Annotated in this window: 61 protein-coding genes and 1 pseudogene (1 of these 62 running past the window's edge); 34 read left to right on the top strand and 28 right to left on the bottom strand. The window is 69.4% G+C overall.

The window, feature by feature from the left end:
• Positions 1 to 458, top strand: partial view of a hypothetical protein gene (locus BN1555_RS35385; RefSeq protein ID WP_093804060.1) — the 3' end only. Its footprint begins 598 nt before the window's first position; 458 of the gene's 1056 nt are visible here — the last part of the coding sequence; the start codon falls outside the window, past its left edge; its stop codon occupies positions 456 to 458.
• 72 nt (positions 459 to 530) lie between these two features.
• On the opposite strand, the gene BN1555_RS35380 is transcribed toward BN1555_RS35385, so the two are convergent.
• From BN1555_RS35380 to BN1555_RS35365, 4 genes are all read right to left on the bottom strand, one after another.
• Entirely contained in the window at positions 531 to 1217 is a 687-nt protein-coding gene (locus BN1555_RS35380) for a hypothetical protein (protein WP_255306517.1), read from the bottom strand.
• 8 nt (positions 1218 to 1225) lie between these two features.
• Positions 1226 to 3544 (bottom strand): type IV secretory system conjugative DNA transfer family protein, encoded by a 2319-nt coding sequence (locus BN1555_RS35375; RefSeq protein WP_255306516.1) that lies wholly within the window; start codon positions 3542 to 3544, stop codon positions 1226 to 1228.
• Positions 3545 to 3805: 261 nt separating this feature from the next.
• Positions 3806 to 5755: a hypothetical protein gene (locus BN1555_RS35370; protein ID WP_093804058.1), complete on the bottom strand. Its 1950-nt coding sequence runs from the start codon at positions 5753 to 5755 to the stop codon at positions 3806 to 3808.
• Positions 5752 to 6075 (bottom strand): chromosome segregation ATPase, encoded by a 324-nt coding sequence (locus BN1555_RS35365; protein WP_093804057.1) that lies wholly within the window; start codon positions 6073 to 6075, stop codon positions 5752 to 5754. The genes BN1555_RS35370 and BN1555_RS35365 overlap by 4 nt, the downstream gene beginning before the upstream one ends.
• A 343-nt stretch (positions 6076 to 6418) precedes the next feature.
• Here BN1555_RS35365 and BN1555_RS35355 point away from each other — a divergent pair, with 343 nt between their 5' ends.
• The 14 genes from BN1555_RS35355 to BN1555_RS35295 all read left to right on the top strand — a co-directional run bounded on the left by BN1555_RS35355 (position 6419) and on the right by BN1555_RS35295 (position 14106).
• Positions 6419 to 6745, top strand: a complete 327-nt coding sequence (locus tag BN1555_RS35355; protein ID WP_255306515.1) for a hypothetical protein — start codon at positions 6419 to 6421, stop codon at positions 6743 to 6745.
• Between the two features lie 5 nt (positions 6746 to 6750).
• Positions 6751 to 6885 carry a hypothetical protein gene (locus tag BN1555_RS41060; protein WP_255306514.1) on the top strand — a complete coding sequence of 45 codons (135 nt, stop codon included), beginning with the start codon at positions 6751 to 6753 and terminating at the stop codon, positions 6883 to 6885.
• 96 nt (positions 6886 to 6981) lie between these two features.
• Positions 6982 to 7269, top strand: coding sequence for a hypothetical protein (locus BN1555_RS35350; RefSeq protein WP_093804055.1), 288 nt, complete (start codon positions 6982 to 6984; stop codon positions 7267 to 7269).
• A complete protein-coding gene (locus BN1555_RS35345) occupies positions 7266 to 7550 on the top strand; it encodes a hypothetical protein (protein ID WP_093804054.1) in 285 nt (94 codons plus the stop codon). Before BN1555_RS35350 ends, BN1555_RS35345 begins: the two co-directional genes overlap by 4 nt.
• Positions 7547 to 8014 (top strand): ASCH domain-containing protein, encoded by a 468-nt coding sequence (locus BN1555_RS35340; protein ID WP_093804053.1) that lies wholly within the window; start codon positions 7547 to 7549, stop codon positions 8012 to 8014. The genes BN1555_RS35345 and BN1555_RS35340 overlap by 4 nt, the downstream gene beginning before the upstream one ends.
• A complete protein-coding gene (locus tag BN1555_RS35335; RefSeq protein WP_093804052.1) occupies positions 8014 to 9735 on the top strand; it encodes a DNA cytosine methyltransferase in 1722 nt (573 codons plus the stop codon). The genes BN1555_RS35340 and BN1555_RS35335 overlap by 1 nt, the downstream gene beginning before the upstream one ends.
• Entirely contained in the window at positions 9732 to 9938 is a 207-nt protein-coding gene (locus tag BN1555_RS35330) for a hypothetical protein (protein WP_093804051.1), read from the top strand. The genes BN1555_RS35335 and BN1555_RS35330 overlap by 4 nt, the downstream gene beginning before the upstream one ends.
• Positions 9935 to 10489, top strand: a complete 555-nt coding sequence (locus BN1555_RS35325) for a DUF1643 domain-containing protein (RefSeq protein WP_218058263.1) — start codon at positions 9935 to 9937, stop codon at positions 10487 to 10489. Before BN1555_RS35330 ends, BN1555_RS35325 begins: the two co-directional genes overlap by 4 nt.
• On the top strand, positions 10486 to 11574 hold the full coding sequence (locus BN1555_RS35320) for a DnaB-like helicase N-terminal domain-containing protein (protein WP_255306513.1): 1089 nt from the start codon (positions 10486 to 10488) through the stop codon (positions 11572 to 11574). The genes BN1555_RS35325 and BN1555_RS35320 overlap by 4 nt, the downstream gene beginning before the upstream one ends.
• A 4-nt stretch (positions 11575 to 11578) precedes the next feature.
• Positions 11579 to 12340 (top strand): hypothetical protein, encoded by a 762-nt coding sequence (locus tag BN1555_RS35315; protein ID WP_093804050.1) that lies wholly within the window; start codon positions 11579 to 11581, stop codon positions 12338 to 12340.
• Positions 12337 to 12735: a hypothetical protein gene (locus tag BN1555_RS35310; protein WP_255306512.1), complete on the top strand. Its 399-nt coding sequence runs from the start codon at positions 12337 to 12339 to the stop codon at positions 12733 to 12735. Before BN1555_RS35315 ends, BN1555_RS35310 begins: the two co-directional genes overlap by 4 nt.
• 31 nt (positions 12736 to 12766) lie before the next feature.
• Positions 12767 to 13147 carry a hypothetical protein gene (locus BN1555_RS35305; protein WP_093804049.1) on the top strand — a complete coding sequence of 127 codons (381 nt, stop codon included), beginning with the start codon at positions 12767 to 12769 and terminating at the stop codon, positions 13145 to 13147.
• Positions 13144 to 13644, top strand: coding sequence for a hypothetical protein (locus tag BN1555_RS35300; RefSeq protein WP_093804048.1), 501 nt, complete (start codon positions 13144 to 13146; stop codon positions 13642 to 13644). Before BN1555_RS35305 ends, BN1555_RS35300 begins: the two co-directional genes overlap by 4 nt.
• Before the next feature lie 258 nt (positions 13645 to 13902).
• On the top strand, positions 13903 to 14106 hold the full coding sequence (locus tag BN1555_RS35295; RefSeq protein WP_093804047.1) for a hypothetical protein: 204 nt from the start codon (positions 13903 to 13905) through the stop codon (positions 14104 to 14106).
• A 39-nt stretch (positions 14107 to 14145) separates the two neighbouring features.
• On the opposite strand, the gene BN1555_RS35290 is transcribed toward BN1555_RS35295, so the two are convergent.
• From BN1555_RS35290 to BN1555_RS35265, 5 genes are all read right to left on the bottom strand, one after another.
• Positions 14146 to 14427 carry a hypothetical protein gene (locus BN1555_RS35290; RefSeq protein ID WP_093804046.1) on the bottom strand — a complete coding sequence of 94 codons (282 nt, stop codon included), beginning with the start codon at positions 14425 to 14427 and terminating at the stop codon, positions 14146 to 14148.
• Positions 14427 to 15899: a 3'-5' exonuclease gene (locus BN1555_RS35285; protein WP_093804045.1), complete on the bottom strand. Its 1473-nt coding sequence runs from the start codon at positions 15897 to 15899 to the stop codon at positions 14427 to 14429. Before BN1555_RS35285 ends, BN1555_RS35290 begins: the two co-directional genes overlap by 1 nt.
• Positions 15900 to 16051: 152 nt before the next feature.
• Complete coding sequence (locus tag BN1555_RS35280) at positions 16052 to 16705, bottom strand: hypothetical protein (RefSeq protein ID WP_141662968.1); 654 nt, start codon at positions 16703 to 16705, stop codon at positions 16052 to 16054.
• A gap of 127 nt (positions 16706 to 16832) precedes the next feature.
• Positions 16833 to 17732 carry a hypothetical protein gene (locus BN1555_RS35275; RefSeq protein WP_255306511.1) on the bottom strand — a complete coding sequence of 300 codons (900 nt, stop codon included), beginning with the start codon at positions 17730 to 17732 and terminating at the stop codon, positions 16833 to 16835.
• A gap of 463 nt (positions 17733 to 18195) precedes the next feature.
• Positions 18196 to 18900 carry a hypothetical protein gene (locus BN1555_RS35265; RefSeq protein WP_093804042.1) on the bottom strand — a complete coding sequence of 235 codons (705 nt, stop codon included), beginning with the start codon at positions 18898 to 18900 and terminating at the stop codon, positions 18196 to 18198.
• Positions 18901 to 19209: 309 nt separating this feature from the next.
• Here BN1555_RS35265 and BN1555_RS38650 point away from each other — a divergent pair, with 309 nt between their 5' ends.
• The 5 genes from BN1555_RS38650 (at position 19210) to BN1555_RS35240 (ending at position 22484) form a co-directional block, all read left to right on the top strand.
• Positions 19210 to 19572, top strand: coding sequence for a hypothetical protein (locus tag BN1555_RS38650; protein WP_141662967.1), 363 nt, complete (start codon positions 19210 to 19212; stop codon positions 19570 to 19572).
• Between the two features lie 225 nt (positions 19573 to 19797).
• Positions 19798 to 20115: a hypothetical protein gene (locus BN1555_RS35255; RefSeq protein WP_093804040.1), complete on the top strand. Its 318-nt coding sequence runs from the start codon at positions 19798 to 19800 to the stop codon at positions 20113 to 20115.
• A 97-nt stretch (positions 20116 to 20212) separates the two neighbouring features.
• Entirely contained in the window at positions 20213 to 20698 is a 486-nt protein-coding gene (locus BN1555_RS35250) for a hypothetical protein (RefSeq protein ID WP_141662966.1), read from the top strand.
• A 34-nt stretch (positions 20699 to 20732) separates the two neighbouring features.
• The gene (locus tag BN1555_RS35245) at positions 20733 to 21398 is read left to right on the top strand and encodes a hypothetical protein (protein ID WP_093804038.1); all 666 of its coding nucleotides are present in this window, start codon (positions 20733 to 20735) and stop codon (positions 21396 to 21398) included.
• An 819-nt stretch (positions 21399 to 22217) separates the two neighbouring features.
• Positions 22218 to 22484 (top strand): hypothetical protein, encoded by a 267-nt coding sequence (locus BN1555_RS35240; RefSeq protein ID WP_093804037.1) that lies wholly within the window; start codon positions 22218 to 22220, stop codon positions 22482 to 22484.
• A gap of 92 nt (positions 22485 to 22576) precedes the next feature.
• Here the strand turns inward: BN1555_RS35240 and BN1555_RS39420 are convergent, their stop codons facing one another.
• Positions 22577 to 22753, bottom strand: a complete 177-nt coding sequence (locus BN1555_RS39420; protein ID WP_176710346.1) for a hypothetical protein — start codon at positions 22751 to 22753, stop codon at positions 22577 to 22579.
• Positions 22750 to 23541, bottom strand: a complete 792-nt coding sequence (locus tag BN1555_RS35235) for an RNA polymerase sigma factor (protein WP_093804036.1) — start codon at positions 23539 to 23541, stop codon at positions 22750 to 22752. The genes BN1555_RS39420 and BN1555_RS35235 overlap by 4 nt, the downstream gene beginning before the upstream one ends.
• Before the next feature lie 226 nt (positions 23542 to 23767).
• On the opposite strand from BN1555_RS35235, the gene BN1555_RS35230 reads away from it, so the two are divergent.
• A complete protein-coding gene (locus BN1555_RS35230) occupies positions 23768 to 24808 on the top strand; it encodes a site-specific integrase (RefSeq protein WP_255306510.1) in 1041 nt (346 codons plus the stop codon).
• 104 nt (positions 24809 to 24912) lie between these two features.
• Here BN1555_RS35230 and BN1555_RS35225 read toward each other — a convergent pair whose 3' ends face one another.
• Positions 24913 to 26130: a DNA sulfur modification protein DndB gene (locus BN1555_RS35225; protein WP_176710345.1), complete on the bottom strand. Its 1218-nt coding sequence runs from the start codon at positions 26128 to 26130 to the stop codon at positions 24913 to 24915.
• A 388-nt stretch (positions 26131 to 26518) separates the two neighbouring features.
• On the opposite strand from BN1555_RS35225, the gene BN1555_RS35220 reads away from it, so the two are divergent.
• Together BN1555_RS35220 and BN1555_RS35215 are read left to right on the top strand one after the other, a co-directional pair.
• A complete protein-coding gene (locus tag BN1555_RS35220) occupies positions 26519 to 27631 on the top strand; it encodes a site-specific integrase (RefSeq protein ID WP_176710344.1) in 1113 nt (370 codons plus the stop codon).
• 66 nt (positions 27632 to 27697) lie between these two features.
• On the top strand, positions 27698 to 28525 hold the full coding sequence (locus BN1555_RS35215) for a phosphatidylserine/phosphatidylglycerophosphate/cardiolipin synthase family protein (RefSeq protein WP_093804034.1): 828 nt from the start codon (positions 27698 to 27700) through the stop codon (positions 28523 to 28525).
• Positions 28526 to 29027: 502 nt separating this feature from the next.
• Here the strand turns inward: BN1555_RS35215 and BN1555_RS35205 are convergent.
• The 5 genes from BN1555_RS35205 to BN1555_RS39415 all read right to left on the bottom strand — a co-directional run bounded on the left by BN1555_RS35205 (position 29028) and on the right by BN1555_RS39415 (position 34099).
• Entirely contained in the window at positions 29028 to 30239 is a 1212-nt protein-coding gene (locus tag BN1555_RS35205) for a helix-turn-helix domain-containing protein (protein WP_218058262.1), read from the bottom strand.
• Entirely contained in the window at positions 30232 to 31038 is an 807-nt protein-coding gene (locus BN1555_RS35200; RefSeq protein ID WP_093804032.1) for a hypothetical protein, read from the bottom strand. Before BN1555_RS35200 ends, BN1555_RS35205 begins: the two co-directional genes overlap by 8 nt.
• A gap of 86 nt (positions 31039 to 31124) precedes the next feature.
• Positions 31125 to 31949 (bottom strand): hypothetical protein, encoded by an 825-nt coding sequence (locus BN1555_RS35195; RefSeq protein WP_255306509.1) that lies wholly within the window; start codon positions 31947 to 31949, stop codon positions 31125 to 31127.
• 91 nt (positions 31950 to 32040) lie between these two features.
• Positions 32041 to 32850, bottom strand: coding sequence for a competence protein CoiA family protein (locus BN1555_RS35190; RefSeq protein ID WP_107081144.1), 810 nt, complete (start codon positions 32848 to 32850; stop codon positions 32041 to 32043).
• Positions 32851 to 33931: 1081 nt separating this feature from the next.
• A complete protein-coding gene (locus BN1555_RS39415) occupies positions 33932 to 34099 on the bottom strand; it encodes a hypothetical protein (protein ID WP_176710343.1) in 168 nt (55 codons plus the stop codon).
• Positions 34100 to 34477: 378 nt separating this feature from the next.
• Here BN1555_RS39415 and BN1555_RS35185 point away from each other — a divergent pair, with 378 nt between their 5' ends.
• The 3 genes from BN1555_RS35185 to BN1555_RS35175 all read left to right on the top strand — a co-directional run bounded on the left by BN1555_RS35185 (position 34478) and on the right by BN1555_RS35175 (position 38513).
• Complete coding sequence (locus BN1555_RS35185) at positions 34478 to 36286, top strand: pentapeptide repeat-containing protein (protein ID WP_093804030.1); 1809 nt, start codon at positions 34478 to 34480, stop codon at positions 36284 to 36286.
• 311 nt (positions 36287 to 36597) lie between these two features.
• The gene (locus BN1555_RS35180) at positions 36598 to 37404 is read left to right on the top strand and encodes a hypothetical protein (RefSeq protein ID WP_141662965.1); all 807 of its coding nucleotides are present in this window, start codon (positions 36598 to 36600) and stop codon (positions 37402 to 37404) included.
• The gene (locus tag BN1555_RS35175; RefSeq protein ID WP_255306508.1) at positions 37401 to 38513 is read left to right on the top strand and encodes a site-specific integrase; all 1113 of its coding nucleotides are present in this window, start codon (positions 37401 to 37403) and stop codon (positions 38511 to 38513) included. The genes BN1555_RS35180 and BN1555_RS35175 overlap by 4 nt, the downstream gene beginning before the upstream one ends.
• Before the next feature lie 194 nt (positions 38514 to 38707).
• Here the strand turns inward: BN1555_RS35175 and BN1555_RS35170 are convergent, their stop codons facing one another.
• Entirely contained in the window at positions 38708 to 39793 is a 1086-nt protein-coding gene (locus BN1555_RS35170) for a response regulator (RefSeq protein ID WP_093804028.1), read from the bottom strand.
• Positions 39786 to 40016 (bottom strand): hypothetical protein, encoded by a 231-nt coding sequence (locus tag BN1555_RS35165; protein WP_255306507.1) that lies wholly within the window; start codon positions 40014 to 40016, stop codon positions 39786 to 39788. The genes BN1555_RS35170 and BN1555_RS35165 overlap by 8 nt, the downstream gene beginning before the upstream one ends.
• Before the next feature lie 491 nt (positions 40017 to 40507).
• Here BN1555_RS35165 and BN1555_RS35160 point away from each other — a divergent pair, with 491 nt between their 5' ends.
• A complete protein-coding gene (locus tag BN1555_RS35160) occupies positions 40508 to 40921 on the top strand; it encodes a hypothetical protein (RefSeq protein WP_093804027.1) in 414 nt (137 codons plus the stop codon).
• An 806-nt stretch (positions 40922 to 41727) separates the two neighbouring features.
• On the opposite strand, the gene BN1555_RS35155 is transcribed toward BN1555_RS35160, so the two are convergent.
• Complete coding sequence (locus tag BN1555_RS35155) at positions 41728 to 42246, bottom strand: hypothetical protein (protein WP_141662964.1); 519 nt, start codon at positions 42244 to 42246, stop codon at positions 41728 to 41730.
• Between the two features lie 406 nt (positions 42247 to 42652).
• Here BN1555_RS35155 and BN1555_RS39410 point away from each other — a divergent pair, with 406 nt between their 5' ends.
• The gene (locus tag BN1555_RS39410) at positions 42653 to 43612 is read left to right on the top strand and encodes a competence protein CoiA family protein (RefSeq protein WP_176710342.1); all 960 of its coding nucleotides are present in this window, start codon (positions 42653 to 42655) and stop codon (positions 43610 to 43612) included.
• A gap of 222 nt (positions 43613 to 43834) precedes the next feature.
• On the opposite strand, the gene BN1555_RS39405 is transcribed toward BN1555_RS39410, so the two are convergent.
• Positions 43835 to 44680, bottom strand: coding sequence for a hypothetical protein (locus BN1555_RS39405; RefSeq protein ID WP_176710341.1), 846 nt, complete (start codon positions 44678 to 44680; stop codon positions 43835 to 43837).
• Between the two features lie 286 nt (positions 44681 to 44966).
• Between BN1555_RS39405 and BN1555_RS39400 the strand changes: the two genes are divergently transcribed.
• From BN1555_RS39400 to BN1555_RS35120, 6 genes are all read left to right on the top strand, one after another.
• Positions 44967 to 45137: a hypothetical protein gene (locus BN1555_RS39400; protein WP_176710340.1), complete on the top strand. Its 171-nt coding sequence runs from the start codon at positions 44967 to 44969 to the stop codon at positions 45135 to 45137.
• A gap of 905 nt (positions 45138 to 46042) precedes the next feature.
• Positions 46043 to 46192: a hypothetical protein gene (locus tag BN1555_RS39395; RefSeq protein WP_176710339.1), complete on the top strand. Its 150-nt coding sequence runs from the start codon at positions 46043 to 46045 to the stop codon at positions 46190 to 46192.
• Between the two features lie 524 nt (positions 46193 to 46716).
• Positions 46717 to 47322: a hypothetical protein gene (locus tag BN1555_RS35140; RefSeq protein ID WP_141662963.1), complete on the top strand. Its 606-nt coding sequence runs from the start codon at positions 46717 to 46719 to the stop codon at positions 47320 to 47322.
• A gap of 578 nt (positions 47323 to 47900) precedes the next feature.
• On the top strand, positions 47901 to 49082 hold the full coding sequence (locus BN1555_RS35130) for a hypothetical protein (protein ID WP_107081143.1): 1182 nt from the start codon (positions 47901 to 47903) through the stop codon (positions 49080 to 49082).
• 392 nt (positions 49083 to 49474) lie between these two features.
• Entirely contained in the window at positions 49475 to 50047 is a 573-nt protein-coding gene (locus BN1555_RS35125) for a P-loop NTPase family protein (RefSeq protein WP_093804022.1), read from the top strand.
• An 87-nt stretch (positions 50048 to 50134) separates the two neighbouring features.
• Complete coding sequence (locus BN1555_RS35120) at positions 50135 to 50722, top strand: helix-turn-helix domain-containing protein (RefSeq protein ID WP_093804021.1); 588 nt, start codon at positions 50135 to 50137, stop codon at positions 50720 to 50722.
• Positions 50723 to 50897: 175 nt separating this feature from the next.
• On the opposite strand, the gene BN1555_RS41055 is transcribed toward BN1555_RS35120, so the two are convergent.
• The 7 genes and pseudogenes from BN1555_RS41055 to BN1555_RS39390 all read right to left on the bottom strand — a co-directional run.
• Complete coding sequence (locus BN1555_RS41055) at positions 50898 to 51659, bottom strand: type IV secretory system conjugative DNA transfer family protein (RefSeq protein ID WP_255306506.1); 762 nt, start codon at positions 51657 to 51659, stop codon at positions 50898 to 50900.
• Positions 51660 to 51676: 17 nt separating this feature from the next.
• On the bottom strand, positions 51677 to 52351 hold the full coding sequence (locus BN1555_RS41050) for a hypothetical protein (RefSeq protein WP_255306505.1): 675 nt from the start codon (positions 52349 to 52351) through the stop codon (positions 51677 to 51679).
• 164 nt (positions 52352 to 52515) lie between these two features.
• A pseudogene (locus tag BN1555_RS41830) lies at positions 52516 to 53366 on the bottom strand (SCO6880 family protein); the annotation flags it as partial.
• Positions 53257 to 53760: a hypothetical protein gene (locus tag BN1555_RS41045; RefSeq protein WP_255306504.1), complete on the bottom strand. Its 504-nt coding sequence runs from the start codon at positions 53758 to 53760 to the stop codon at positions 53257 to 53259. The pseudogene BN1555_RS41830 and the gene BN1555_RS41045, both read right to left, overlap by 110 nt.
• A 949-nt stretch (positions 53761 to 54709) precedes the next feature.
• Positions 54710 to 55228, bottom strand: a complete 519-nt coding sequence (locus tag BN1555_RS35105) for a hypothetical protein (protein ID WP_093804020.1) — start codon at positions 55226 to 55228, stop codon at positions 54710 to 54712.
• Positions 55228 to 55353, bottom strand: coding sequence for a hypothetical protein (locus BN1555_RS41040; protein WP_255306503.1), 126 nt, complete (start codon positions 55351 to 55353; stop codon positions 55228 to 55230). Before BN1555_RS41040 ends, BN1555_RS35105 begins: the two co-directional genes overlap by 1 nt.
• A 38-nt stretch (positions 55354 to 55391) precedes the next feature.
• Positions 55392 to 55604 (bottom strand): DUF8175 domain-containg protein (locus tag BN1555_RS39390; protein WP_176710338.1); only part of this gene is annotated, 213 nt, incomplete at its 5' end.

Below are 55604 nucleotides of genomic sequence, written 5' to 3'. Positions count from 1 at the left end.
GGGTCACGGCCACCGTGGTCGACGGCCTGGTCGAGCTGGCCCGGTCCACCGAGCCGCCGGCGCTGACCTCGAACACCTTCCAGCAGGCGATCGAGGCGAAGCCGAGGCCCAAGACGACGCGCTCCAGGAAGAAGGAAGCGGCCCCGGCAGTCAGCGGCACCGGCGCCCAGGAGCAGGCCAGCCCCGCGGCCGGAGGTCACCCAAATTTGGGTGACTCGACGAGCGGAGCCCCGGCGGGCGAGACGGCGGCCGACGGCGACGAGTCGGTGGTCGATGCGGAGATCGTGGAAGATCCGCCCCCGCACCGGGCCGTGGAGATCCGCGATTTGCTGCAGGGGATGCTGGCCGGGGTCGAGTCGGGCGCGCTGCACGACGCGCTGGCCGAGACGTTGAAGGACATCAGCACCGCGGCGCTGGGCATCGCCTACGCGGCCGACGAGGTCCTCAAGGACCGGTAAGCGTCCCGGCAACGCGGAGGGGGAGTCACCCAAATTTGGGTGACTCCCCCTCCGCGTGGTTGCTGCTGCAGATCAGTCAGCTTCCTTGTCCGGCTTCCGTCGCCGGGCGATGTCCTTCTCGATTGTCGCGAGGAACCCGGGTTCGGCGAAGTCCTCTTCGGTCCACGGAGGCGCCGGCGGGTTCGGGGTGGCCTCCGTGGGCATGACCGGGACCGGCACGGGGTGCTTGGGCTTCTTGAGGCCGTCGCGGGGCATCCCGCAGTTCTTCAGTTCCTCCTTGAGGACCTTCTGGACGTGCGGCCACCACCTTGCGTGCCACTCCGAGACCCGGGTGGGCGGCGCCCCCTTCGTGTACGACCAGTACCAGTTCGCGCACAGGGAGGTCAGCTCGATACGCAGCCGAGGGTGCTTGTACCAGCAGGGCCTCCACACCTCTTGGGCGTAGAACGGCCACAGCTTGTTCTGGCACCACTCCGTGAGCCAGTCCCACAGGATGCGGGCCTGCTCCTGGTCGAGGTCGTCCATCCAGTTCGGCGTGGTGCCGGGCCAGTCGGGCGCTTCCTCTGCCTCCGCGTCCGCCTGGATCTGCCGGATGGCCTCGACGACCCCCGCCAGCGTCTCCCGGAGCTGGCCCACCTTCGTGTCGAGCCCGTCGAGCGCCTCGCTGAGGTTTGCATCCTCCAGCCCCTGGACGCGGGTACGTACGGCCGACAGGTCGCCCGTCAGCCGCAGCAGCATCTCCATCGGGTCGAGCTTCATCTCTCCCATCACAGGCCGCCCAGGTCGTCGTCAGCGTCGTCGAACGGGTCGGTGCTGGTCTCATCGGTACCGGTCTTGCGCAGCGGCACCGCCGCCGGCACGGTCCCCGCAGGGAGCTCCTGCGGCCCCGGCGGCACCTGCTCCAGGTGCCGGGTCGGCGCGAAATCCGGCTGCTCCGGAATCACCGGCGGATGCTCCGGCATCGGAGGCACCGGCGGGACAACCTCGCCGCGCACGACCTGCAGGTGGTCTCGCGGGCCGGGCAGCGGGCCGGACGCCCGGCCACTGGCCGCCGGGTCCGCCGTCCACGGGCTGGGGTCACCAGCCGGAGCCGACGGCGCCCACGGGCTGGCAGGCTCCGGCGGGGCCCACAGGTCCGCCGGGTCCTCGACGAGCGGCGCAGCGACCGGCGGGGCATAGGAGGGCACCGCGGCGTCCTTGTGCTTGCGTGCCTTCACCTCCGCCTTGGCGTCCCGCTTCTCCTGCTTGGCTACGGCCTTGACGTCCTTGCGGTCCCACACGGCCACGTAGCGGACGACGACCGGGCCGCCGATATTGCGGCGCAGCACCAGGATCTCGCCCGGCTTCAGGTTCATGATGTCCGCCGGGGTCATCGTGTCGACCTCGACCCAGGTGTAGGAGGAGGACCGGCGCACGGTGCCGTCCGTACCCGGAGAGTTCGAGTGCGACTCCCGCTTCTCCTTGTGCCGGCCGCACAACTCCGACAGGCCCTTGAGGTCTTCTTCGTCGGCCAGGCCGCCCAGGACGAGCTTGACCATGTTGGTCCAGATCGTCTTCGCCGCCTCCCGGCCATAGCGCTCCCGCATCTGCGAGCGCGACTGGAACACCGCATGGATGGCGATGCCCAGGCCGCGGCTGTCCGAGGTCCACTTCTCCAGCGGCACGGAGCAGATCAGCGCCGCTTCGTCGAGGATCAGCGACCAGGGCGCGTCCAGCCGCCCGCCGCGCTGAAGCGGCGCCATCTCCCGGGCCTCTTCGTAGATCTCACCCGTGAGGCAGCTGAACAGCGGGCCGATGCCGCCCCGGCCGGTGTCCCGGCCGAGCAGGTACAGGGTGTCCTGCGACTGCAGGTAGCCGCGGATGTCGAAGAGGCCGTCGCCCCTGTGCGCGTCCTCGATGACCCGCTGGACCTGCGGCGTGTCCAAGAACATGAAGGTCTTGGACAGCGTCCCGAAGACGTTCTCACCAGTGGTCGGCTTCCCCTCGACCTTCTGCACCTGGAGCAGATCGTCCTTCCAGCCGCGCGGAGCGACCGGCCGAGACGGGTCGGATGGGTCAGGGTGTTCGAACTTTTCCAGGATGGTAATTGCTTCCTGGTTACGGAAGCTCTTGGACCAGCGAGCCACATCTAGCAGGCTCAGGCCCTCCGCGTCGGCCGCCCACAAGAACGCCTTGAGCACCGAGTAGCTGGCCGTCTCCCAGAAATTGCGGTTCTCCACACCGCGGGTGGCGTCGGAGCCGTCGAGCAGGTAGTTCGCGCGGCGCATCGCCCGCTCGACACCGTGCTCCGGGTCGGAGCAGCCCATCACCGGGTCCCAGGCCACGTTCGAGTCCCTGCCGCCGATGCTCTGCGGGTTCCAGATCAGGATGCGGCCGACCCTGGCCCGCAGCTTCTCCGTCAGGTCGACAATGTCCACCTTCACCGACGTCGCCAAGACCGCGCCCGGCGCGTCAATGATCCAGTTGGCCAGCTTCGCCGTCTTGCCCGCACCGGGCGGGGCGACCATCACGGAGCTGTCCTCGATCGCCATGTACAAGTGCAGGCCCGTCTTTCGGTCCTTGCCCAGGTAGGTGCCGACCGCGTTGGTGTCCACCTTCCGTGCGGGAACCTTCGCCAGGCTGGGACGCAGCACGTTGCGCTTCTTGACCAGCTGTTGGGCGCCGAGCGCCTTTCGCAACTTGCCCTTGGGGGCGAACCCGTCGGTCTCGCGGGTGGGGCCGAACTCGCCCTTGAACTTCATGTATCCGGCGCCGACCAGGCCGACTGCCAGGGCCGTCATCAGCAGCGGCTGCTGCTCGAACAGCGCACCACCGGTGTCGAGCACTTCGCCGAAGATGGTACCCAGTAGTTCCTCGGTGCTGGTGTCCTGCGTCGTCGTCTCAGCAGCGAGCAGGGTGGCCGGCACGGTCAAGGCCGTTAGCCGCACCGTGGGGCGGTGGAAGACGGGGCGCGGGAACAGCACGTTCTTGAGCGCGTCGCCCTTGATGAGCTTCCAGCCTTCTTCCGGCTTCCCGGCCGCCGAGGCGCCCGTGCCCGGAGCCTCGTTGATGACGGGCTGGTTGCTGGCCTTACTGTTGTCGTTCACGAAGGTCCTTTCCTTCGGGGCCCCGGGGGTGCTGCAGCCGCCAAGCTCTTCACGCGCCACCGGGGCCACTCCTGTCTGTATACGTCGCTGCACTGACAAGTACGGCACGGATTTCACCGATCGTTGCGGTCCTGTCGCGCAGGGGCGCGCGGCTTCCCGCCTGGCGGGAGGACCTGGGCAGATCGCCCGCCAGACCGGACAGCATGGTCTGGCTCATCGTGCGGAATCCGGCCTGTGCATAGAGTCCGGCGATTCCCCCGCTCACTCGTCGTCGTCTTCGCCGTCGGCCGGCCGCTGGCCCGGCACGTCCGGCTGGTTCTCCCGGGCGATGGCCCGCAGGTGTCGGCGAATGGACTCCGCCTTGACCGCGACGTTCGGCTCGATCAGGAGCGACAGCTCCCGCTGCGACAGCTTCCGCTGCTCCGGGGTCAGTGACTCCAGCACTGCGCGGATCTGCTCGCGCGTTGCCTTCTGGTCCTCATCCACTGTGGCCTGCACCCGGGGTCCGCCCGGGGCCCGCGCCGGCACCGCCTGCTGCACCTTCTCCAGCGCCGCCAGCTGGCCCTGCAGTCGCACCAGCTCCCGGCGGGCTTTCTCTGTCTCGTTCCGGGCTTCGTCCGCTTCCTTGAGCGCGTTGGTGGCTTCCGTCTCGAAACGCGCCCGCTCTGCCTGCAGGTTCTCCAGCCGGACCGTCAGTGACTGCTGCTGCCCTTCGAGGCGCAGCGCCTTCTCGCTGGCGTCCTGGGCCTGCTTCTGGACCTGCTCGTAGGCGGTGGCGAGCCTGCCGCGCTCTTCCTGCAACCCGATCATCTGGCCCTTGAGCGCGTCCAGTTCCTCAGAGGTCCGCTGGTAGAGCTGGGCCGCCGTGGCGTCGCTCGACTCCAGCCGCGTCCGTTCCTCGCGGAGTGCCTTGAGTCGCTTCTCCTCCGTCTCCCGTTCAGCCTCCGCCTTCTGCTGGGCCTCTTCCGCCTGCTTGCGGGTCTCCTCCAGCACCTTCTCCACGGCCGCCAGCTTCTCCGCGGCTTCCGCAACCGCCTTCTCGGCGTTGAGCCGGATCTCCTCCGCCTCCGCAGCCTTCTGGTCCGCGTCCTGCGCCCGCTTGCGGGACTTGAGGAAGTCGGCATTCGCCGCGATGTTCAGCTCTTCCAGCACCTGCATGGCGGGGCTGTTGGGGCCGTAGTCGAGCATGGCGACGTCGTCGGCCCGGGTCAGCCAGGCCATGCGCTGCATGAGCTGCAGGCCCTGCTCCGGGTCCTGCGTGTCCGCCAGCTCCAGTGCCATCTGCGCTTTGGGCCGGACCTTCTTCTCCAGGGCCCGGTTCAGCGCGTCGAGGCGCTTTTGTTCCTCCGAGACCTTTCCCCGCCCGCGCGGCACAACGGTCTTGCCGACGACTGCCTCCAGCTGCTCCTTCTCCTTGAGTACCTTGCGCAGTGCGTACGAGGCGTCCGCAGCCTCGCGGGCACGCGCCCGGCGGACCATCTCGTCGGCACGGTCATTGACGTCCAGGCCCGCGACCCGGAAGCCCCAGGCCCACAGCCGCCGCCAGAGCAGGCCGGCCAGCCGGAACGGGCCCGGCTTGGTGCCCTCCGGACGCTTCGTGTCCTCTTCCAAGTCCTCGCCCGCGAGCGCGTTCTGGAGCGGCACATAGATGACCCAGGCCGCGCCGATCGGCATAGCTGCGAGGAAGGGCGCCGCCCACAGGTTCGGTGCGTGCACGACATTCGCCGCCGCCGACGCGAAGACGAAGCCCCAAGCAGTGGCGCGCATCAGCTTCAGCTGGCGCGTCCACCTCCTGCGCGGGTCCGCGTTCGCCATCTTGTACATGTCGGAGAACAGCCGCATTTCCAGCACATCGAACATCGATACGAAGCCGACCGCGAAGAAGAACGACAGGCCGACTGTGTCCTGGGCGAACCCCCACAGGCCGTTCAGGGACACCGCGATGCCGCCGAGCAGCGGCTTCGGGTCCATGTGTAGAGGCTTCGGGGGGAGCGGCTGGCCCTTCTCCTGGGCACGTTCGACAGCCTCGCGGTGGTGCTGGTCCCTCTCCGCCTGCTGCTTCGAGGACCGGGACAGGGCCAAGGCCCCCACGATCAGCAGGGTGACGAGCACGGCGCCGCCGGCGACCGCGACCACCCAGGTAGGCGTCTCGTTGACGAGCCGTTCGGCTGCTCCCCGCCAGTCGATCGCGTCGGTGGCTGCTGAGGTCACTGGCTTTCCCCCGGCTCCTCTTCCGCGCCGCCGGCCAGCAGCTCACGCTCCCGCTCCAGCAGCTGCTCGAACCGTCCGAGCGCGTTCGTACGCAGGTCGTCTTCCGTGTCGCCGACCAGCAGTTCCGGATGCCGGATCACCAGGTCGACGGCCACCCGGATCACGGAGTTCTCGGTGATTCGCTCCGTCTTCTGCGACCGGGCCAGCATCAACTCCCGGGCGATGGTGGACAGCTCGCTGTGCTGGTCCTCGCGCAGCGGCACCCACTTGGGCCGCTCTTCGGACTGCACGGCCTTGCGCTTCGCCGCGTTGCCAGCCATTTGTGGTCCCCCTTGGGGTCGTGGAGTCATGGACTCCAAGAGGTTATGGGTCCGCGGGGTCGGCACTGTGCGCCGCACCCGGGGCCGCACGCGGACCGGGGTCAGTCCCATCCGCCACTCCCTTCCTTCGGTGTCGAGATCAACCTAACCACAAAACTCCAAAGGTTCAAAGGTCTTGAAGTTCAAAGGTCTGGGGGTTATGTTGGTTCTGCAAGCGAGAGAGGGCCAGGGCTTGCAGGCCCTGACCCTCTCTCTGGCCAGCGGTTGCAGCCGCCGGCCGACCCCGGACAGGCGCAGCGAACGCCTCCCGGGTTTGGGACACCCCTGACTTGGAGGGATCTCCGTGCGTAATTCTCTCAGCCTCATCCCCGGCGCCACGGTCACGGTCGACGACCTGCCCGCCCTGCGCCTGTCGCCCGAGGGCATCCGAGCCCTGCCGGTCCTCACCGGCCCGCGGCTCGTGGTCGTCGGGCGGATCGGCCCGAGGTGCCGCGACTGCCGCGACTTCGAGAGCGTCGTCACCCGCAACGGGGTGGCCACCTGCGACAACCCCGTGCACGCCGAGACCCGGCCGCAGCTGCCGATGCGCCCCACCCCGCACGAGCGGGACGGCCGGCAGGAGCCCCCGGCGCAGCCCACCCGCCCGCGCTCCGCGCTGCTGGTCGGCTGACCGCCGTGGTCGCCGCCATCGGCATCACCGCCGTCATCCAGGACCCCGCCGCCAGCGAGGCGCTGCGCCGCGCGCAGGAGGCCGCCGAGGCCGCCGCCCGCGCCGCCGCCGAGCGCGCCGCCCGTCAGGGCAACGGCTGACCACTCCCACCTCGCCCCGGGCGGATGAGCGACCCGCTCCCGCCCGGGGCCGAGCCGGGCCACCCCGTCGCTTCTTCTCCCTTGCCGGAGGCTGCTGTGCGTTCCACCTCGCGCGTCACCACGACGCTCGCCACATTCCTGTTCGTCTCCTACGCCCCGGTCGCCGAGTTCGCCACGAACCCGGCCCGGACCCGCGAGCTGGTCTACGAGACCGTCGACCGGCTCGGTCCGAACGGCGCCGCCGACGCGGTCGCCGAGGTCGCCTACGAGTACGGCAAGCACCCCGAGACCGCCGCCGCCCACATGCGCGCCTGCCTGCTCGCCGTCGAGGCCGCCGACTTCCGCACCTTCGTCCCCGCCGCGCGACTGGCGGTGTCCCGATGAAGACCACCGAGAACTTCACCGCCGAGCGGATCACCGCCCTGGTCGCCATCCTCGCGGGCACGCTGGCCGCCCTGCTCGCCGTCCACGTCGGCGCGGGCATCGGCAACACCATCGGCGCCGCGTTCCTTGTCTACGTGGCCACGATCGTGGCCGTCGCCGTCAAGGTGCCGCTGCAGCTGGTCAAGGTCGTCACCGCGAGCGGCCGGGGCGCGATCATCACGGTCGTCATCACGGTCATCGTGCTCATCGGCATCGCCAAGGCGTTCCGGGGGCTGGCATGACCGGCACCGTCCAGACCGCTGAACCGCGCCAGATCCGCGCGCTGACCGTCCGCCAGCCCCACGCCGCGTGCATCGCGTACGCGGGCAAAGGGATCGAGAACCGGGTTCAGCGCTGGTCGTACCGAGGCCCCGTCCTAATTCACGCGGGCGCGACGATCGACAAGGCCGCGAGGAAGCACCCACCGATGGCCGCCGTGATCCGCGGGCTGCAGCTTGAGCAGCGCGCCGTGATCGCCGTCGCCCGGATCGTCGACTGCCACGCCGACGATGGCGAGTGCACCCCGTGGTCCCTGCCCGGCCACAACCACTACGTCCTCAAGGACGTGACCCCCCTGCCCCTGCCTGTCCCCCACGAGCGGGGCCAGCTGGGGCTGTGGCTCCCGCCTGCCGAACTGGTCGCCCGGGTCCGTCTGCAGCTCGACGACGGAACCGCCACCCGCCTGCTCGACGAGGAGGCCCTCTGATGGCCCGAGCGTCCAGCAGGAAGTCCCGCACCGCCACCCACCGGCCGGCCGTCAGGCGCCGACGCTTCCGCCACGACGAATACGTGGCCGTCGACCTCTTCAGCGGCTTCGGCGGGCTCACCAAGGGCATCGGGGATGCCGGATTCACCACGATCATGGCCGCGAATCACAACGAGTACAAAGTCCAGGTACACGAGCGGAACCACCCCGACGCCGAACACTGGATCGCCGACCTGGTCGACCCCGACGCCGCCGACTACCACTCCGCCCGCGACCTCCCCGCCGCTGACCTCCTGGCCGCAGGAGTGAGCTGCGTCAACCACTCACTCGCCAACACGATCAAGGCGTACGAGCAGGGCCTGACGCTGTTCGAGCTGGAGGATCCCGACTACGAGGCACGCGTCACCAGGTCCGAGCGGGACCGAGCGACCGCGAACTGCGTCCTGCAGTACGTCGCCAAGCACCACCCGCGGCTCATCCTCGTCGAGTGCACCACCCAGCTCACCTCATGGGGGCCCGCGCTGCCGGGTCGCCAGAAGGTCGGGGACGGCTCGACCTACCGGTGGTGGCTCAACCAGTTCGATCTGCTCGGTTACCGGCACAAAGTCCTCTACCTCAACAGCCAGTTCTTCGGGGTCCCGCAGTCCCGGGATCGCGGTTATTGGGTGTTCGTCGACAAGTCCCTGCCGATGCCCGACCTGGAGCACCGGCCGGTGTCGCACTGCGGGCGCTGCGACAGGGACGTCGAGGCGGTGTGGACGTGGAAGACCGGCATCCCGGCGACCGGCACGGTGATGTACGGCAAGCAGTACGAGTACCGGTGCCCATCCTGCCGCCGCCCCGTCGTCCCGCCGATGACGCCGTCGCTGGCCGCGCTCGACCTCACTGATCTCGGTACGCGCATCGGCGACAAGCCGGTCAAGACATTCAAGGACGGCTTTGTCGGGCCGCTCGCGCGGTCGTCGATGGCGCGTGCGGAACGGTGCCGTCAGCGGTTCGCCGACTTCCCGGCGATCCTCATGCCGGCGAAGGGTGTGCACGGCTCGGAGCGGCTCCTGCTGCAGCCGATGGCGACGCAGACGAGCCAGCAGGAGACCGCGATCCTGTCGACCGGGCCGGTCGCCCAGCCGCTGTGGGCCCAGGACGACGCTGACGGACTGGCCGTACCGACGATGGCGCTCGCGGTAGACAACTTCCAGGGTGCCGCGCGCGGCACCGGGGAACCGCTGCCCACCCAGGTCGGTTCGGAGACCCTCGCCGTGCTGTCCTCCGGTGTCATCCCGTACCGGAAGAACACCGTGCCCACGGTGCACAGCGAGGCGATGCCCACCTTCACTTCGGAGCAGATCCCGGGGGTGCTGACGGCCGCCGGCTGGTACAAGCAGAACGGCCCCACGGGGAACGAAACCGCGCCTCACCCGGTCACGGACCCACTCGGCACCCTCACCTCGCGGGATACGACCGCGCTGCTCATGGCCCAGTGGCGGGCGTCGCTCGCCGAGCTGCCGCTTGAGGATTGCTTCTACCGGATGATGGCGGCGCACGAGATCGGCCGTGGCTGCGGTTTCGACGTCGACTTCAACGACTACCGCGGCACCTTCACCGTCTGGGGCTCCGCCCGTAACCAGGTCGACGGGTTCGGCAATGCAGTCTCCCCGCAGGTCGGTACCTGGATCGGGTCCCGGCTGCGGGCCGTCCTGCACCGGGCGGAGGCGGCATGACCCGGACGCCATTCGACCCGGAGATGAACGGCGGGCTCCAGCTCGACCTCTTCGGCCAGGGGGCGGCCGTCAGCGTCGAGCAGCTGGCCACGAACCCGGCCGTGGCCGATCCCCCCACCGTGGTGTGTCTCAACGACCCCGAGGGCGAGCCGTGCCCCGCCCGCGTGCTCGCCGAACTGGCGGACGCGGAGGTGACGCCGTGACGCTGCCTGAGCAGATCCAGGCATGGGCCGCCGACCAGGGCCTGACCCACCAGCAGGGTGACGCCGGCACCGCCGTGTTCAGCCCCGACCTGGTCCACCGCTACGCCCTGACCCGCACCTGGGCACCCGGCCCGCACCGCATCTACGTCCTGCTCAACCCGTCGATGGCCACCGCCGACCAGGACGACCCCACGGTCCGGCGACTGGTCGGCTTCGCCCAGCGCGACGGACACGGCGGGCTGGTGCTGGCCAACCTGTTCCCCGTCCGGTCCACCGACCCCAGCATCCTCACCACCGGGCTGCTCGACACCGTCGGCGCCCACAACGATGCGCTGCTGCAGCTGCTCGCCGAGGCCGCCCACGACCTGACCGTCGGCTGGGGAGCGTGGGGCAGGCTCCAGCGCGCCACCACCGTCGAGAAGGCCCTCACCGCCCACGGCGCCCGGCTGTGGGCCCTGGGCACCACCAAGGCCGGGCACCCGCGCCACCCGCCGTACCTCCCGGCCGTCGCGCCCCTGCACCCGTACGAGCCGGGCGGGGTGGCCCGGTGAAGAAGCTGACACTCAAGGCGGAGGAAGCGCTGCTTGGGGCGATGCTGCACCGCCCCGAGGCGCTGCCCTCGATGCGCTGGATACCGCCGGGCACCTTCTCCCGCCCGGACTACGCCGCACTGTGGCGGACACTGCACTCGATCGACTTCTCCAAGGTCGCCCCGAACGACGTCCCGGCCGCCGTAACCGCGGCCGTGGCGAAGATCGAAGAGCCGGGCATCCGGCAGACCCTCATCCCGTCCCGGCTGTCCAACCTGGCCAACGCGAGCGTCTGCCCGAACCCCCGCACCGCCCCGCTGTACGGGGGGATGGTGCTGGAGGCCGCGATCCACCGGGCCGTCGAGCACGCCGGTAAGACGCTGCGGGACACCGCCCGGCAGGCCGAGGTCGACCAGGCGCTCAAGGCGCTGGAGCAGGCAGACCGGACCGGGCGGCGCCTCGCCCAGCTGGACGCCGCCTGGAAGACCGCCCCGGAGACCGTGCGCAACCTGCTCGACACCACGCCCGAGCAGGAGGTCACCCCGGTGCCCCGCACCGAGCGGGCCCGGGTCGACATCCAGGCCGAGGGCGAGACCGTCGCCTCCCTGCTCTACGAGCCCCGCCAACTGCGCGAGGTCACCGGCTGGCTGGAGGACCGGGACTTCTCCCACCCGCAGCTGGCCGTCGTCTACCAGGCGATGCGCACGCTCGACGAGCGGCACGCCCCCATCGACCCACTGACCGTCGCGTGGGAGGCCCAGCGCCACCCCGGACCACAGCCCAGCGACCAGGTCCTCGCCGAGCTGCAGGAGGCCGGAACAGGTGGCACCGCCGCCTACACCGCCGAGCAGGTCCTGCACACCGCAGCCCTCGACCGGCTCGACGCAGCCGGTCACGACCTGCGCAACTACGCCCGCCACCCGGCCCTTCCGGTCTCCGCCCTGGTCGACCACGCCGGGCAGGCATTGGAGCCCGTCGCCGCCGACCAGCAGCGCATCCAGCACGCCGAACGCGAACCGGAGCTGGCCAGCGACAAGGAGCCCGCCCCACCGGCTCCCGCCCACACCCCCGACGCCCCCGTCCACCAGCACGAGACGGAGATGTGACCCCATGAACGAGCCCACCCCCTTCGACCCGACCACCTACCTGATCAGCCGCGAGCAGCAGATCACCGCCCCCTACCTGCCCAGCGTCGAGCCCCTGCCGCCGGTGAAGTCCGCCGGCCGCGCCCTGTGGGAGCACTTCGGCCGCCTCGCGCCCGGACTGGTCACCACCGCGGCGACCGCGCTGGCGTGGGGCTGGCACGAGCAGCTGCCCGACGGCTCGACCCAGCCGCTGTGGATCAGCGGAGGGCTGGCCGCCCTCGCCGCCGCGGCGGGCACGGTGTCGGCCGCCAAGCCGAACGGCGAGGCGGAGACCACCCGGTTCGCGTTTGCCGCCGGCGGGACGCTCGCGCTGCTGGGCGTGGCCGCCTGGACGCCGGACTCCGCGCTGCGCGCCCTGCTGTGGCTGGTCGGCACCGCAGCGGTCTATGCCGTGTGCGCCCCGCTGTGGCGCGGCGACCGCCGCCTGGAGCGCGAGCAGCGCCACGAGCGCGTCATGGCGGAGACCGAAGGCCGCACCCAGGTGGCCGTCGCCATGATCGAGGGCCAGACCCGCGTCGCCGAGAAGGTATGGGAGCACCGCACCGAGGTGGCCCGGGTCGAGGCCATCAGCAAGACGGTCGAGGCCCTGGTCGCCGCGAGCGACGCCCGCGAGACCCGCGTGGTCGCCCCCGGCGACGAGCTGAACGTCGCCGCGCTGCTCAAGGCCGCCGGGCACGAGGCCCCGGTCGAGCTGACCGCCGCCGAGCGCGAGGAACAGGGCCGGTGAAACCGATCGCGGTCGTCGGGCAACTGATCAGGCAGTGGCGCGGCCACGTCGTGAAGGTCTCCCCGAAGGGACTGTCCGTCGACGGCCGCACCGTCGACCCCAAGCCACTCACCGAACGCGACGCCGTGAAGCCCGCCGACGACCCCCGCACCCACCCCTCGCTGCAGTTCCTCGACGACGGCTCCCTGGTCTACCGGGGCCATATCCAGGCCGAGGTCCACCCCGGCCAGGAGGTGACCGTGCACGGCCCCAAGGGCGCCGAGTGGCCGCCCAGGCCCACCCGTGAACCCAAGATCGCGCCCCGGCCCAAGCGGCACCTGCGACTCGTGCGCGACGAGCCCGACGCCGGCCCCGCGCCGCCGGAGGTCGACGACGACCTCGACATCGACTTCTGAGACCCCGCCACCGAGAAGAAGGAACACTGCAGTGAGCGACACCCAGACCGAGGACCAGGACATCCGCGCCCACCAGGAGGAGGTCGCCGGGTTACTTCCGGCGCTCGCCCAACTCGACCGGGCCGCCGCCGAACTGGAGGAGAAGACCGCATCCGGCCAGGAGGTCACCCCGGCCGACGTCAGCGCCTATCAGCAGCAGGCCACCCACACCCGGCACCTGGTCGACGCGGTCGGGGCGAACCACCGCGAGGTCGCCGAGGCGGAGAAGGAACACCGCGGCGACGGCGACAAGGGCTTCGCCACCCGGGGCCTGGACCACGCCGCCCACCCCCACAGCTTCGAGCCGACTCCGCCCCCGGCCGACAACGGCCAGGACCACGACCGCGACGACGATGAGGAGATCGATCTGTGAACGGCGAGCAGCAGAAGAGCGAGGACCCGTGGGCCCCCGTCACCGTGACCGCCGACCAGCCCGCGCCGCATGACCAGCAACAGGCCGACCACCAGCAGCAGCTGACGGCCGCCGGGTACGGCGAGGAGCAGCGCACCCGGTACATCGCGGAGTCGGGTGAGGACCCGGAGTACGCCGCGTGTGTGTGGGACGAGCAGATCGTGGCAGCAGCGGAGGCCGCCGGAATCATCCCGGAAGACCCAAGCCCGTTCTCCCCCACCGAGAAAGCGACGCACGCAGCCCGCGAGGCCGCCATCAGCAAGTTCTGGAAGCAACGCCCCGAGTACGACGTGTTCAGCAACTCCCCGGAAAACCAGGAACTGTTCCGCCAGGCCATGGAGTACGGCGACCAGGAGGCCCGGGAGGTCCTGGGCGGCGACGTGGCCGAACACCTGCTCAGCAGGCCGCAGGAGCACGCGAAACCCGGCCGTGAGGTCGACGAAGAGATCGCCCTCTAGCTCGCCCGCAGGCCCGTCGGCCCGCCCGAAAAACCCCGGTGGAAACTGTCCCCCGGGGTTTTTCGCGTGTGAGTACGGTGCTGATACGCAGGGGAACTTCCTGTTGGCGACACAGCAACGGCTGGAGTTCCTGAACAACGCACCCAGCGGACGCTGACCTGCGCCATTACAGCGCTCTTATAGAAACGGGCCCTCCAATGAGGGCCCGTTTCCGCTCAACTCGCCCGCTCCGAGACGTTGTCCGTACGATCAGCGCTCATGAGCACCACACGCAGACCACTGGGCCACGGTCCGCAGTCCCAGACCCCCGCCGCTCCCCTGCCAGGGACCGAGGCTGTCCGCCGGGTCCGTGCCACCGAGGCCGACGTCGACAGCGCCCCGCTGTGCCGGCCGGGCGGGCTGGAGCACCTCGCCCAGCTGCGCGAGCGCGGCGTGCTGGGCACGGTCCCGCCGCCCCCGTGACCAGGGAGGGTTCCTCTTTTTCGACCAGCGATGAGGCGCTCAGCGCGGCAGCCGGCGCCCGCGCCCGGCAGGCAGCGCCCGCTGCTGCACCGGCCGGTCCTGCTGCTCCTGGTCGTCGCGCTCGACGGTGACCTCGACCTGGTCGGCGACGTCGGCCAGGACCTCGATGTAGATGCGGCACCCGCTGCCGCGACGGTTGGGCACCGGGCTGGAGACGTCCCCCATCCGAGTCTCCGGCCAGGCACGCAGCGCCCGCACGACCGCGTCGGCCGTGCGCTGCACGTCGTCGGAGTCCGAGCCCATCAGGCGAATCTGCGGCATCAGGCCGCCTCCCCTTCGTCCAGGCCGCCGCCGACGGTCGCCAGCTTCTCGTAGCTGCGCCCCACGGCCCGGAGGCAGTCCAGGACCGCGCGGCAGTCCCCCGCGGCCCGGTGCCCGCCCTGCAGCGGCTGCCACCGGTTGCTCCCGTGGTACTCGCTCCAGTCCCCGACCCAGTCGCTGTACGGGATCATCACGTCCTCGACGTCCAGCGCCTCCAGCCAGGCCGCCGCCTGCCTGCTCGCCGCGGCCACCGCCTGCTCCCGCAGTCCACCAGGCTCGACGCCGGCGCTCACGACATCCCCGGCAGTGTCCTGCGCCGCACGGTCGAGGTAGTGCAGCGTCAGTTCGTGCCGCAGCACGTCGACGTCGTACCACTTGTTGTAGATCAGCACCCGCTTGCCCTTGAGCAGGGCAGCGAGCCGCGCGACCAGGTCCGAGAACCGGGGCGCCCCCGCGACGTCGGAGTCCGTGATCCCGTGAATGTCCGAGGCCCCGGCCGGGATCGGCACGCCCGGGTCGACCAGGGTGTCGAGCAGCACGTCCCCCGCCGAGGACAGCACGGCCAGCTCGACGATCCGCGCGTCGTCGTCCAGGCCGGTCGTCTCCGTGTCGAGGACCACCACGTCCGGGTCGACGAGCGCCTCCGCCGCCCACCGCACGCGAGCCGCAGCCGCCTGGCGCTCCCGTTCCGCTCGCTCCCGCTCCTGTCGTTCGTACCGCTCCTGATACTCGGCACGCAGACGCTCCTGCTCCTGCTCGTACGCCGTCGCGCACGGCGGACACCGCCGCGACCAGTCGGGCCACCACGATGAATCCGGCAGGCCCGTGCGCTCCGGGTTCAGCAGCCAGGCCCGTTCCTTGAGCCAGGCCCGCGCCCGCGCCTTGGAGCCCAGCCGCGTGGTGCAGCCGTCGCCGACGCACACGGTCACCTCGACCAGCCACGCCTTGACCCGCTCCCGCTTCGCCTGCAGTTGCTCCTGTCGGCAGGTTTGGCAACGGCGGTGCCCCTTGGGATAGGGACGCTCCCGGACCGTGCTGCAGCCCGCGCACGTCCGCGCCAGCAGCCTCAGCCGCTCCTTCTCCGCCCGCTCCCGGCACGCCGAGCACGGCCCGCGCAGGATCACCTTGCGGACCTTGCCGCACTCCGGGCAGGTGCGCCGCGCCGCCATCTTGGCCTTGGTCGACGAGGGCAGCGGCTTCATCTTCACCGCCGCCGCCGGGTCATGGAGCGGCACGTCCCCGTAGTCGCGGGTGCGGATGTACGCCAGTGGAGCCCTCTCCTGCTCCTCCGTCGTGTTCAGCCGGTCCGCCGCCAGCTGCGTCTTGGTCCGCAGGTACGGCGGTGCCTGCCCCCAGCCGTAGACGGGGACGCCGGCGGCGTGGTCCAGGGGCTTGCCCTTGGCGACCCGGGACGGGTCCGCCTCCGCCCGGCTGGCCGGGATCTCCGCCTCCGCCGCCGTGGTGGTGCTCATTCATACCTCCGAGGAAATCCAGGGAATTGAAACCGTAGCAGTCATAAACCCAATTCGCCGCCTTTCCAAACATTCCCCGTAGCGCGAATGCAGGGACGAATTCGCTCCCCATATATCGCGCGCGCGAAGCCGGATTGCAGTAAACGACGTCGTTACATTTTCCCGACGGCGCCAGCCTCCGCGACCTGGTCGTCCTGGGGGTCCGGCCAGTGGTCCTCGACCGCTTCCCGGGCGATCCTGCTGGACGGATACAGCAGGGCCGCGAGGCGTTCGCGCTCTTCCCGGGCCTCTTCGCTCAGGTCCGCCTGGGGGCCGATCAGGTTCTTCTCCTCCAGCTCTTTCAGCACCGGTTCCGAGACGCGCCAGGCCGCCGTGCGCAGCTGCAGCACCACCCTCTCGTCGAGCGTGAACGCGCGCTCTGCCGTGCCGTGTTCGCCCCCCGACAGGCAGGCCGGCCACCGCCCCGACAGGGACAGCCGGGTGCGCTCCCCCGCCGTCAGCGGCAGCCACGGCCCGGCCAGGTCCGGCAGCTGCAGCCGCTCCTTGAGGGCCCGCTCCATCAGCACGTCCAGGGCGGGCCAGCGCACCGGCCGCACCTGTGCCGCCTCAATGCGTGCCTGTCGGCGCAGCCGCGCGACGGTCCGCTTCCACGGCGGGGTGTCCACCGGTTCGGTCAGTTCCGCCGCCCGTTCTTCCACCAGCTCTTTCACGAACTGGCATTCGGCTTCCCGGTGGCGCTTTATCAGCAACCGGAGACGGCCCGCCTGCTGTACCGAGAGCTGCAATGTGATCCTTTTGCGTGTCATGAATCCAGTAAACGACGTCGTTTAAATACACCACAAACGACTCGCTGCGGCTGATAACAAGCCCTTCGGGGGCGCAATGGCCGCCGCACGGCAAAAGACCAGGTCAGGCAGCAACAAGGAGAGGGGACTACGCGGCGGTGCGCGGGCGTTCGGCGTCAACCGCGCGCCGCAGGGCCTCCAGCTTGAGGGGCAGCAGCTGGCGCAGCCCGTCGTACCGCAGCCGGCCGACTCGGTAGGAGGTGACGAGGCCGTTCTCCTCCAGCGGCATCCCGGGCGGGCGGATCGTCGTGTGCCCGTCGTCGTCGAGGACGCCGTCGTGGTTCATCCAGAGCGACACCCACAGCTTCGAGGTGCCGTGGGCCCGCTGCACCAGGTCCTTGCGCACGTCCAGCCACCGCTCCAGCGCGGCCCGGGTCAGCGCCGAGGTCTCGACCCACTCCCCCTGACCCGTGCCGCCGCCCTGGGGGCGCCGCTCGACGTACACCGCGGCGTTGTCCTCGCCCAGGTCCGTGGTGCGCAGCTCGACCAGCTCCCCGCTGCGTGCCGCGGTGTCCAGCTCCAGCGCGAGCACGGCCGTCAGCCGGGTCTGCGCCGGGGACATGGGCCCGGCGAGGTACTGGTCAAGCTGGCGGGCCAACGCGGAGAGGGTGGCCGCCTCCGGTGCGGGCTGCAGCCGGATCTCCCCGCCGCCCAGGCGCAGCGCGGGCAGGCCCAGCGCCTCCCGCAACAGGTCGACGCACTTGCGGCGGATCTCGTTGGTCGCCTCCGATGTGGGCGGGAAGCCGCCCTCGACCCGGCGGTGCCGCAGCGCCCCGGACTCCGCGAGCCGTACAAACGAGCCAAGCGCCTCTTCCTCCAGGAGCCGCCGCAGGTTGCGCCGGGCACCGACCGGCAGCGCGCCCCGCTCTAGCGCCCGGTCCAGCTCCCCGCGGACCATGTCGAGCTGACGCCGACGGGCCGCGCCAGCGCCCAGGCCGTCGAGGAGCTGGTCGAGCGCGCGGACCGAGGAGAACTTCGACGTTTGCACGCCGCGATTGTCGCGCACCGGGCCAGACCTGGGGGACGGCCAGGTTTCTGGACTTTCTGGACCTCCCTTTATGCGCGCACGCATACGCGCGCGAGGAGGACCCTTACCGGTCCTGGCCGGTGAGCACGCCCAGCCAGCGCACTAGCCCGGTGCGCACGGCCGCCAGGACGAGCAGGCCCAGGCCCATGTCCCAAGGGGAGCCGGGGTCGAAGCCGTTCCGACCGCAGTCGACGAGGAGGTCCAGGAGCAGCCCGGCCAGCAGTCAGGCGTACAGCTCCAGCCAGGGCCGGGCGGTGAGGTACGAGCCGATCGAGCGGCGGGGCAGGTGGTGGTCCTTGTGCCAGTTCATGGGCCGGACCGTCACACCCGAAGCGGACACCCCGCCGGGCCGAGTCGGTCGGGGGAGAGACTGGACCGCCCGGCGGTGCGTCCTGTGTCCGGCCGATGCCGCCGCCGGGCGCCGTCAGCGGCTGGCCTGCTGCCGCAGGAAGCGCCGTTCCTTGTACCGGCGCAGCAGCTGCCACCGCTTCGTGGCGTACGACAGGTCCTCCCGGCAGGCGTCGAGGAACACGCCCTGGGCCGCGACGACCGCTTCGGCCTGCCGCTGGAAGCGGGCGCTGTCCTTCTCGTTCAGCTCCAGGTCGCTGGTCGCGGCGACCAGTTCCTCCGCCGCAGCGATGACCGGAACGGTGCCGCACAGCCGTACGCCGTGCAGCGCGCCGATGAGTTCGCCGCTGGCCTCCCACGCCTGCGGGAGCTGGCCCAGCAGCAGCTTGTGCGCGGCCCGGCCGACCTCGCGCTGCAGGTGGGAGAACTGGAACGCGTAGTTGAACGAGCGGGTGGAGGCGTCGAGCAGCCGCCGGTATGCCTCCGCCCGGTCTTCCTTGCTGCCCAGGCGGGGAACGCCCGTGGGCCGGTAGCGCCCGATGAGCGCGGCGGTGACGCTGCCAGTGGCCTTGATGCCGGCAGCAGCGACACCCGACGTCGTGAAGGTCATACCCGGTTCTACCACCCGGCGGATGCGGCGACGGCCGGGTCGGCGCAGCAGCTGCACCAGGCGGGCCGCGCCGCCCAGCGCGCGGGCCAGTTCGGCGAGCACGGCCAGGCCGCCGTCGGGCACGGCGCGGCCCGCCTGGTCGAGCAGGGCGTGGAGCAGGTCGAGGAGCACGGGGCCTCCGGGTGTTCGGCAGGGATCTTTCGCCCCTTGCCGAGTCCGGGAGGCCGCGCAGACAGCAGCGGCGCCCGATGTAGTCCGAGTGATCCGGGGGCGTCTTGTCTTCCAGGGTGCGCCGGGACCCGCCGGGAGTGTTAATCCACCCCTGCCCGGCGTCCCGTCCCCCAGGGTCGGTCCGTCGGCCCGCCGGGCGGGAAGTCGGGGTGCTGGTAAGAACGCTTTCACCAGCCGCAAACGAGCGGCGTGACCCGGACGGCGTACCAACGCGCGAGCTTGACCACCCTGGCCTACCTACGCTGAGCCATGAGCAATGACACCCCCGGACCGAAGTCTGCAACCCAACTCGCCATCGAATTTCTGACCCTCTGGCGCGAAGAGGAAGCCCGGAGGCCAGCGGCCGCAGCGTACATCAGCCGAACTCTTGAGCTCTCGACTGTTGAAGAGCCTGCTCAAACCAAGATCGCCTCGGTGATCGCTGGCTTGCTCAACCTGAGCATGATCTCTGTTGGGACTGTGGGCGCCTACAGGGCCGCCGAGGAGACAGGTCGCCCCCGGGAGGAAGTGACCTCGGAAGAACTACAAGCCGCAGCGACCGGGTTCATCCAGGAGTTGTCTCTCTGGATGCCCGACGATCCTCGCCCGAACCCCGGTAGCGCTCCCATGTAGCTGCCATGCGCGCCAGCCAGGACTGCCAGCCAACAGCCAACGGCCCGACACTGAGACGGTGTCGGGCCGCTACGACTACTGACGGACGAAGGGCAGGAAGCGCTCGTTTGCTGCTGGTGACAGCGTTCTTACCAGGACCCCAAGAGTCCCGCGGGTTCAGCGAAACTGAGGGCTCTTCGTCGGGAACCGACGGGTGTTCAGGCTATCCGGAGGGTTTCGACCCGTGTGTTCTGGCTGAACTCAATCCTGCCCACCGACCCCCGGTACTCCTACGACGATGTCACCTGGGGCTACGGAGGCACGGGCCCGGAGATCCTGGCTCGTGCCCTGTCCTTCGCGGTGCTGCCTCACCCTGACCCCGAACACCCGCTCACCCTGGAAGACCGCGAGTCCGGCACGGACACCTACCTGTTCGACTTCGCGGCCGGTCAGGGCCAGTACGAGCCACTGTCGGTAAGGGGCAACATCTTGCGCCAGAGGCTCAAAGCCGCGCGCGCCAGCGCCTGTCCCGCCGACAAGGACGACCGCGAGAAGGAGCAATGAGACACCTCCCGGCTGGTGGGAGTCAGCTGCCGGAAGACCGCTGTATTAGTCCGCGAAAAGGCCCCCCGGCTACTGCCACGCCGCTATTCTCCCCGGCATGGACCAGGGGATCTTGACCATCGTCGGCGTCATAGCCGGTTCCGCCGGCGCCATCACCGCCGCCACCATCACCGCGCGCGGTGCCCGCCGCCATCAGGCCCATACGCAGCGCCGCGACAAACGTCGCGACGCCTACGCTGCGTTCCTCGCCGGCGTTCACGAATTCCATGCTGTTGCCTATCCGCACGGGGCCAACGGCTTCGCTTCCGACCCGGATCCCGAGCGGGAGGAGTACGGGCCAACCTGGCAGAAGGAGCTTTCAGACGCCTACCGCAAGCTGTCCGCTGCGCATCCGCTTGTCCGCCTCGAAGGTCCCGACGAAGTCGAGGATGCCGCGCTGGCCGTCATGAACGCGGCCCTGACGCTGCGCATGAACGTCAACAACTTTGAACAGCGCCACGGCTCCGGCGGCGCCGAGCTCAACCGCCTGGACCTGGCCGAGGCTGCGTTCCTGGCACAAGCCCGCAAGGCACTGGAACCGTAGCCGTACGCGGGCCGAGCACCTGTTGAATGGCGCCATGGACATTGTTGAAGGCGGCATTGCCGCCATAGCCGCCGGTTTCAGCGGGGTGGCCGCGATCGCGGCTATGAAGGCCGCGAAGTCAGCGGACCGCAACTCCCACGCCGCGAACCGGACCGCGAAGTTCGCTTATCAGACGGCTGAGTCGGTGGCGCAGATCGAGCGCGACCGCTGGCATCACGAACTGACGCCGAAGGTCGCTTTCCGCATGACCAAGGAACGCGGCCACGTGGAGCTGCTGGTCCAGTACAGCGGGCCCTCGTCACTGGGCAGGCTGACCGCGCTTTTGCTGCGCGTGCGCGATGACAGGGATCGCAGCAACGACCCGGTCCTGGGCGGCGGTCCGACCGCAGAGGAACGCGCCAACACGATCTACGGGCCCTACCGGTTCCGGCACTCTACGAACGGCGCTGACGAGATCGGTCGAAGCGTGGAGCCGTTCTCACTGCCGCCCGGCGAGGAGTACCGCCTGGCTCTGGACCCAACGCTGCCTCCTCGGTACTACGGCAGGGGCACGGACCAGTGGGAGAAGGACTGGCGCGACAGCGAGCTCCGCTTGTGGGTCGACTGCCATGTCGAGAGCCACAAATCATGGAGCCTCACGGCAGACATACCGCAGCGGCTCGGCGAGTCGCCGTCGGGCCGCTGGACGGCGGCGCGGTAAGCAGTGCACGACGTTGTCTCGGCTGGGCTAGCCCAGGCGACCGCATGGCGATGCGGTCCTGACGCTCGCTCCGGCCGCGCCTCGAGAGCCAGACGGGGCGAGCTGGCATCGTGGACGCCGGGCCCGCCCGGAGGCCTTTCGCAACGTCGTCCCGGGCGGGCCGCCAGCACACCCTTCGCGCCTTCGGCGAGGGTGGCGATCTGGTGCTCGGCCCACTCGGCCAAAGGCTGGATGCAGCACAACGGTGCTGCGCACAGCCGCGACCTGCGCTCTCGTGCGCCCGCTCCCGCCGGCGGTGAGCACGTTCCGCGCCGCCCCGCGCCCCCGCCCCGTGCGGCGGTTCACGGCGTCCTGCTCCACCAGCTGGTAGAGGGCCGCCAACACCGAGGCCGCGGCCTTCCGCCCGGCGCCTGGCCAGCGCGGTCTTCACCGCGGCCTCGTCCTCTGCGGACGGTGGTTCCACCGGGACCGCCCGCCGAGTCCGCGCTCGCGGCCGCGCCGATCCCCTGACATGCCCCCGCGCGCAGGTCGTGTACGGCCGCCAGCGCCAACCCGACCCTCCTCGCCTTCAGCCCGATCACGGATCGATCGGGCGAGGTGAGAACACTTCAAGAATCCTGAAGTTCCGTCACCGGCTTGAAAAGCGCCCCAAGGAGACAGAACACCTTGGGCGGCGGGGACAAGGAATCAGCAGGGCTCAGGGGAACTCGCGGGATGTCGCACAGTCGGGCACGGTGACCTGTCTGGACCCCCCTTTTATACGCGCACGCGTACGCGCGCGAGGAGGACCCCTGGTACCGGGCCGGTAGGGTCCCGGTCATGAGCGAGCAGGCGATCCTGATGCACGGTCCGGCGGCCGGCCGGGTTGTCGACGTAGAGCTGAATGGGAACGGGTGGCCCCCGGACCACCTGGTGGTGGAACTCGTATCGGAGGAGCGAGTCGCCGAGCGGCTCAGGCCGCTGGCGCCCGAGCCGGAGATCTACCTACGGACGTTCTGGAACTGGGTCCACAGCAAACCGGCGAAGGACGACGAAGGGCACTGGTGCTACCAGTGGCGCAACCCGCGCTTCCCGAACGGTTGGTGAGGCTGTCACCGGCCCCGCCCCCGGCGAATCCGGGCCAGCCCGTGGAGGAAAGCTGGCCCGGTTCTGTCCGCGGCAGGCTGGGGCCGGGCCGATCAAGGAGACGGCGGCCCTCCGCTCTGTCCCGACCCCAGCAGCAGGTAGAGGAGCGTCACCACCCCCACGCTGACCAGCACAGGGGTCCCGACGGCCGGGTGGCGGTACGCGAGGTATCCCGTGAACGCTCCGGCGAGAAGAAGGACGAGGATGCGCAGGTCGAGGGGGCCATTCACCGGGTCACCGCCGAGCTGACCGAGGGGGCCACGATGAGGCCGGCGGCAGCCAGCTTCTTGGCGCGGCCCCGTACGCGGCTCAGGCGCCGCTCCACCGACTTCCGCGTGGTACCCAGCCGCTGCGCGATCTCCTCCTGGGTGGCCCCGGTGCGCATCGCCTCGCAGACCGTGCGCTCCTCCATCGACGCCTCCGCCAGGATGATGCTCAGGGTTTCCTGCAGCACGGTCTGCTCCTCGGGGCCGGGTGTCGGGACCACGCTCCACACCTCGAACTCGGCGTCGTAGACGCGTCGGTCCGGTCCGAGGATCTCGCGCATGCGACGCCGGTGGCCGGTGGCCCATCCGCGGTAGGCGTCCCGGTAGGACCACAGCGCGAAGTGGAGGAAGAAACTGGTCAGGTTCCGGCCGCCGTCCGGATTCCAGCCCTGCAGGGGGCTGTCCTCTCCGTCCATGAAGGCGGGGATGGCCTTGCCCAGGCAGTCGATCGCGATGTCGTCGCGGACGTCCGCCCGGCGCTTCATCTCCTCCACCTCGGTGTACGGCGCCGGGAAGTAGATCCGGTGCTCGCGGCACCGCTCGATGACGACGCCCTCCTTCATCCAGGAGCGCAGCACGGTCCACCCGTAGCGCCAGAAGCGGTCCTGCAACAGGTCGAACCGGGGTCCCTCGAATCCGTCCGCCTGCAGCTCCGCGAACAGTTCCCGGTCGGCGGCACGCTGCGCGACGTCCCGGTCTCGCTGGGAGGGGAGGACGACGGGCGGGCTGGACGCCGAGGTGTTGATGAGCACAGTCAAATCTCCGTCTCGCACTGGGAAGGCTTTACGGGACTCCTTATGAAAAAAACACCGACTGATCCCCCGCGAAAACACGAAAGAACTTTTTGGTCGGCATCACGCCCTCGGTTGGTGCCCATTCGCCAGTTCTGGCCTGGTGCCGGGATAAGCTCCCCATATCCGGAGTTCATGGCAAGCCGCAATTCCGATGAACGGGGCGAACATGTCAGATCGTCACACAGTGGTAGAAACAGTGCTGCCGATCGTGGTGCCCGCTCCGCCAGCCCGGCCGGAGGAGTACGACGCTGCGACCCGGGCGACGCTGGAGCACATCGACCACCAGGCCGTGCGCACGGTCGCCGACCACCGGCCCGAGCGCACCCGTGACGGCTACGCCCAGGACTGGGCGAGCTGGATGAAGTTCTGTGCCGAAAGCGGGGTGCCGCCGCTGGCCGTCACCCCGGGCACCCTCGTGATGTTCGTCGAGTGGCTGTGGACCCAGCCCGGATGGAAGAAGGGCACCTGCACCGCGCCCTCGACTATCGACCGCCGCATCTCCGGCACCGTCGTCTCCGCCCGCGCCGAACACCGCGTGAAAACCGAAGACGGAGTCGCCCGTCTCGCCCGCAACCGGCTCAAGCAGTTGGTGAAGGAGATGGAAGAGAAGGGGGAGAGCCGCGGCCGGGGCCAGGCCCCGCCGCTGCTGGTCGACCATCTCGTGGCGATCAGCGCCGCCTGCCCGGACAACCTCATGGGCATCCGCGACCGCGCCCTGGTGCTCATGCACTTCGCCGTCGCCGGCCGCGAGCACGAACTCGCCTTCAACCGGGTTCGCGACTACGCCGAGACCCCCGCCGGCATCCAGGCAGACCTGCGCGTGTCCAAGGTCCGCCCGCGCATCGTCCCCGTCCCCTACGGCTCCCGGCCCTCAATCTGTCCCGTCCGCGCCTGGCAGATATGGAAGGAAGCCGCCGGCCTAGACGACCCGGACAGCCACGCCTGGCGCCGACTGCACAACCGCTGGCACACCGTCATGAAGAGCGGATTGCAGCCCGAGTCCATCGGCGACATCGTCACCCGCGCCGGCGAACGCGCCGGGATCGAGATCCGCTTCACCGGCCACAGCCCCCGCCGCGGACTGGCCACCTCCTCCCGCATGAAGGGCCACGACCAGATCGTCATCGCCAAGCAGGGCGGCTGGGCCCCGCACTCGAAGGTCCTCGCGGGCTACCTCGAAGTCGTCGACCAGTGGGAGGACAATGCCCTGCTCGGTGTGCTGTAGAGCGCACCGAGCAGGGCCCCGAGTGTGCGACATCCCGTGATAGAACGACAACGGCCCCCACCCCGTCGACATCGGGGTGGGGGCCGCACGGTACCCGGCCGGAACTACGCGACGATGCCGCGGATCTTTCGCCCGAGTTCCGTGGACGGGTAGAGGATCGCTTCGGCGACCCGGCCTCCGGAGTCCTTCGCGCCACCTGCGAACGACACGCCCGTCACCTGCCCCTCGTTGACCAGCGCCTTACCGCCGACCCCGTCCCAGTACTGCGCCGACCGGTCCCACTTGACGGACGTCACCATGTCCATGAGTGCCTCCGCCGTGATCTGGTCGCTGTCCGCCCACTCGGTCGCGTGGTGCACGGCGACACCGAGCCCGGTGAGGATCGCCGGCGCATTCAGCGCCGTGCCCTTCGGTCCCTTGGCCAGCTCCGGGGCGAGCTTTGTGAGGACCTCGGACAGCAGCGACACCACCCGCTCCTTCTGCTCCTCCGCCGACACCGTCTCCGTGTTCAGCGTCGATTCCGTCACCGTCGCCGACGTCTTCGCGATCCCCGACCGGCCGAGGAGTGCAGTGGTGACCAGCGCCCGCAGCCCGGACAAGGTGATCAGCTTGTCGTCCGACGCGGCGAGCTGCCGACGCTGCGACTGCACCAGCGAGGAGAGGGAGACGATGCCGTCGGCGGTGGGGATCTTCACCCGGTCTGCGATCTTGTGGGCGAGCTGCGTTCCCAAGTCGCGCTGGTCCATGGACATGGCGAGGTTCTTGTCCACCGTGATGCCCTTGACGTTCCGATCGTGGAACACCTGCCGCGCTTGCTCGACGCTCAGGTCCCAGTACAGCTCTACCGGAACCCGCACGTTGCGGAGCTGCTCGATCGTCAGCCCGTAAGACTCCGGGTCGGAAACAATCTGATGCAGCGCCGTGCACTGCGTTTCGCCGTCGATCGGCACCTCGTGCGCGCCCACTGGGATGAACACCTCGTACAGCCCCGAGCCCGCTGCCTCCGCCACCTCTGTCGCCGTGGCGGTCGGCTTCCCATCCGTCTGCGACGGGATCCAGATGGTCACCGGTGGCGTCGACCAGCCGTTGAGGAGGTCACCGCGCAGACCCGCGGCGATGTAATCGGCGTACTCGTTCGCGTTCTTGCCCTTCGCCCCGGCGAGGGTGCGCTGAACGAGAAGCCGGATCTCGGCGTGAGCCTTGAGGAGCGCGCCCGCCTGCGCCAGGTTCTTCTTCCCTTCCTCCTTCCGCGGGTCGGGCACCGTCTGGACGAGGGAGAACAGTTCGACGGTGGTGACGGCGACGCCAGGCCGCACGATCATCGCGGGCACTGTGACGCCCTGTCGTCCGAACGTGGACAGGCTCATCTTGGCTCCAAGGTAAGTGGGGTTTCCGCGGCACGGTTTCGTTGCCGACCACCCTGATGCTAGACCTTTTCAGCTTCCGCGGTAGCAAGATTTACGAGATTCTCCTCAAGGCGCTGACGGTTGGTCTTCCGCGGAAATCTACTGACAAGGTGTCACTGCACGTCAGGGCAGTGAAGCCGCAGCTAAGGCGGACAGCTGCGAACTCGCCACCTCGCTTGGCTGGTACCGGCGCTCGCCGAAACCGAGGAGCTGCGGCACCCACCGACTCCGAGGCCATCGCTCACATATGCGGGACACAGATGCGACAAAAGACGGTACGAACAAAGGTGCGTGACGGAACTTCATGGAGCAGACCGATACGAGCACGGACAGATCGCGCGTCGTGGAGCCCACCGTGGTGCTGCCGGCGTCGGCCGGACCGGCGGGCACCACCGCGGCGACGAATACCGCGGCGTTCAGCCCCGACGTGCTCGCCAAGCTCCAGGAGCTGGAGGAGCGCAGCGCGGCGCACGAGAAGAACCTGCGGCCCGAGAACACCACCGACGGCTACGCCGCCGACTGGAGGCAGTGGGAGCAGTTCTGTGCCCTGCTCGAACTCCCCGTCACCGCCATCACCCCGGGCAGCCTGACCGCGTTCGTCGAGTGGCTGTGGGTCCAGCCCGGGTGGAAGAAGGACAAGGAGGGCAACCCACTGAGCTACATGGCGCCCTCGACCATCGACCGGCGCCTGTCCGGCGTGGTCGTCACCGGCCGCACCGACCACCACCTGGTCCTCGACAAGACCGTGGCCGCCCGCGCCCGCCGGGTGCTCAAGGCCAAGGTGAAGGAGCTGGAGAAGAGCAAGGAGACCCGCGGCCGGGGCCCGGCGCCCGCGCTGCTCGCCGAGCACCTGCGCGCCACCGTGGTGGCCGCGCCCGACAACCGGCTGGGTATCCGCGACCGCTCAATCGGGCTGACCAGCTTCGCCATCGCCGGGCGCGAGCACGAGGTCGCCTTCCTGCGCCTGCGCGACTTCGTCGAGACCGAGCACGGCATGGAGGTCGACATCCGGGTGTCGAAGATCAAGCCGAGGAAGGTGAAGGTGCCGTTCGGCTCCCGGCCGAGCAGCTGCCCGGTGCGCGCGTGGCGGGCCTGGAAGGCAGAGGCCGCTCTCACGGACCCCGATGACTTCGCGTACAAGCCGCTGCACAACCGCTGGCACACCGTCATGGACGGCGGGCTGGACCCGGAGACGATCGGCGACGTCATCACCCGGCTGGGCAAGTGGGCCGAGCTGGACTTCCGCCCCACCGGGCATTCCCCGCGCCGCGGACTGGCCACCAGCTCCAAGCGCGCCGGCAACGACCGCAAGGTCATCGCCAAGCAGGGCGGATGGGCCGAGAACTCCGCCGCGATGGAGGGCTACTTCGAGGACGGCGACGGCTGGGAGGAGAACGCTTTGGTCAAGGTGCTGTAGGACGGGAGGCCCGGCCCGCCGGTGCCCCGTGGTTGAGTATCCGCACCACCCGGGGAGGGGCAAGCGATGAACCAGGACGGTCTGGAGTTTCCCGCAACGTTCGACCAGGAGTTCGTCCGGCAGGACGGACAGCGCGGCTACTTCGGCAGGAATGTGCTGAAGGGGCTGGTGGACGGGATGGAAGGCTTCCTCGCGGAGAAGCGGCGCACGCCGGGCTTCCGGAGCATGGGGCCGGTGGCGCTGGGCGGGTTCCTCTGGCTCGACGATCCGGAGCTGGCTGGCTGCCTTGCCCGGTTCGCCCACACCTGCGTGGTCGTCTCCAAGCAGGGGCGCAGCAAACGCGACCTGGAGAAGCTGGGCAGGCTCCAGCCCTTCGCCGATGGCGACAACGGGATGCTGGCCCGCGCCTTCGCCGAGCTGACCGACCTGGACCGGCGGGAGAACGGCCGGGCCAAGGTGGTGGGACCGGGCTCGCCGATGCCCGACGACGTGGTGATCCCGCCCCTGCGGACCATCGGTTTTCGGCGCCCACCCAAGAAGGACATGGTGCCCTTCCTCCACACGAAGATCATGCTGCTCGGCGAGATGTGGTGGCACGACGAGGACGGCCTGGGTGGCGTCGCCGACGTCATCGGCTTCCGCCCGGAGCGGCTGTGGGTGGGCAGCGCCAACGCGACTGAACGGAGCAGGTACAACCTGGAGTTCGGGATGTGGCTCGACGACCCGCAGGCCCTGGAGGCCGCGCAGACGTTCCTGGTCCAGCTGATGGCGCACTCCGAAGCCCTCGACCCGGACAGTGACCTGTTTCAGCCGGAGCTGCTACCTGTGGACTTCGACGACGAGGCGTTCGCCGAGTACGTCGCGGAGCACGGGTGGGGCGACCCCGACGCCTGAACGTCCACCAGCACGGCTCCGGGCGATCGACCGCCCGGAGCCGTGCGCGGTCCATCAGGCACGCTGGTCGGGCCCCGGCCCGAAGCGGTGAGTTACCGGGTGGCCTGCCGAAGCTCGGTTCGGCGACGGCACCCGCGTGCGCGGGCACCACCGGTCCATCAGCCCGCGCACCATCGCCGTCGTAGCGGGCACCAGAAGCGGAGGTCTGCTCCTGCTCCTGTTACTGCTGGCCCTGGCCGGCGGGCCGGGAACCAGCAGCAAGGCACCGGCCGACACCATGCCGTCGCAGACGGCATCGGTCCCGGCCACTCCCCACCGGTAGGACTCGCCCCGCACAGAAAGCAGACACAGCGCAGGGCCCCGGGCGGCGGGCGAACCGTCCGGGGCCCTGCGCTGTGTCTGCTGGTTCCGCTGGAATGAGGGCTCAGCGACAAGTTAAAACTCAAGCTAAGTCGCAAGTGCCATTATCCGCTGATAACAAGCCCATAGGACGGGGTGGCACTTAGAGGGCGCTTGCGACGAGCCGGAGAGCGGGCCGGTCTTCTTCGGCGCCGAGCATCCGACGGACCTGGGGCACGCTCCAGGCCAGTTCACGTGCAAGCTCTGTGATTGTCAGCCCGTGGTCGCAGGCAAGGGCGAACGCTTGAGAGAGCAGCGCGGGCTGCTCGCCGGGGTAGCCAGCCAAGGGGTCCGGAGCGAAACCGGGCTGTCCCTTCAGGCCGTGCAGGCGCTGATAAGCGCGGCTGGCCGCAGAGTCAGACAGGAGACCGAGTTCTCGGCAGCGGTACAGCAGGGAGTGCACCGATACCCCCCACATGTCTCGCAGTTGCGACAGTTTGTGCAGGTCGGCTCGTGCGGGCAGCTCGGACAGGATTGACTCGCGGGGGGTGAGGAACTCGGCGGCAAAGGTGTCAGCTTCTCGCTCCTGGGCGACGTCACCAGGGCTAGCGTCGCCGTGGAGGACTAGATGGCCCAGCTCGTGGGCCGCACTGAAGCGGTGCCGGTAGACGTCGTCGGTTCTGTTTGGTGTCAACACGATCAGCGGCCGGGGTAGGCGCGATGTGGAGAAGGCATCGACGGATCGCAGATCCTCGTCGCGCTGCGGGGTGATCACCACAATTCCACGTGCTTCCAACCGTCGGACCAGGTGGGCAACCGGTCCGGTCCCTAGGCCCCACTCGATCCGCAGCGCGCGGGCAGCAGCAGCTGGGTCGCTGGGCAGTTCGGTACCCGATAGGACTTCCCCGCCGGCGAAACCGGGCAGGTCGACCACGGGGAGCTGGACACGCTTCTCTAGTGCGTAAGTCAGCTCCCATACCTGTTCGGTGTACGCGATGGCTTTGGCGCGCTGGTAGGACCGCGTGCTGCGCAGGCTGCGGAAGTGTGCGGCCGAGGGATCCAATCGTGCGTGGGGGCGTCCTGACAGGAAGTACGCCAACGGCACCTCCAAGACTTCTGCCAACCGCGGGATGAGTTCAGGGCGAGGCCGGTTGGTGCCCATTTCGTACTGGCTCACCGCAGCCGGGGTCACTCCCAGCTCGTCGGCCAGGCGCCTCTTCGTCATCCCTAGCAGGCAGCGCGCCTGGGCCAGCCGCGCGGGGTCGAAAACCTCGTGCACTGCGGCCGGAGAGGGCTGTTCCAACCCGGCGCGGCTTTTGCGAGCGTTGCGGCTTCCGGGGGCAGTGAACAGCGATGGCTGGGTTTCTTTACTCATTGCCGTCTTCGATTTGAGGGGTGGTCGGTTCCTGTTCGGCGGACGGGCGCTTGATGAGCTCGACGCGCGGCGTGACATCAAGCGAAGGCACCTCGCCCCTGGCCCAGCCCTGCGTGGGGATGGCGACGCCCGCATCGTGCAGATCGCGGCGAGAGCTGCCGGAGTCCTGTGCGGTGGCGATGCTCATGTCGAGCCGCTCGGGCTCCCACAGCATGGTGCCGTCGTCTTCGAGTGAGTGGGGCGTACCCCACCAGGCGGCCAGAATCTCGTCGCTATCGGCGTTAGCCACGTACGCGACGTAGATCACTTGAAGCTTCTCCGCTTTGGCCGCCGCGGCGGCTTCGGCCACCGTTGGGTGAGCTTCCGGGCCGGCTGCCTCGGGAGTGTCGAACAGAGTCGGCGCGGGGTCGACGCCATTGTCACGGGACACCATCTGAGGGATCTTCGTGCTCAGCTTCGCCCGAGTGATCGGCTCCTTCAGCGAGGTGGCATGCCGGAAGGGGATCAGTACCCGTCCATTGACCACCGCCAGGCTGTACGAGGCACCCTTGGGCCTATAGGGCTCGTAGCCGGGCAGTGAAGCCAGGTCGAACTGCGAGACGACGAGGTGGTAGCGCGTGGCCCACATACTGCCGTAAGGACGCTTGTCCGCAGCCCCCGCGCCTTCGGCCGCCACCTGAACCAGACGTGCCGCCTTCTGGCCACGCGCCAGACCCGTGACCACATGCCGCACCACCTCTGAGGCATTCTCACCGAAGTGCTCGACACCCAACCGCGACGGAGTGATCTCGCCAGCCATGATTCCCCCAGAGGGCTAGGTACTTACCGAACGAACGTCAATGTAGCACTCTCGCTTAACTTATGAGCGGTAAATGCCCGCGAGTGTCAGGGAGAAGGTGTCGCCGCAGTGGCCCGTCGGCGTTCTGTTTCCACCGCGCGCCGCAGGGCCTCCAGCTTGAGGGGCAGCAGCTGGGGCAGCCCGTCGTACCGCAGCCGGCCGACTCGGTAGGAGGTGACGAGGCCGTTCTCCTCCAGCGGCATCCCGGGCGGGCGGATCGTCGTGTGCCCGTCGTCGTCGAGGACGCCGTCGTGGTTCATCCAGAGCGACACCCACAGCTTCGAGGTGCCGTGGGCCCGCTGCACCAGGTCCTTGCGCACGTCCAGCCAGCGCTCCAGCGCGGCCCGGGTCAGTGCCGAGGTCTCGACCCACTGCCCCTGACCCGTGCCGCCGCCCTGGGGGCGCCGCTCGACGTACACCGCGGCGTTGTCCTCGCCCAGGTCCGTGGTGCGCAGCTCGACCAGCTCCCCGCTGCGTGCCGCGGTGTCCAGCTCCAGCGCGAGCACGGCCGTCAGCCGGGTCTGCGCCGGGGACATGGGCCCGGCGAGGTACTGGTCAAGCTGGCGGGCCAACGCGGAGAGGGTGGCCGCCTCCGGTGCGGTCCTGAACAACTCCTCCACCTGCGCGCGGGACAGCAGCGTCCACCACGCCTCCGCCGTGGCGTGGGCCCGCAGCTCCAGTTCCTGCAGGGCGGCCTGCCGCTGGGCTTCACGCTCCTGCGCCAGCGCGAACTCCCGGGCTCGCCGTTCCCTGAACTTCTCCATGGCCTCCGTCCGATGCCGGGCCTGATCTTCGTCGCGCTGCACCCGGAGCCGACGGGCTGCCGTCTTCTGCTCGCGCTCCCGCGCCTCCTTCTGCCTGTTGGCCTCCACACGTCTCTTCCGGGCCCTCTGGCCCGCCGGCGACGCCAGCCATGCCTCGCGGCGCGCCCGGGACGCGGCCTCCAGTTCCTGCCTACGGGCCTCACGCTGCCGCGCCTCCTCCCCCCCGCCGCTGTAGCTCCCGTTCGTACGAGACCTGCGCCTCGGCGGACTGACGGGATGTCCACCACAGTTCACGGAGAAACCAGCGGTGTTCCTCGCCGACAAGCCGCATCACCTCGCGGTGACGCGGCACGCTCCGGCAAGGGCGCAGTTGTCCGCGAAGCACCCACCGCACGAACTGGGCGAGCTCCGCCTCCTGGAAGAACCACGCGCTGGAGCCGAAGCCTCCCAGCCCGTCGTCCACGACCCACGATTTATGGGTCGCTTCGGGTACCCGCACGCGGATGGACGGGACAGCCCCGAGCCACACCGGCGGCCGCTTGTGAGGGGAAACCCAGCACACCGCGACGCCCTCGGCCGCGTACCGGTCGGTGCGCGCCTTGATGTCCTCTACCGTGATCGGGGAGAGCTGCGCCTCCCGCGCCATCCGTTGCTCACCGTTGGGTGAGGCCGCCATCACGTCGGCCCGCCAGGAGCCGTCGTCTGCCGCGACCTCAAGCTCGGCGAACCATCCGGCCGCGCGGATGGCCCCGGCCATCTCCAGCTTGAGCATGTGGTGCTCCCAGGACTCGTTCGCCAGAGAGCACTCCGGCGGCCGCCCGCCGTCGTGGCAGAAGAACCGCACGCGGCTCGGCGAGTGCTTGGCGTGCACACCCCACGCGCACTCGGGACAGGTGAGGGCGACGCGAGGCGAGACCTTGTAGACCCGGGACCACTCAAGGCCAGCGCCGAGATCCGGCTGGGTGGCGTCGATGCGGACCACTTCGGGGTGAAGAGCAATGAACGGCATGAAAATCGCATCTACTGTGCGATATGGCGCAAATGGCGACAAATCTGACGCAACAGGAGATAGCAGGCGGCACTGACAGTCGCGCGCCGAGCCCTCACAGATGCGCCGGGTCGCTACGCCCTCCTCAGTTCCTAGGTGACATGTCAGTTGGTGGACACGAGCGGGACGCCCGCCTCACCGCCGCCCGATCTGAGGTCAGGGCCGGTGTCCTCCTCGGCCGAAGCTGACATGTCACCTTGCGGCCTGGCATGGTTGAGTGGACACGACAGCACACGTGCTGAAAACGGCAGCGCCCCCGCCGCTGGAACGGCGAGGGCACCTTCTGCCGTACTGGGCGGACGTCCCCGGCTAGCTCAAGAAGCCGGGGGCGTCGTCACGTCCGGGAGAAGAACCACTCCCGGAGCATGCGTCCGATCCAGTACAAGGCGGTCGTCACCGGCGCGAGCCACAGACGGATGCGACGACGCACACCCCTCCAGTCAACCGGCGTAGACCTCGGGTGCTTCTTCATGCGTCCCCCTCGGGAAATGGGAGCGGCTTGCTGCCGGACCCGGGGCCCCAGGGCCCGCCGCGCGGTCCCCCCGAAGGTTCTTCATTAGGAAGCGAACACCACCTTACGTGGCGCCAGTAGACCCCACCGGCCGTCTGTCGGTGCCTAGTTGTGGGCTGGATCAGCGGAGCGTTACCCGGCCGGGCGGCCGGGTAACGCCGTGCCGGAAGCGGAATCGTCAATGTGATGACGAGTAAGCACTATTCGCCGACTCGGGCAATTCGGACACGGCTCGTCGGCGAGGGTGTCGGGTAACTCAAAGTTACGAAGATTCTTTGGGTTGGATGCGGAGTGATGGGTCGCGTCACCTGAACTCATGCCGCAGATAACTGCTCTGTTATCTGCGGGAAGGCTTCGCCCCAACCCCCATGACCGGCGGGCATAGATGTTCCTCTTCCGAGGCCGCTCGGTCTCGGAAGAGGAACGGCAGGGTCAGGCGGGAGGATTTTCCTCCTCCGCCGCCGGCGACGGAACGTCCGGTGACGGCGTGTTCTGCCGGTCGACCGCCTTCTTCACCGTCCAGCCTCTGCCCTACTCCTGCGCGGGCGGGAGCCGGGTGGTCGGTGGTTCGGGACGTCGGCGGCGGGCTGTGCGTGCGGCGCGGACGGCGGCGGCGCACGCGGTGGTGACGACGGCGGCGGACAGGCTGCCGAGGAATTCGGGAAGCGTCTCGCGCAGCAGGGCGAAGAGGTCGGACACGAAAGCGGCACGGCGCGCCGAGGGCCCCGTCGCGCGCCGGTTCCTCTCGTGCTCGAAAAGGATGCGGCAATGCACCGACTGGCCGGGAGCCTCGGCCGCTGGACAGTTGGATCACGCGCGGTGTCCGGCTTGTTCCGCTCGCCCGCGCGTAGGTGACCCTCTCTCAGTGCGATGAACATCCTTCCGTCCCGGGCAGCTCCGTGTCCCGGCTTTCGCCGAACGGGTGCGCCGATCCCTTTTCGCTGTCCCCGCCGTGGCGTACGCGATCCGCGGGTGTCGGACCGTGCGGAAGATTTCAGTAGCGCGCGTTTCATTTCAGTACGCGTTCTGTGCGGTGGGGTCGGCAACCATCCGGCCGTGCTTGATCGTCCTTCGGGTATGTCACACCTGAGCCCCGAACCGTCTTTGACCTCGCTTAGTTGGGTGCCCTGTGGTCACGGCACCACCCCGGAGGACCCGGTCGGCTGCCGCGGTGCCGACGTGCCCGGCCATACCGCATGCCTCGCCCACCTGGCCGACGCCGAACGCGACGCCTACCTGTATAGCCTGACCCCCGGCGCCGACATCGACCACAGCGGCACCACCTTCACCGAACCCCTTCTCGACGCCCTCCTCAATGCCCTCCGCGACCCCGCCACCGGCTCCCCCCGCCTCGGCGACGCCCGGTTCATATCGGCAACCTTCCAGGGCAACGCCGAGTTCGATTTTGTGACCTTCCAGGGCGAGGCCAGGTTCCGGTCGGCGGTCTTTAAGGGCAAGGCCGCGTTCGGGGCGGCGACCTTTCAGAGCGACGTCGAGTTTCGGTCAACGATCTTTAAGGGCGACGCCGTGTTCCAAGCGGTGATCTTCGACTGCACCGCCAACTTCACCGTGGCGACCTTCCAGAGCGGCGCCCGGTTCGATGGAGCGACCTTCCAGGGCGACGCCCGGTTCAAGGAAGCGACCTTCCAAGGCAACGCCGAGTTCGTATCGACGGCTTTCCAGGGTGACGCCGGGTTCGTATCAGCGGCTTTCCAAGGCGATGCCCGGTTCGAACTAGCGGCTTTCCAAGGCGATGCCCAGTTTGAACTGGCGGTTTTCGAGCGGTCGGCCAGCCTCGGGCCGTTGGTGTGTGCCGGGCGGGTGAAGTTGTCCGGGGCGGTGTTCGGCAGCCCGGTGACCCTCTCATTGGCCGCGCGCCACCTGGAGTGCCGACGGACCCGCTGGTCGTCAACGGCCGAGATACGTCTGCGCTACGCCACAGTGGACTTCGCCCAGGCGGTCTTCGAGTACCCCCTCACGATCGCTGCGGAGGCCGAGCCCTTCGTCCTCCCCGGCGGACTGCCAGTGCCCGAGCAGGCTCTTGCCGACGCCCTCAGCGCCACGGTGCAGTTGATCTCGCTGCGAGGGGTGGACGCGGCCCATCTGGTGCTCTCCGACATCGACCTGGCGATGTGCATGCTGATCGGAACCGTGCACCTGGACCAGATCCAGCTGGAGGGCACCTGCTCTTTCAATGACGTCCCCCGCACCCAGTGGCGCCGCTGGCCTCCCGTACGGTTCACCCAGCGCCGCATCCTTTTCGAAGAACGTATCTGGCGTGTGAGCGAGCCAGCAGCAGCTCCGGGCTGGAACGCCGCCGTATCCGGCACCGTACGTGTGGGGCCGGCGCAGCTGGCGCCGGTGTACCGGGCGCTGCGCAAGGCGTTCGAGGACGGCAAGAACGAGCCGGGGGCGGCGGATTTCTACTACGGCGAGATGGAGATGCGCCGCCATGACCGCACCAACACCACCCGCGCCGAACGCGGACTGCTGTCCGGCTACTGGTTGCTGTCCGGCTACGGCCTGCGTGCTTCCCGGGCGCTGGGCTGGCTTGCTGCCGCCATGCTCGTCACCATCGTGCTGCTGATGGGCTTCGGGCTCCCCAAGGACTCTCCGAAGCAGGAAGCGATCGGCACCGTGCCTCCCGGCGGCGGCAAGGTCACCTTCGAGATCGGCAAGGCTGATCCCCAGAACCCCACGGGGGAAAGGTTCACCGGCGAGCGCTTCGACAAGGCCCTGAACGTCACCCTCAACTCGGTGGTGTTCCGCTCCTCGGGCCAGGACCTGACCACCACTGGCACCTACATCGAGATGACGTCCCGCGTGACCGAACCCGTCCTTTTGGGCCTGGCGGTCCTGGCCGTCCGTAACCGTGTCAAACGCTGACCCAATCCGTCCGCAGCCCAGGGCCGACGCAATGCCGCAGTCACCGAACACTGAAACAACTGGTGTGACCGAACCCGCCATGAGCCGCCGCACGGAAGATTTCAGTGCCCAGGTCATAGCCGTGCCCACTGAAATCTTCCGTGCGGTCCGACAGCGGATAACCGGCCCCCGAGTGGTGATCACGTCGGATAACCTCTCCTTATCCGACGCGACAAAAGGGGCTCAGCCGCTAGTCGTGTCAGGATCTGCCTGACGGATGAAGTTGTCAGGAAGACCCTGACGTGGCACCTCGTCAGGCGTATCTTGACGACATGACTGACGCCCCTGCCAGCCCAGAGACTCCCTGCGTGCTCTCGCCGCGCGACGAGGCCCGCGTGTGGTTCGCCCTGCAAGCCGAGCGGACCAGCGATGCCGCGCTCGCGCTGCTGCCCATCGACCCCGCCGCACCGCAAGGTGACCGACTGCGCCGCGCCTTGGCCCTGAAGAAGGAGCTGGACGGCCTCATCACGCGCGCCGTCATCGCCGAACGCGAGGAGGGAACCACCTGGGCCCAACTGGCCGATGCCGCCAGCATTACCAGGCAGGCCGCCCACGAACGCTGGGCTCCAGCCGTCAGCGCCTGGGCCGCCAACGGCCGCACCACATTCCCGGAGGACAGCGGGATCAGCACCTTGGCCGCCGCCCGCCGCCTCGACCGAAAGCACGCCGACCAGCACCCCGACCACTCAGAGAACGCGGTCAGCTCCGGTCTGGACGCCGTGCGCTTCCCCGGCGCAGCCGCCGCCGAGGCCGCCCGCCGGGAGCGAGCGACGGGCTTGCATGCCCGGCTGGCGTCGCTCATCACTCAGCTCCACGGCATGCACAAGGAGCTGAGCCTGCTCACCGAGGCCGGTGCCCGCCCGGAGGCCCGGGCGGCCGTGCTGACCCAGCAGGCCGACCTGGAGGAAGTGATGGCTGCCGTGTATGAGGAGCTGACAGGCGCCGAGCCGGAACTCGCCGACGAGCACCGGGCTCGCGCCGAACGAGCCCGCGCCAACACCGTCGCCGAGCGGGAGTACGCCGAACTGCTCGCCGCCAAGGCCGAGGCCGGCTACCAGACGGAGGGAGTGACGAAGTGACGGTCTCGGTCGAGACGGCCGCCGACCACGTCGCCGGGCCGGACAGCAACCCGGTGCCGCTGGACCCGGCGGCCGCCGAGCGCCAGGCGCTCATCGAGCGGTGGGCCGAGCGCCACGGCGTCGACGCCGCCCGGCGCCTGGCCGAGGCCGAGGACCTGGCCGACGCCGTGGCGAAGGAGATCACCCCCGAGAACACCGCCGACACCTACGACAAGAGCTGGCGGGTGTGGGAACGGTTCTGCGCCACCACCGGCCTGCCCATACGGGAGAGTTCCCGGGGCTCCCTGGTGACGTTCGTGACGTGGATGCTGCGCGAGGGCCAGCAGAACGGCAAGGGCTACGCCCCGTCGTCGGCCTCCACCCACCTCGCGGCCGCCGTCGTCGGGCTGCGCGAACGCGGCGTGACGGTCTCCGGCGACGACCAGGCCGCCGCCCGCACCGCCCTGGAGGGCCTGGCGGTCAAGCTCCTGCAGGCCGGAGAACGGCGCGGCCGCGGCCAGGCGGCCGGCGCCGACATCGACGGACTGCGCGCCATCGCCCGCGCCTGCCCCGACACCCTCACCGGCGACCGCGACAAGGCCCTGGTGCTCACCGGCTTCCACTACGCCAGCCGCTCCCAGGACCCGGCCGGGCTGCTGACCGGCGACGTCACCCTGCACCCGCGCGGCCTGGTCGTCGCCGTGCTGACCGGCAAGACCAAGCACTCCGTGCGCAACGCCAAGATCCGCTACGCCGACGATCCCGAGATCTGCCCGGTGCGGGCCTGGACCGCCTACCGCACCCGCCTGGTCGCCGAGCACGGCCAGCGGTGGGCCGCCCCGTCGACGCCGGCGTTCGTCGGCATCGACCGGTGGGGCCACGTCACCGGCGGCATGGTCCCCGACTCCGTCACCCGCGCCGTCAAGCGGATCTCCCACCGGGCCGGGGTGCCCATCGCCTGGACCGGGCACTCGCTGCGCATCGGCCTGGCCTCCGTCGCCCGCCGCAACGGCCGCGACGGCATCGCCATCGCCGACCAGGGCGGCTGGGCCCGCCACTCCCGCTCGATGCTCGGCTACATGCAGCGCGACGACGGGTGGGAGGACAACGCCTCCGCCGGCCTCGCCTGACACTCTGCAGACCAGCCCCGGTCAGACCTGTTGGTTCCAACAGGTCTGACCGGGGCTGGTGCTGGGTCCACCAGGGTTCAGCGGGTCCTAGATTCCCTGCTGGCCTTGACGGGGCCGGCCGAGCCGCTGCTCCCGCTTGCGCCTTCGTCGCACGGGGGCTCCACGACCTCGGGGGTACGCGTCCAGCCGGACCCCTAGGATCCCGGGTGGCTGATCCTTCGTTCGAGGTGAATCTCGGTGAAGACGGCGACCTTGGCACGCAGGGCCCAGGGGTCGAAGGGCTTGCTGATGTAGTCGACCGCTCCGGCCGCGTATCCGCGGGCGGTGTGCTCGGGATCGATGCCCATCGCGGTGAGGAAGATGATCGGCACGTCCCTGTTACGGGGGCGGCGCTTGATGTGGGCGGCGGTCTCATAGCCGTCCATCTCTGGCATCTGCACGTCCATGATGATGACGGCGAAGTCGTCGTGGTGGAGCAGGGCCTTGAGAGCCTCCCGGCCGGATGAGACGGTGACGAGCTCCTGGTCCAGTGTCTCCAGCACCGCTGTCATGGCGAGCAGGTTGTCGGGCTGGTCGTCCACGACCAGGACCTTGGGCATGGGCTGGGGCTGCGGCAGAGGCGGAGCCGTGGGGTGTTCCACGGCTTCGAGCTGGCGCTCCAGCAGGTCGCAGCGTGCTTCCGCGTCCGCCCGCTGCACCTGTGCCGCCTGGAGTTCGTTCCCCAGCCGGGCCACCTCCTGCCGCAGGACGTCGCGCTCGCCCAGCAGTTCCGAGACGTCGGGATGAGCCGCTGCCAGCTGGCCGGCGTGCTCACGCTCGGCGGCGAGCGTCGCCTTCATCTGGTTCAGCCGCACCTCCAGGTCGGCGATGCGGTGCTTGCGGTCCAGCAGCGCGTCGCCCAGCACGTCGCCGCGGACGCTGGAGCGGCGCGAGACGTGGTCCGCGTCGGCCAGCTGCTGTTCGATGATTTGGGCCGCGTGCTTCGGGGAGGAGTTGGCATCGAACGCCGACTGGTAAAGCCCGCGCACGTACTCGATGGTCTCGGGGGTGACGGTGGTGCCGCGGTGCTCGGCGAGATCGGTGAGCATGTCCATGATTACCGGCCAGGGGGGTAAGCGGGTCCCGTTGAGGTAGCGGGAGAACGTGCCAGGGTCACGCTGGTGTCTGGCCGCATACCGGCGTACCGACACCCCCAGTGCCGCGAACAGCTCCCGCAGGACCTTGGCGAGCGCACGGGACTCCTGCGTCAAGCCCTGCCCCAGAGGCCGTAATTCACCCATGGTCGTGCGCCTCCTCGCAGGAGTGACCGGTTTCCGAGGTGATCAAGCGGTCGAAGAACGGTATCGACAGCCCGGTGACGGCGAGGCCGGCGAGCATGCCGCGTGGGACGCCCTCCCCCGCCAGCCAGGACAGCGCCCCTGCCGCCACGCCGCTGAGCGCTGCGAGCAGGAAGACCAAGGCCGTTCTCAGCGGCAGCAATGGCCGATCCACGCGATTCTCCATTCGTCCGTCCCTCCTCCGGAGGGGGAGACATCCCGCCCGGCGGACCGCCAAGTGGGTGACACACAGCATGGAGCGTCACGGGGCCGTTGCAGTACGTGATCAAGGAAAGTGGCAACGGAAACCGCCGTTGCGGCGGGCCCGCCGCAACGCGAAACCGTCGTCCGCGCAGATCGGGGCGCTGACCCGGCTACGCGTTGCCAATATGTTGCTGTGCAACGTTGGCACCACGGCGGGGCACGGCGGGCAACACATCCCGGTCCGGAGATCCTCAGGGCCGGCCGGGAAGTCGCCGGGGCCCACCGAGGGGCAGGAAGGACGGCCGCGGTGAGCCAGAACTTCCCCGCAGCCGACGTCGGCGCGAGACCACGACGGCCTGACACCTCTTGCAACTCGCGTTCCGTCCAGGACGAAAGCAGGGACTCGTATCACTGGTGCGGCCTCTCGGAGATGGGCTGGCCAGCCGGGGCCCGTGGACGCGGGAGACTCACAGGGTGAGCACCTCGCGCCGTCCTCTGCAGTCCACTCCCGTCCCGGCCGCCGAAGACCGGCGGATGCCGTTGGCGCCCGACGCCCCGTCCCCGCTGGCGTCGGCCGCGGACCGGTACGCGGACGCGGCATGCGACCTCGCCGATCACGCGAGTCCCAGCGGGTGGAGCGCCGAGGCGGTCGACGACGTACTGGAGGGCATCGACGCGGCCGTCGCCGCCCTGGCCGCCGCCGACCCGCGCGCCGCCCGGATCCTGAAGGAAGTGCCGCTGGCCCTCGAGGCGATGCGCCGGTACGCCGCGGGCACCCCGGCCGACGCGGCATCGGCGCCGGTACGTACACCGAGGACACGCCGGGGACTGGGCCGGGGCTGGCAGGGCATGTACCTCCCGCGCGACGACGGCGACGAGCCGCAGTGAAGAATCGCCGGGTCCGAGCGCAGGGCGGTCTCACCAGCCGCAGGTTGAGCAGGAATGAGCCCCGGACCATCGGCCCGGGACTCATTCAGCGGTCACTCACCGGTCACCCCAGCGCACTGCCCAGTGCGCTGGCGCTACCCTTGAGCCTTACCGAGAAACGTTTCGCGCGAGCAACGGTTCTCGGTATTGCGGCAACGAAGAGACCCCTACAAAAGAGACCCCCGCCGCAGGCACGGCAGGGGCCTCTCCTCTCAACCGCATTCTGGTGTCGGCCTCCAGCTCACTACGTCTGAGCTGGAGGCCGACTCAGATCAGGTCACGCCACTCGCGCACCATCTGACCGATCCAGAACGCAGAGGCCGCCACCGAAGGTGTCCAGAGGCGAATGCGTCGCCGCACTCGCCGCCAGCTTCCTGGTCTTGGCCTTGCGTGCTTCCCCATGAGTCCCCCACGGGACAGAGGGCCGGCTGCTCAATCCGGGCCCGGAGCTCCAGGGCCCGACGCACGGTCCCCCGAAGGTTCCTCTCGGGAAGCTCTGGACAGAATCTTACGCAACATCAGGGCGGCCCACGGACCGCCTGTAACTGGGCAGTTGGGCGAGCGACAGCAGAGCGTTACCCGGCCGGGCGGCCGGGTGCACGTCGGGGGGCTGAACGAGCCGTCAAGGTACGAGTGGGCGAGGACTCTTGAGGGAGTCGGGGCAAATCGGGCACGGCCGGGCGGCCGGGCGGCCAGGCACTGGACGGTCACAGTCAGTAGTTTTTATTCGCCGGTCTCCTCTTGGCCGAGCATCCGACAACCGATGGTCATTGTTGATCATCGGAACCGTTGAGATGTGCGCTGGCGGCTTCGACGAACGCCTTTGTCCTGTTTTTGAGGATGTTGTGTCGGTCGTCGAACTTCGCGTTCGCGGTAGACGCGACGGGGTCCTTGGCGTTCTGGAGTTCCAGCACGGCGCCGTAGACGTGATTCGAGGCGAGTTCGATCCCATGGGCCAGATCGGCGAGATGCGCCGGCCCTTCGAGGCGGACTGCTGCGGCGGCGAAGACAAGGGCTTCGTTGTCCTGAGTGGTGAGCGTGTTGTTCCAGTGGCGTTGCATCCTGGGATCGAGGGTGCCGAGGTACACCCGGAACATGTGGCTCTCGTACTTGGCGGCCTGGGCGACGAGGGCGGCGTATGCCTCGCGCTGATGTTGCCGGCGGATGGCGTCCATGGGGCCGCGGCGGGCTGCTCGCGCTTGTGCGCGGCCTGCGGCGTAGGCAGTTGCGGCGGCGAGGACAGCCGTGGGCGTGGTGATGAGCGCAGCTATGACGGCGGAATCCATGACAGGTGATCCTGCCAACCTGGCCCGGGACTCCTACCTCGGACACCAGCCGCAAACTATGCGGTGCCGGGGGCGGTACTGCCGCCGCGAGGGCGCACCCTGGTGGCCCTTGACTGCCCCTACCGCGGTGTCAGACCCGGCCGAGACGATGGGCGGACGACGCCATCAGGTTGGGGGGAGCGCTGTGAGTTTCACTGCCGTACACGAGGAGCGGGGCCGTCTGGACGCCTCCTTGCCGGATCTCGGCTGCGGCTGGGATTGGAGTGCGATCCACCGGGTGCAGCCATCGGCCCCCCTGGAGTGCCGGGAGTGTGGCCACGGGATGCACGCCAAGGTGTCGCCCCTGGGCTTGCGGTTCTTCGCTCATGCGTCTGGGGCTCCGACGTGCACGCTGGCGGAGGAGTCGATGGCTCACCACCTGCTCAAGCTGGAGCTTGCTCAGGCGGCCCGCGAGGCCGGATGGATGGCCGAGCTGGAGGTGAGCGGGCGGGACGGTCGTTGGCGGGCGGACGTCCTCGCCTCCACGGCCAACAGGCGGCGTGTCGCCCTGGAGGCGCAGTTGGCTAGCATCACCGCCGCCGAGATTCGTGCCCGTACGCAGCGGATGGGGGCTGACGGAGTACGGGCCTACTGGTTCAGTGACCGCAGCCGGATTCCCTGGTTGGGTGCCGTTCCCTCCGTGCGGCTGGTCCGGGAGGGTCAGAACCTGGTCGCCGTCGAGCCCATGGCTCGGTTCACCGGTGACTACTGGGGCCCCGAGCCGTTCATACCGCTCGCCGAGTTCGTGGGCAGGGTCCTCACCTCGCGGTTGGTCTCGCACGCTCCACGCACGCCGCAGCGTCACGTGGCCCGGCGGCCCGTGACGAGGCTGTGGGCCCATCCCAAGTGCGTACTGGCGGAGGCCAAGAAGCTGGCAGATGAGGAAAAGCGGCAGCGCGCGGCTCAGGAGGAGCAGGAACGTGCTGAGTGGCGGGGGTACGCCCGGGAAGAGGCCGCGTTCGCCGAACGTACGGCGCGCGCCGACCCGGACCGGGCGGCCCTGGCCCGGCACTCCGCCCGGCTGCCCGGGATCGAGCAAGCCATCGCCCAGGCCGCCGTCATGTACCGCACCCGTGTGACTGTCGGCTGGAGTGTGGGAGATAGCCGGTACTCCAGTGGCGTCCCGCTCGTCAATGACGGCGGAACCCTGCTGGCCGTCTTCGACCCGCTCCCGCTGGTCGGCCCCTGTCCCAACTTCCTCCTCGACGTCGGGCTGCCGATGCTCTTTCCCACGGAGGAACGACGCCAGCGCTTCGAGGAGCACCGAGCTACAAGTGAGCGATTGCGCCGGCAGGCCAGAGCCGAGGCGCTCGCCGACGACGAGTGACCGCCGCACCCCTGTCAGCCTGATCACCCCGCTACCTTGCGGCTGGTGTCTGGGCCGGGACTCCAGGGCCAACCTTCGACGCGGTCGATACCCGAACCTGAACCCTCTTGATTGGGTCGGCACTCCGACAGCGAGCTCACGATGACCTCGGTGCAGCCACGGCTGTACCGCCGGGGGGCCCTGTGCTCAGTTTGGGACGCCCTCGGCGTGATCGGCGGCAGGTCAAGGGGTACGGACCACTGCGCCGGAGGCGAACCACTGCACGAGGGCGGCGGCGAGGTGGACGCCGGCCCGCGAGGCCTCCAGGGTCTCCGGCACGGTTGGGGTCTGCTTGCCGTGTCGAGAGGTCTGCCCGTCCCACAGAGTGCGCATCATCGCTTCTACCGGGGCGACCGGGTCCCCGCCCTCCGGCGTTGAGATGGCGGTCCTGAACTTCGACCGCGCGTTGCCGATCTCGCCCAGCATGGTGCCGAGCGTCGCCCTGGCATGGTTCGGCTGGATGACGGAGTGCGCCGCGCACTCAACAGCCTTGATCGCCTCGCTGTACGCCCGCACCGGGTCAGGGTGCAGTCCGTACGCGGCCCGCCACGCGGCTGCCAGGTGATCGGCCGCGGAGCCGGTGGAGGTAGCGGCAGCCGCATCGGTGATGGTCTGGTGCATGGCTTCGCTGACTCCCGGACTGACGCGGAGCTCCAGACCCCCCTCGTCGTCGGCGACGCGGTACGCCGACCCGGCGTCGTCCAGCAGGATGCCGAGATCCCTGACCTCCGACTGATCATGCACATCCATCTCGACGAGGAAGGCCAGGATTTCGTCCACCGCGTCGAGCAGTCCTATGCCCTCCTGCTGGCTCAGGAACCGAGAGGCGTTCGTCTTGTCGGGCACGGCGATGCGGAGCCTCAAGCACACGGTCTCGCCGATGTAACCGTCCGCCCTGCCAGCCATTTCGTGCACCCACTTCTGGAGGGGGCGGCGCAGGTGATCCGGTACGTCTTCGTACAGAGCATCGCTGGTGTCCTGCGAGAGTCCCAGACGGACGGAGAAGCGGCGGCGGCGTGCGGTTGTCATGCCGGGGAGAGTACCGGCCGTCGCCGACGAATCGGCTCGGCTGAATTCAGGTCCGCACGCCCTGCCGCCACCACGCTTGGCAACTGCCCGTTTCATAGGTGGTCCCTGATGACTCAGTACGACCCCTCCGTACCTAGCACGACTCGGGGGACCGCTGCTGTCGAGCCGCCAGCCCGAGTCCCAAGGGGTGCCGGTACTCCACGATCCGCCACGCGTGCGGCTCCTGCACGCCCTGAAGGGAGCACGACCATGACCTCCGTACCCGACCCTTCTAACTGCCATCCGCATGGAGCCGCAGGGCAGTGCTCAGGCGAGCGACGACCCCGGCCCGCTCCTCACCATGCACGCCGCGCTCGTTTTCGTGGCGGCCATCGTCATGGGAGGAATCATCGGCTTCCTGACGCTTGCCAGCACCGGCAGCAGCGCCCCGGTATTCCACAGGCTCGTCGGACACTGACCGGACCAGCCGACCAGTCTTCTTGAGCGCGGCCGCGCTCCGCCCGCGGCCGCGTCGGAACTCACCGCCGGACTGGCCAAAGCGGCCGACCTGCCAGTGCCCGGCTCCTCGGTGAGCTCCAAGAAGGGGCTTCACCTGCGAAGAAGACGGAGCGTTACTTCAGCAAGGTGCTTGTCGCGCCATCGTCCGTTGTGCCGAGGGGCACCTATTCAGCACCTTTTTCGCTGCTCCTTCCTCATCAGCGACTTCGTGGAGGAGTTCGTTGAGCATCAGGGAGATGAAGAGCTTGTCGGACGACAAGGACGTCACCTTCTGGAAGGTCTTCCTTGAGCCTAAGGGCAAGGTCAGAGGCTCTAGAGAGGGTGCCGAAGAGTGCTCCACCTGCGAAGCGTCACCCGGCAAGGGCCTTGACCTAGTAGGACGTAGAAGAGAAGTTCACCCGAGGGCGACACGCACGGGGACGACGACGAGCTGGTGACATGAATCACCCCTATCGCTCCCCTAGTTCGATGGGACTACCCGCAAGCGACCGGACGCGACACGGCTTTGACCTGCATGGACGGCACAAGGTGGAACGCGGGGCAGAGCTCGACAACCACGCTAGCTGAACGCCGAAAATCCGTTCCCCCCGCTGGTGCTTGGCGGGCCCTCTAGACGGTTCGGCGAGGGGTGACACCGGCACGGGTTGTCAACGCCGCTTAGTAGGGTTGTCGACTACCGAAAGCCCTTCGGCATGACGAAGGGAGACCTCTTCGCGGTCCTTGCTTGGACGGCTGGCCGCTCCGAGGTCTCCCTCTCGTTACGTCGAGGTGGTCCGTCCTGCCGCGAGGAGAACTGACCGCGTGACGTCCATCGACCGTACCTCAAGCACACCCCCGCAACCGAGTTCTACCCCCCTGACGTGGGTGACCGTTCTGACCGGATTCGTCTCCATCGTTGCGGTGGCGGTGCTGTCACTGACCCATAACGCGGAGGCCGCGGCCACAGTGGGCGCGATCGGAACCACGGTCACCGCGATCGGCGGCGTGCAGATCAGCTTGCGCAACCGGCGCTGATCGCGCTACGCCGTGCCAGCGGACCGCGGTCCGCTGGCACGGCGTAGCCCTCGGGACTACTCCCACGTTTGACGAGGCGGTCCAGGCCGCGTCCGACTACCAGGACATCTTCGGCGCCGGTACTTCCTGGAATTGGCGGACCGCGGCACCGAGATCGAGCATCGGGTGCGCGACGGACTGCTCGAAATCGGCAAGAACCTGATTTCCCGAGGCTCGCCAGCAATGACTCGCACTACACGTACGACCGCAGCGTCCGCCCCCTTCCGCCGCCACCGCCCCAGCTCCGGAGTGCGACGTTGAACTGCGGGCCTTGATCCAGTGGATGGAGGGTGTTCTTTTGTGCCCGGGTACCTGGCCCCGAACACAGGCTGCCGGCGGCCGGGGGTGGAGGCGTGAAGCTGTAGCGACCGAGCAGGTTCAGGTTGCGGGGCTTTTTAGCACACGAGTGACCCAAATGAAGTAGCCCCGGGCTCCGCGGGCGTGCGTGCCGCTGTTCTGTACTCAAGCCCCTGCAAAATGCGCAGATGGACCCGGTAACGCTGGTGGCGCTGATCGGAGTCCTGGGGACTGTGCTTACCTCGCTGGTCGGCGTGGTGGGCGCTGTTCGGACGGCTGGGATCAACGCTCGTGCCCAGGCGTCTGTTGAGGACCTGAAGTCGAGGCGGGCCGCCTACAGTGCGTGTGCCGCCGCCTTGCTGGTGCAGCGTGAAGCAGCTCTGCGGCTGATGGATGTCCTGGACGTCCCGGACTTGGACATGGATAGGGCCAAGGAGCGGGTGGCGCAAGCTCAGGCGCTTCACGACGGCATTGGGACGACGGTGGGCGCGGTCGCTGTCGAGGGTCCTGAGGCGGTGGCCGATGCCGCGATGAATGCCGCCCTTCACCTCAGTATTCTCCTGGACGAACTGGGTTGGTGGCTCGAACAGGGGCGGCCTCACCATCTGCGTAAAAACATCGCTGAGCTTCGTGGCCAAGTGGAAGAGAAGGTGCAGCGCTTCGCGGCCGCGTGCCGTGAAGCGCTGCATCCGGATGATGGCCGCCGACGACGCTTCGGGCCGTTGAAGCGGTTGAGCCTGCGCCGGTACGTCCGTCGGCACGGCGGCCCGTACGGATGGCCAGGCTGGGACTGATACAGAGCGGCTTGGAAGCCGCCAGTGGAAGCTCCCTGAGCCAGACAAGTAGGAGTCGGGCAGGTGGCCGAGATCGGGGTCGCAGCCTGCTCAGTGCTTGTCACCGACTCACCGGACAGGCGGGCCTTCACAGTGGGCGCGCTGGCGCCTCGCGGCCTCCGGCCGTATGCGGCCAGCCCGTCCGTCGCTCTTTTGGCCCGGTGGGGGGTGGCGGCAGCGGGTCACAGGTCGGGCGGGGACGCCCCGGAGGGCCTGGCGGCCCTCCGGGGTGGTCTGGCGGGCGCCTTCGGCGCGTTCACCGCCAGACCATCCCGCGCAAGCGCGGGACGCCAGGCCGGGCGCCTTCGGCGCGTTCACCGGCCTGGTGGCTAGCCCTGCGCAGCAAGCTGCGCGCACCGGGCCAGCCATCACCGCCCTTTGCTGTGACCCGCTGCCGCCACTCCCCACCGGGCTCGCCAATAAACCGGCTCTGACCTGGCCTTTTCGCTGACTTTCGAGCTGGAATGCTGTAGAATTTTTCTTGTCGGAAGGGGCGGCACACCCCGACCGGCGACCAGCATCGAAGGAAGGAAAACTCAATGACCCGTCAGTTACTCCCTGCCGCTCTGGAGAACCGACGCAGGGACATCCCTGTCGTCGACTCGCTCCCGGCGAAGGGGTTCCCGGGGTACGTGAACGGCCTCAGGCGTATGGGCACCGTCCAAGACGTCTACGGCTGGACCAACGTCCACGCTCACATCAACATGTCGGCCGATGAGGCGTACGCCCTCACCGACAAGCGCAGCCCGCACGCCCTGTACGAGCTGATGCTGATGTCCGCCGGGGTCACGCCCCGGCCGGGGCTGCACGACCACTCGCCGGAGTTCGGCAAGGCACTGGGAGTCATCGCGGCCCGGTTCGCGGAGCACTGCCACGCCTACGAGCTGAGCCCGGTCGTCTCTTGGAGCTACGACCCGCACACCGTGGACCGCGAGTCCATCCAGGGCGAGAAGCGGTTCCACGCCCACCTGGTGGGACGCACGCAGACGGAGCGCGCGGCCGTCGGGGCGCGAGCAGTGCGGGCGGGGCAGCTCTCCACCGTCCGGTCCCGCCGGATCGTCGAGGAGGCGTCCGTTCTGGGCGCGCTGATCAGCGCGGACGTCGTAGACGGCGACGCCCTGCGGGTGCTGGAGCCCGTCCCGGCGCTCTCCACTCACACGGCCACCGCCACGGCTCAGTTTCGGCTTCCGGAGGGCTGGGAGAGTCTGGCCAGCCCGGACCTGCCCGCCGATCTGGCCTACGTCCACTGCAAGCTGCGGCGGATGTACGACGAGATCATGCGCGTCTGCACCACCGGCACGGCGGGAATGTGGCGGCGGCCCATGGTCCGGGAGTTCGACCCGCAGGAGATTGATGTGCCGCTGCGGGCGGCGACCCGGACAACGCTCGTGCACTATCTCCGGGGTCTGCGCCCCGAGCTTCTGTCCGAGCCCGTGGAGCGGTCCCGGAAGGTGTACGTCTACCCGCTGGCCGATCTCGCCTACGCGGTGACGATCGCAGAGCAGGACGGGCAAGTGTTCCTGCACCTGCGTACCAACGTGTTCTCCGATCTGGGAGGCGCGGGAATCAGCATCATGGACGGAGTGATCGTCAAGACCAAGAAGGGAGTAGGTGACATGAGCCCCGCTGAGATCGCCGGGCGAGCAGCATTCCAAGGCGACTTCCTGCGGATGCTCCACCGCCACCCGCAGGCGGTGCGGGCACTGTTCCCCCGCCTGTAGAACCGCAGGGCCGGACCCGGCCACCGGGTCCGGCCCCCGGCCGCCTTACCCGCCTCGCCCCCCTCATGATGATCATGAGGGGGGCGAGGCGCGGCAAAAGGACAGCCGCAAGCGGCTGGCGTCCGCCCCTTCAAGCGCCCTTCGGGCGCGGGGCGGACCAGGGGAAACGCCGCCCCCTGAGTGGCCTTCGGCCACGGGCGGCTTTCTCTGCCCTCCGGGCAGGCGCTGCGCGCCGGGCCCCCTGAAGCGTCCTTCGGACGCGGGCCCGCCCCTGCGGGGCCAAGGAGCCGCCTCCGGCGGCACCCGGCCGTGGCCGGCCCGAACCCCGACACTGACGGCCCAAATTGCTGTAAGGTTTTATGTGTCAATCCCTCTGTAGAGATGAGGCGCACATGCGACGGGTCGCACTGTTCGGGCCCCCCGCCACGGGAAAGACAACGCTCGCCCGCTGGCTCTCCACCGAACTCGACGAACCCCACACCGACCTCGACGACATCCTGTTCACCCCTGAGGGGCCACTGCCGCTGGAGGAATTCCGCCGGCAGACCGCAGAGATCACCCGCACCGACGGGTGGATCGTCGAAGGCAACTTCTCCAAGCTTGCGGACGTCGTCTGGCACCGGGCCGACACTCTGGTCTGGCTGGACTTCCCACTGCCCCTGATCCTGTACCGAATCATCCGCCGCAGCCTGCGCCAGCTAGCAGGCCGCGAGGACAGCGCACAGGCCCGGCGCCTCACCTGGTCCGCGGCGTTCTTTGCCCGCCGGTCACTCCTGCGCACCGCCATCCGCAAGTACCGCGCCAACCGGCCCCGCTACGCCCAGCAGGTGGCAGAGACCGCCGGCCTGGGCGTCGAAGTCGTACGACTCCGCAGCCCGCGCGAGGTCCAGCACTGGAGGCAGCGGACAGCGAAAGGGCCGGCGGAGAGCCGCTCACGAGCGGCCCGGCACACCACCGGCCCTTAACCAACATCCAGGCCGGCGTCACCGCTGACCGAGGAAGCCCCACCAGCGTAGCCCGCCCCCGACGAAGACTCTGAAGGACCCTTCCCCGTGATTCCCCGCGGCCGCCCCGTGATCAACGAATCCGACATCGCCCGTCAGGCTGGCGTGCCCATCGCTACCTGGCGGCGGCGCGACGCCCCCGCCTTCCGCCAACGCGTGCCGGCTCTCTTTCCCCATAGCCGAGTCCTGGTGTACGACCTCGCCCAGACCCAGGCCCACATCGAAGGCCGCCCCGTCCCCGCCCTGCCCCCCGGAGAACATCCCGACGACCTCCTCAACGACGAGGAAGCCGCCGCCCTGCTCGGTGTCGCGCCGAGTACCGTCCGCGCCTACGCGACCCAGGGCTACCTCCCGGCAGGCACGACCGTCTACAGCCTCCGGGTCTGGACCCGCCGCGACATCGAGGAGCGCCGCAGTGCCCCTTCCCGGCAGGGAAAGGGGGGCGGACGCCCCCCGGGCAAAGGGAAGGGACCCCGTAAGGCCCACGCCTACGAAGGCGATCCCCGCCTGCGCATAGCCGCCGCAGCACTCAGCACTGCCGAGAACACCCCTCGCACCCGCCTAGCGGCAGCCCTCGCCGCCCAGCACGGCGGATCCACCCGCACCTGGGAACGACTCCTCGCCCAAGCTGAGTAGATGACAAGGCCCTGTTCTCGCAGTTGGCGTTCGACCACGCCGACATCCTCGCCAAGGCCACCGCCGGCCGTCCGGCAGCACCACAAAGGGCGCCCGCAGCCATTCGAGCTGGCTGCGGGCGCCCTTCACGACTGTAGCCCCACGGAGTGCGGCGCCCTCTAGGTTCTGAGGGCCGTCACCGGGATGTCGCGTTCTGCCAGCGCTTGTTCGTGTCGTGGATGGCGAGCTCGGAGGGAGTGAGGTCGACGTGCATGGTGATGCCCGGTCTGCTGCCCACTTTGATCAGGAAGTTGCCGCGTCCCGGTGGATCGACCGTCGCGTCTGTGGTGTCCCAGCCCGGGGGCGTGGACCATTCGGTCAGTCGACGCTGCTCGACCCGGGAGAGGTCTACGACTTGGCCGAGGCGCGGCATTTCGTCCCTTGGTAGCCCGGCGCAGATGACCATCCCGGCCCGCTCGACGAATCCCGCCGCCTTCTGGCGGTCTTCCTCCGCAGGGAGGGCCAGGAGGTCACGCATGGAGTGGGTGATCATCGCCATCCCCACGCCGCGTGTGCGGTTGACGCGGGTCAGGACGTCGACCCGCTCGACCAGGCCCGAGCTGGCCCGCAGCACGCGCCACAGCTCATCCAGGACGAGGAAGTAGTGCCGCTCCGGCTCCAGGCCGGCATCCGACAGTGCGTGTGCGGCCGCCACCGCGCCGAACCCGTAGGACCAGGTCGAGAGCAGCGCCGCAGCCTGCAGCAGTGTCTCGGAGTCGTCGATGGCGGAGACATCAAATGCCACTGCGCGGTCGAGTGCCATGGGCTCTGTTGTTGGATGCGCGAACATGTCGCCCAGCCGCCCCCGTCCGAGGAGCCCTGCCAGGGACGACTCCAGGCGCTCCGTGACGTCCCGGTAGCGGGTGATGTCCCCGCGGTCGAGTGCCGCCGCCCGCATCGGCTCGGGGGCCTCTTTTATGACCTGCAGGAGATCCCGAGGACCGGTACACCGTCGTGCCTGTCGTCGAGGAGGTCCAGTGCCGCCGCCAGCAGCGTCTCCTCCCGGTCTGTGGGAGGCTCCCGCCGCAGGATGGTGATGAGGCCCGACACTGCGTTCAGGCGCCGGCCGTGCGCGTCCGCGAGCAGGGCCCGCCGTGCGTCGCCTGTCAGTCGCGCGGCCGCCGCCATCGACTCGCCGGGGTCGAGGATGTTCAGGAAGCCCCGGCCGCGGCCCAGGGTGATGACCTGTCCGCCCAAGGCCCTGACGAGATCCACGTAATCGGGTTTCAGGTCTCCGAAGATCAGCGGGTGGACGCCGTATCCGGCCAGGCCCAGCGCCATGCGCCGGATCAGCGAACTCTTGCCGAGTCCGGGCTGGCCGAGGACGAACGCGCTGGGGTTGGAGATCAGTCCGGCCCGCTGGAACCACGAAATCGGATCGCAGTGGATGGTGGCGCCCGAGTTGAGGTCACGCCCCAGCGGAACCCCCTTGGTCGGGGTGCCGCTGCCCGCGCCGAAGGGCCACAATCCGCAGACCTGTACGGTCGTGCCGCGCCATTCGGGAGTCGGGTCGAGGCGGGGCTGGGCGCCGCCGCCGCGACCGGGCCAGCCGCGCAGTCCCGGACGGCGCGGCGTGATGCTGCGAGCCATCGCGCAGCCTCCTTACATGTTGTCGCGGATGGAGGCGGGGACCGCCAGGTGCAGGGGGAGCACCAGGCCGATCGGCAGGCCGGCCGCGAACGCGGCTGCCTGGGAGCCCACACCGGGCGCAGGTTGATACGGGCGGGCGGTGCGAGCGTGTCGACCGCTGCCCGCGCGCGCGGCAGGTCCTCCCGCGCGTTGACCGTGGCGGTGACCAGCAGGCCGAAGCGCACCAGACCCGCCCCGGAGGCTTCTTCCTGCGCGGACTGCTCCGCCGCCCGCAGGGCGACGTCGTCCCGGCCCGGCCCCCGGGAGTCTGCTTGGCCCGGAAAGAGGCGTCCTTGCGGTCCCGCTCGACGATCCGGGCGGCGGCCGCCGGATCGTGCGGCCGGTAGAGGATCGTCACCCGCTTGCGAGCGATGTCGGGATGCGGCACGAGCAGCCCCGTAAGGACCGACGACAGGACCTCTCCTCGGGGCGCCTCACTCATGGACCAGGTGGACGACCATGCACTGTCGTGCCGGTAGCAGTCCCACTCTTCCTGCGCACCCTGGGGCCCGGCGTCGCTCCAGGTCAGGCCACTGCCACCCGAGGCCCGAGCCTCTTCAATGAGGGGCGCAACCGCAGGGTCATACGCCGTACGGACCGCCTCCGCCAGTTCCTCCGCCGCCAGCGGCCGGGCGGCGCCGGCCCCGGTCATGCCCAGCCCGGAGGTCAGGCCCGGCAGCCGATTGCCGAGGAGCACCGCCATGTCGTCGACCGACCGGCGCGGGTGGCCGGGCCGGGCCGCACCGGAGTACGTCAGGGCGATACGAGTAGAGATCTGCGCGGAACTGGCCGGGTACTCCGCCAGGACCTCCTGCAGCATCGTGCGGGCCAACTCCGGCGCGTCCGGCGCCAGCTGGCTGTTCACCTCATGCTGCAGCCGCAACCCGCTGTCCGGAGCCGTCTCCACGGTCACGCTCGCGCCGACCAGGCCCGGCTCCGTGGACAGCGCCGACAGCCACTGTCCCCAGTACGCCACCCAGACGTCGACCTGGTCCTGGTCGACGAGCGCCGCCCGTCAGCGTCACAACGCAGTACCACCACATGGAAGTTGGAGCGGGGTAGGTCAGCATCGCGAACGGGCGCCCGTAGCTGTCCTGCGCCTCCGTGAGTACCGACGACGCGCGAGGCCGGCAGCGTGCACGTGCCGTGACCGGTCCTCCCAGCGGCCCCGACCGGTAGAGCGTGGACCCCTTTTTCACCGCGCGGCGCCAGGCCAGATGGGTGGACATCCGCGTCAGCAGCGAGCGCCCGTACCGGTCCTTGATGGTCAGCGGAGCCAGGACCAGGGCGAGGACCACGGCCAGGACGAGCGCGAGCATGATGGAGATCAGCATGGACAGCACCACGACGACGACCAGGCCGCCCAGCATCAGCAGCGTGGGCGCGAGCCCAGCTGTCCGATACCGGCTGTCTGGGGTTTCCGCCAGTTGCCGTAGGTGCGCGGTGCGGGACCGCCGGCGACTTCATTTGCTGCCACGGGGCCTCTCCAGGGATGCGTCGGTCGTGTGGTGGGGCGAGGTGGAGCGGCCTCTGTGACCCGCTGGACGACGGGAGCCGCTGCCGGACGGTGCGGATGAGGGCGGCACCTGTGGCCCCGGTCCGTCGCCGTTGCACCGGAGCCTCGCCGGAGGAACCGGAGGACGGAGCCTGGGCCGCTCCTCCGCTCGCAGACCCGCCAGTCGGCCCGCCGGACGAGCCTCCCGCCGGAGCCGGAGAGCCTCCGACGGCTTCTGGGCGCACCGCCAGCGGACCGGCCGTCCGCGGCCGCCTGCCGTCGCGCCGCCGGAAGGCGAACTTCCGCCACCACTAACGTCCAGAGCCGCGGCGGCGCGCGGCGGCGCCCCGCGCGGCCGTTGAGGCTCCGCGGTTTTGAGCGCAATGCGCCTGTGGCGACCGTGAGGCCATGCTCGCGCGCCGCCACCCGACCCGCCGAGGCTGCCGCCCTGCTCCACCACGGGAGCGACGAAGCGCATCAGCGCGGGCAGTGTCACCGCGGCGAGGATGAGCAGCGCCACCCCGTACAGCTGGCCCATCATGCTCTTGTCGTCGTTCGTCTCGAACTGGCTGAACGCGGCCGCGTAGATGATGGCGCCGCGGGCTTGTAGACGATGAACGCCAGCAGCCAGCCCATGGACTTCGTCCACCAGGCCCGCCCTGCTCCGTGGTGGACGCAGCCGCCGCCAGGGCAGGTGCCGACGAGAACGAACAGCATCGACTGCGGAAAATGACGCTGATCAGCTGGATAAATCCGCTGATCAGGAGCAGTACCGCCAGCAGCAGAGAACCGCGAGCTGATCGACGTCGTTCAGGGCGGTCATGTCAGCAACTTGTCGCTGAACGCCTCAATGCACGCGTCGCTCGCCTCGCTCCCTTGCAGCCCAGGGACCGGTTGACGATCCAGATACTGAATTCGTCACCGGCTTTGGTGAGCAAATTGACGACCGCGACCGCCGCCGATGTGGCGATGATGAGCCGGAAAATACCCGCCGCCGCCTCCCGCGCCGGCTCACTGCGCCGAGTCCAGGCCATGCGCCCCGCCGCTATCAGGAGGCACAGCACGGCCAGCCATTGCGTGAGAGCGATCGTCGAGGAGAACAGGAACGACACCGTGCCGCTGTTCGCGTCCAGGGTCGGACTGTCCGCCCGGAGCCAGCCCAGCGCCAGCTCCTTGATCATCCACACCGCGCCTTCCTGGAAGGAGTGGACGATCTCTTCCCATGCGCTGGCCGCCGCCTCCGCGACCTTCTCTTCGGCCGCGTCCTTGGCCTGGCACGCCATGGGAGTACCGAACCCGGGGAGGTCGTCCAGGTTCTTGTCCCAGAAATCGCACCAGCCCATCAGACGCCGCCCCAGGCGATGTAGCCGCTCAGGTCCTCGACGACCTTCTGCGGCGGGCTGGTCGACGGGATCTCGTACTGCCAGTCACCCCGCGCCGTGTCCCAGCGCAGGGTCACGGTGGACACCTGCAGGACACCCGACGTGAAGCGGCTGACCACCTGAATCACAGCCGTCTGCGGGTGTAAGTCACGTACTGGTAGCCGGCGAACTGGCCCAGCTCGCCCGGCACCGGGGCGACGGACGCCGCGTCCTTCTCGAACTCCCGCCGCTTGTCGAGGAGCAGCTGCTTGCCGTCCCCGTAGGTCTGCCGCTTCACCACGCGCTCCCAGTCGTCCGCGAACGCGTAGCGGGTGCCGATCTGCGCGGCAGCCACCAG

It is taken from the genome of Streptomyces sp. Wb2n-11 (assembly GCF_001049855.1).
Taxonomy (GTDB): Bacteria; Actinomycetota; Actinomycetes; order Streptomycetales; family Streptomycetaceae; genus Streptomyces; species Streptomyces altiplanensis.
Note: the sequence above shows the minus strand (reverse complement) of the source record. Positions and strands in the feature narration are given on the sequence as shown.

Bases quoted from the DNA above. Each gene is read 5' to 3' on its own strand.
- BN1555_RS35380 (WP_255306517.1), bottom strand. From the start codon at position 1,217: ATGAAGCTCGACCCGATGGAGATGCTGCTGCGGCTGACGGGCGACCTG.
- BN1555_RS35365 (WP_093804057.1), bottom strand. From the start codon at position 6,075: ATGGCTGGCAACGCGGCGAAGCGCAAGGCCGTGCAGTCCGAAGAGCGG.
- BN1555_RS35345 (WP_093804054.1), top strand. From the start codon at position 7,266: ATGAAGACCACCGAGAACTTCACCGCCGAGCGGATCACCGCCCTGGTC.
- BN1555_RS35340 (WP_093804053.1), top strand. From the start codon at position 7,547: ATGACCGGCACCGTCCAGACCGCTGAACCGCGCCAGATCCGCGCGCTG.
- BN1555_RS35335 (WP_093804052.1), top strand. From the start codon at position 8,014: ATGGCCCGAGCGTCCAGCAGGAAGTCCCGCACCGCCACCCACCGGCCG.
- BN1555_RS35330 (WP_093804051.1), top strand. From the start codon at position 9,732: ATGACCCGGACGCCATTCGACCCGGAGATGAACGGCGGGCTCCAGCTC.
- BN1555_RS35315 (WP_093804050.1), top strand. From the start codon at position 11,579: ATGAACGAGCCCACCCCCTTCGACCCGACCACCTACCTGATCAGCCGC.
- BN1555_RS35295 (WP_093804047.1), top strand. From the start codon at position 13,903: ATGAGCACCACACGCAGACCACTGGGCCACGGTCCGCAGTCCCAGACC.
- BN1555_RS35290 (WP_093804046.1), bottom strand. From the start codon at position 14,427: ATGCCGCAGATTCGCCTGATGGGCTCGGACTCCGACGACGTGCAGCGC.
- BN1555_RS35285 (WP_093804045.1), bottom strand. From the start codon at position 15,899: ATGAGCACCACCACGGCGGCGGAGGCGGAGATCCCGGCCAGCCGGGCG.
- BN1555_RS35280 (WP_141662968.1), bottom strand. From the start codon at position 16,705: ATGACACGCAAAAGGATCACATTGCAGCTCTCGGTACAGCAGGCGGGC.
- BN1555_RS38650 (WP_141662967.1), top strand. From the start codon at position 19,210: ATGAGCAATGACACCCCCGGACCGAAGTCTGCAACCCAACTCGCCATC.
- BN1555_RS35250 (WP_141662966.1), top strand. From the start codon at position 20,213: ATGGACCAGGGGATCTTGACCATCGTCGGCGTCATAGCCGGTTCCGCC.
- BN1555_RS35245 (WP_093804038.1), top strand. From the start codon at position 20,733: ATGGACATTGTTGAAGGCGGCATTGCCGCCATAGCCGCCGGTTTCAGC.
- BN1555_RS35240 (WP_093804037.1), top strand. From the start codon at position 22,218: ATGAGCGAGCAGGCGATCCTGATGCACGGTCCGGCGGCCGGCCGGGTT.
- BN1555_RS35225 (WP_176710345.1), bottom strand. From the start codon at position 26,130: ATGATCGTGCGGCCTGGCGTCGCCGTCACCACCGTCGAACTGTTCTCC.
- BN1555_RS35220 (WP_176710344.1), top strand. From the start codon at position 26,519: ATGGAGCAGACCGATACGAGCACGGACAGATCGCGCGTCGTGGAGCCC.
- BN1555_RS35215 (WP_093804034.1), top strand. From the start codon at position 27,698: ATGAACCAGGACGGTCTGGAGTTTCCCGCAACGTTCGACCAGGAGTTC.
- BN1555_RS35205 (WP_218058262.1), bottom strand. From the start codon at position 30,239: ATGAGTAAAGAAACCCAGCCATCGCTGTTCACTGCCCCCGGAAGCCGC.
- BN1555_RS35200 (WP_093804032.1), bottom strand. From the start codon at position 31,038: ATGGCTGGCGAGATCACTCCGTCGCGGTTGGGTGTCGAGCACTTCGGT.
- BN1555_RS35190 (WP_107081144.1), bottom strand. From the start codon at position 32,850: ATGCCGTTCATTGCTCTTCACCCCGAAGTGGTCCGCATCGACGCCACC.
- BN1555_RS35185 (WP_093804030.1), top strand. From the start codon at position 34,478: ATGTCACACCTGAGCCCCGAACCGTCTTTGACCTCGCTTAGTTGGGTG.
- BN1555_RS35180 (WP_141662965.1), top strand. From the start codon at position 36,598: ATGACTGACGCCCCTGCCAGCCCAGAGACTCCCTGCGTGCTCTCGCCG.
- BN1555_RS35170 (WP_093804028.1), bottom strand. From the start codon at position 39,793: ATGGGTGAATTACGGCCTCTGGGGCAGGGCTTGACGCAGGAGTCCCGT.
- BN1555_RS35165 (WP_255306507.1), bottom strand. From the start codon at position 40,016: ATGGAGAATCGCGTGGATCGGCCATTGCTGCCGCTGAGAACGGCCTTG.
- BN1555_RS35155 (WP_141662964.1), bottom strand. From the start codon at position 42,246: ATGGATTCCGCCGTCATAGCTGCGCTCATCACCACGCCCACGGCTGTC.
- BN1555_RS39410 (WP_176710342.1), top strand. From the start codon at position 42,653: ATGGCTCACCACCTGCTCAAGCTGGAGCTTGCTCAGGCGGCCCGCGAG.
- BN1555_RS39405 (WP_176710341.1), bottom strand. From the start codon at position 44,680: ATGACAACCGCACGCCGCCGCCGCTTCTCCGTCCGTCTGGGACTCTCG.
- BN1555_RS39400 (WP_176710340.1), top strand. From the start codon at position 44,967: ATGGAGCCGCAGGGCAGTGCTCAGGCGAGCGACGACCCCGGCCCGCTC.
- BN1555_RS35140 (WP_141662963.1), top strand. From the start codon at position 46,717: ATGGACCCGGTAACGCTGGTGGCGCTGATCGGAGTCCTGGGGACTGTG.
- BN1555_RS35130 (WP_107081143.1), top strand. From the start codon at position 47,901: ATGACCCGTCAGTTACTCCCTGCCGCTCTGGAGAACCGACGCAGGGAC.
- BN1555_RS35125 (WP_093804022.1), top strand. From the start codon at position 49,475: ATGCGACGGGTCGCACTGTTCGGGCCCCCCGCCACGGGAAAGACAACG.
- BN1555_RS41055 (WP_255306506.1), bottom strand. From the start codon at position 51,659: ATGCGGGCGGCGGCACTCGACCGCGGGGACATCACCCGCTACCGGGAC.
- BN1555_RS41050 (WP_255306505.1), bottom strand. From the start codon at position 52,351: ATGGCTCGCAGCATCACGCCGCGCCGTCCGGGACTGCGCGGCTGGCCC.
- BN1555_RS41045 (WP_255306504.1), bottom strand. From the start codon at position 53,760: ATGCTGGGCGGCCTGGTCGTCGTCGTGGTGCTGTCCATGCTGATCTCC.
- BN1555_RS35105 (WP_093804020.1), bottom strand. From the start codon at position 55,228: ATGGGCTGGTGCGATTTCTGGGACAAGAACCTGGACGACCTCCCCGGG.